Annotated in this window: 51 protein-coding genes (1 of these 51 cut by a window edge); 17 read left to right on the top strand and 34 right to left on the bottom strand. The window is 31.4% G+C overall.

Annotation, left to right across the window (positions count from 1 at the left end; all coding sequences use genetic code 11):
- From CCY99_RS01340 to dnaA, 5 genes are all read right to left on the bottom strand, one after another.
- Positions 1-863: hypothetical protein (locus tag CCY99_RS01340; RefSeq protein WP_146744916.1), on the bottom strand; the 863-nt coding region annotated here is incomplete at its 3' end.
- A 315-nt stretch (positions 864-1,178) separates the two neighbouring features.
- Positions 1,179-1,385: a hypothetical protein gene (locus CCY99_RS01335; RefSeq protein ID WP_112059612.1), complete on the bottom strand. Its 207-nt coding sequence runs from the start codon at positions 1,383-1,385 to the stop codon at positions 1,179-1,181.
- A 90-nt stretch (positions 1,386-1,475) separates the two neighbouring features.
- On the bottom strand, positions 1,476-3,785 hold the full coding sequence (gene gyrB, locus CCY99_RS01330) for a DNA topoisomerase (ATP-hydrolyzing) subunit B (protein WP_112059611.1): 2,310 nt from the start codon (positions 3,783-3,785) through the stop codon (positions 1,476-1,478).
- A 12-nt stretch (positions 3,786-3,797) separates the two neighbouring features.
- Positions 3,798-4,898: a DNA polymerase III subunit beta gene (gene dnaN, locus CCY99_RS01325; protein ID WP_112059610.1), complete on the bottom strand. Its 1,101-nt coding sequence runs from the start codon at positions 4,896-4,898 to the stop codon at positions 3,798-3,800.
- A 171-nt stretch (positions 4,899-5,069) separates the two neighbouring features.
- Positions 5,070-6,389, bottom strand: coding sequence for a chromosomal replication initiator protein DnaA (gene dnaA / locus CCY99_RS01320; RefSeq protein WP_112059609.1), 1,320 nt, complete (start codon positions 6,387-6,389; stop codon positions 5,070-5,072).
- Positions 6,390-6,447: 58 nt separating this feature from the next.
- Here dnaA and ruvC point away from each other — a divergent pair, with 58 nt between their 5' ends.
- Complete coding sequence (ruvC, locus tag CCY99_RS01315; protein ID WP_112059608.1) at positions 6,448-6,927, top strand: crossover junction endodeoxyribonuclease RuvC; 480 nt, start codon at positions 6,448-6,450, stop codon at positions 6,925-6,927.
- Here ruvC and CCY99_RS01310 read toward each other — a convergent pair.
- From CCY99_RS01310 to rsmA, 14 genes are all read right to left on the bottom strand, one after another.
- Positions 6,924-7,394 (bottom strand): methylated-DNA--[protein]-cysteine S-methyltransferase, encoded by a 471-nt coding sequence (locus tag CCY99_RS01310; protein WP_220092220.1) that lies wholly within the window; start codon positions 7,392-7,394, stop codon positions 6,924-6,926. The two genes, ruvC and CCY99_RS01310, sit on opposite strands and share 4 nt — an antisense overlap.
- Complete coding sequence (locus CCY99_RS01305; protein WP_112059607.1) at positions 7,378-10,476, bottom strand: hypothetical protein; 3,099 nt, start codon at positions 10,474-10,476, stop codon at positions 7,378-7,380. The genes CCY99_RS01310 and CCY99_RS01305 overlap by 17 nt, the downstream gene beginning before the upstream one ends.
- A gap of 268 nt (positions 10,477-10,744) precedes the next feature.
- Positions 10,745-12,169, bottom strand: coding sequence for a Do family serine endopeptidase (locus tag CCY99_RS01300; RefSeq protein WP_112059606.1), 1,425 nt, complete (start codon positions 12,167-12,169; stop codon positions 10,745-10,747).
- 106 nt (positions 12,170-12,275) lie between these two features.
- The gene (locus tag CCY99_RS01295) at positions 12,276-12,968 is read right to left on the bottom strand and encodes a YggS family pyridoxal phosphate-dependent enzyme (RefSeq protein WP_112059605.1); all 693 of its coding nucleotides are present in this window, start codon (positions 12,966-12,968) and stop codon (positions 12,276-12,278) included.
- Positions 12,969-12,976: 8 nt separating this feature from the next.
- Entirely contained in the window at positions 12,977-14,044 is a 1,068-nt protein-coding gene (gene rseP, locus CCY99_RS01290) for an RIP metalloprotease RseP (RefSeq protein WP_112059604.1), read from the bottom strand.
- Positions 14,045-14,046: 2 nt separating this feature from the next.
- The gene (gene pgsA / locus CCY99_RS01285; RefSeq protein WP_112059603.1) at positions 14,047-14,595 is read right to left on the bottom strand and encodes a CDP-diacylglycerol--glycerol-3-phosphate 3-phosphatidyltransferase; all 549 of its coding nucleotides are present in this window, start codon (positions 14,593-14,595) and stop codon (positions 14,047-14,049) included.
- A gap of 20 nt (positions 14,596-14,615) precedes the next feature.
- A complete protein-coding gene (locus CCY99_RS01280; protein ID WP_112059602.1) occupies positions 14,616-15,419 on the bottom strand; it encodes an enoyl-ACP reductase in 804 nt (267 codons plus the stop codon).
- Positions 15,416-16,303, bottom strand: coding sequence for a 4-hydroxy-tetrahydrodipicolinate synthase (gene dapA, locus CCY99_RS01275; RefSeq protein WP_112059601.1), 888 nt, complete (start codon positions 16,301-16,303; stop codon positions 15,416-15,418). Before dapA ends, CCY99_RS01280 begins: the two co-directional genes overlap by 4 nt.
- 12 nt (positions 16,304-16,315) lie before the next feature.
- Positions 16,316-17,584, bottom strand: coding sequence for a pitrilysin family protein (locus CCY99_RS01270; RefSeq protein WP_258442908.1), 1,269 nt, complete (start codon positions 17,582-17,584; stop codon positions 16,316-16,318).
- A 49-nt stretch (positions 17,585-17,633) separates the two neighbouring features.
- A complete protein-coding gene (locus CCY99_RS01265; protein WP_112059600.1) occupies positions 17,634-18,689 on the bottom strand; it encodes a quinone-dependent dihydroorotate dehydrogenase in 1,056 nt (351 codons plus the stop codon).
- A gap of 25 nt (positions 18,690-18,714) precedes the next feature.
- Positions 18,715-18,954, bottom strand: coding sequence for a DUF2443 family protein (locus CCY99_RS01260; protein ID WP_112059599.1), 240 nt, complete (start codon positions 18,952-18,954; stop codon positions 18,715-18,717).
- A gap of 4 nt (positions 18,955-18,958) precedes the next feature.
- Entirely contained in the window at positions 18,959-19,921 is a 963-nt protein-coding gene (locus CCY99_RS01255) for a KpsF/GutQ family sugar-phosphate isomerase (protein WP_112059598.1), read from the bottom strand.
- Between the two features lie 2 nt (positions 19,922-19,923).
- The gene (locus tag CCY99_RS01250; RefSeq protein ID WP_112059597.1) at positions 19,924-21,939 is read right to left on the bottom strand and encodes a ribonuclease J; all 2,016 of its coding nucleotides are present in this window, start codon (positions 21,937-21,939) and stop codon (positions 19,924-19,926) included.
- 21 nt (positions 21,940-21,960) lie between these two features.
- Positions 21,961-22,746: a 16S rRNA (adenine(1518)-N(6)/adenine(1519)-N(6))-dimethyltransferase RsmA gene (gene rsmA, locus CCY99_RS01245; protein ID WP_258442936.1), complete on the bottom strand. Its 786-nt coding sequence runs from the start codon at positions 22,744-22,746 to the stop codon at positions 21,961-21,963.
- A gap of 117 nt (positions 22,747-22,863) precedes the next feature.
- Between rsmA and hisF the strand changes: the two genes are divergently transcribed.
- The 10 genes from hisF (at position 22,864) to CCY99_RS01195 (ending at position 31,708) form a co-directional block, all read left to right on the top strand.
- Positions 22,864-23,658: an imidazole glycerol phosphate synthase subunit HisF gene (gene hisF / locus CCY99_RS01240; RefSeq protein ID WP_258442934.1), complete on the top strand. Its 795-nt coding sequence runs from the start codon at positions 22,864-22,866 to the stop codon at positions 23,656-23,658.
- Between the two features lie 2 nt (positions 23,659-23,660).
- Positions 23,661-24,209 carry a purine-nucleoside phosphorylase gene (locus CCY99_RS01235; RefSeq protein WP_112059595.1) on the top strand — a complete coding sequence of 183 codons (549 nt, stop codon included), beginning with the start codon at positions 23,661-23,663 and terminating at the stop codon, positions 24,207-24,209.
- Complete coding sequence (rlmN, locus tag CCY99_RS01230) at positions 24,193-25,278, top strand: 23S rRNA (adenine(2503)-C(2))-methyltransferase RlmN (RefSeq protein WP_112059594.1); 1,086 nt, start codon at positions 24,193-24,195, stop codon at positions 25,276-25,278. Before CCY99_RS01235 ends, rlmN begins: the two co-directional genes overlap by 17 nt.
- A gap of 108 nt (positions 25,279-25,386) precedes the next feature.
- Positions 25,387-26,508: an epoxyqueuosine reductase QueH gene (locus CCY99_RS01225; RefSeq protein ID WP_112059593.1), complete on the top strand. Its 1,122-nt coding sequence runs from the start codon at positions 25,387-25,389 to the stop codon at positions 26,506-26,508.
- A gap of 63 nt (positions 26,509-26,571) precedes the next feature.
- Complete coding sequence (gene fabZ, locus CCY99_RS01220) at positions 26,572-27,024, top strand: 3-hydroxyacyl-ACP dehydratase FabZ (RefSeq protein ID WP_112059592.1); 453 nt, start codon at positions 26,572-26,574, stop codon at positions 27,022-27,024.
- Positions 27,025-27,030: 6 nt separating this feature from the next.
- Complete coding sequence (lpxA, locus tag CCY99_RS01215) at positions 27,031-27,804, top strand: acyl-ACP--UDP-N-acetylglucosamine O-acyltransferase (RefSeq protein ID WP_112059591.1); 774 nt, start codon at positions 27,031-27,033, stop codon at positions 27,802-27,804.
- Positions 27,797-29,074: an ATP-dependent Clp protease ATP-binding subunit ClpX gene (gene clpX / locus CCY99_RS01210; RefSeq protein ID WP_112059590.1), complete on the top strand. Its 1,278-nt coding sequence runs from the start codon at positions 27,797-27,799 to the stop codon at positions 29,072-29,074. The genes lpxA and clpX overlap by 8 nt, the downstream gene beginning before the upstream one ends.
- 32 nt (positions 29,075-29,106) lie before the next feature.
- Complete coding sequence (locus CCY99_RS01205; protein ID WP_112059589.1) at positions 29,107-30,144, top strand: rod shape-determining protein; 1,038 nt, start codon at positions 29,107-29,109, stop codon at positions 30,142-30,144.
- Positions 30,145-30,154: 10 nt separating this feature from the next.
- The gene (gene mreC / locus CCY99_RS01200) at positions 30,155-30,934 is read left to right on the top strand and encodes a rod shape-determining protein MreC (protein WP_112059588.1); all 780 of its coding nucleotides are present in this window, start codon (positions 30,155-30,157) and stop codon (positions 30,932-30,934) included.
- A gap of 126 nt (positions 30,935-31,060) precedes the next feature.
- Positions 31,061-31,708 (top strand): DNA methyltransferase, encoded by a 648-nt coding sequence (locus CCY99_RS01195; RefSeq protein ID WP_112059587.1) that lies wholly within the window; start codon positions 31,061-31,063, stop codon positions 31,706-31,708.
- A 51-nt stretch (positions 31,709-31,759) separates the two neighbouring features.
- Here CCY99_RS01195 and ruvX read toward each other — a convergent pair whose 3' ends face one another.
- From ruvX to ilvC, 8 genes are all read right to left on the bottom strand, one after another.
- The gene (ruvX, locus tag CCY99_RS01190; protein WP_112059586.1) at positions 31,760-32,137 is read right to left on the bottom strand and encodes a Holliday junction resolvase RuvX; all 378 of its coding nucleotides are present in this window, start codon (positions 32,135-32,137) and stop codon (positions 31,760-31,762) included.
- Positions 32,134-32,931, bottom strand: coding sequence for a DNA-processing protein DprA (locus CCY99_RS01185; RefSeq protein ID WP_112059585.1), 798 nt, complete (start codon positions 32,929-32,931; stop codon positions 32,134-32,136). Before CCY99_RS01185 ends, ruvX begins: the two co-directional genes overlap by 4 nt.
- Positions 32,928-35,039 (bottom strand): hypothetical protein, encoded by a 2,112-nt coding sequence (locus tag CCY99_RS01180; protein WP_112059584.1) that lies wholly within the window; start codon positions 35,037-35,039, stop codon positions 32,928-32,930. Before CCY99_RS01180 ends, CCY99_RS01185 begins: the two co-directional genes overlap by 4 nt.
- A complete protein-coding gene (locus CCY99_RS01175) occupies positions 35,036-36,064 on the bottom strand; it encodes a divergent polysaccharide deacetylase family protein (RefSeq protein WP_112059583.1) in 1,029 nt (342 codons plus the stop codon). Before CCY99_RS01175 ends, CCY99_RS01180 begins: the two co-directional genes overlap by 4 nt.
- Positions 36,048-36,287 (bottom strand): cell division topological specificity factor MinE, encoded by a 240-nt coding sequence (minE, locus tag CCY99_RS01170; RefSeq protein WP_112059582.1) that lies wholly within the window; start codon positions 36,285-36,287, stop codon positions 36,048-36,050. Before minE ends, CCY99_RS01175 begins: the two co-directional genes overlap by 17 nt.
- Positions 36,284-37,081 carry a septum site-determining protein MinD gene (gene minD / locus CCY99_RS01165; RefSeq protein WP_112059622.1) on the bottom strand — a complete coding sequence of 266 codons (798 nt, stop codon included), beginning with the start codon at positions 37,079-37,081 and terminating at the stop codon, positions 36,284-36,286. The genes minE and minD overlap by 4 nt, the downstream gene beginning before the upstream one ends.
- A gap of 209 nt (positions 37,082-37,290) precedes the next feature.
- The gene (locus tag CCY99_RS01160; RefSeq protein ID WP_112059581.1) at positions 37,291-37,815 is read right to left on the bottom strand and encodes a prepilin-type N-terminal cleavage/methylation domain-containing protein; all 525 of its coding nucleotides are present in this window, start codon (positions 37,813-37,815) and stop codon (positions 37,291-37,293) included.
- 360 nt (positions 37,816-38,175) lie between these two features.
- Positions 38,176-39,198: a ketol-acid reductoisomerase gene (gene ilvC / locus CCY99_RS01155; RefSeq protein ID WP_112059580.1), complete on the bottom strand. Its 1,023-nt coding sequence runs from the start codon at positions 39,196-39,198 to the stop codon at positions 38,176-38,178.
- Between the two features lie 208 nt (positions 39,199-39,406).
- Between ilvC and CCY99_RS01150 the strand changes: the two genes are divergently transcribed.
- The 6 genes from CCY99_RS01150 (at position 39,407) to alaS (ending at position 48,352) form a co-directional block, all read left to right on the top strand.
- On the top strand, positions 39,407-40,252 hold the full coding sequence (locus CCY99_RS01150) for an HDOD domain-containing protein (protein WP_112059579.1): 846 nt from the start codon (positions 39,407-39,409) through the stop codon (positions 40,250-40,252).
- 2 nt (positions 40,253-40,254) lie between these two features.
- A complete protein-coding gene (locus tag CCY99_RS01145; RefSeq protein ID WP_112059578.1) occupies positions 40,255-42,195 on the top strand; it encodes a ribonuclease R family protein in 1,941 nt (646 codons plus the stop codon).
- 81 nt (positions 42,196-42,276) lie between these two features.
- The gene (locus CCY99_RS09410; protein ID WP_181646785.1) at positions 42,277-42,504 is read left to right on the top strand and encodes a YdcH family protein; all 228 of its coding nucleotides are present in this window, start codon (positions 42,277-42,279) and stop codon (positions 42,502-42,504) included.
- On the top strand, positions 42,505-44,139 hold the full coding sequence (pyrG, locus tag CCY99_RS01140) for a CTP synthase (glutamine hydrolyzing) (RefSeq protein WP_181646784.1): 1,635 nt from the start codon (positions 42,505-42,507) through the stop codon (positions 44,137-44,139).
- Positions 44,126-45,691, top strand: coding sequence for a single-stranded-DNA-specific exonuclease RecJ (gene recJ / locus CCY99_RS01135; RefSeq protein WP_112059577.1), 1,566 nt, complete (start codon positions 44,126-44,128; stop codon positions 45,689-45,691). The genes pyrG and recJ overlap by 14 nt, the downstream gene beginning before the upstream one ends.
- A 90-nt stretch (positions 45,692-45,781) precedes the next feature.
- A complete protein-coding gene (gene alaS / locus CCY99_RS01130; RefSeq protein WP_112059576.1) occupies positions 45,782-48,352 on the top strand; it encodes an alanine--tRNA ligase in 2,571 nt (856 codons plus the stop codon).
- A gap of 247 nt (positions 48,353-48,599) precedes the next feature.
- Here alaS and CCY99_RS01125 read toward each other — a convergent pair whose 3' ends face one another.
- The 7 genes from CCY99_RS01125 to CCY99_RS01095 all read right to left on the bottom strand — a co-directional run.
- Positions 48,600-49,421, bottom strand: a complete 822-nt coding sequence (locus tag CCY99_RS01125; RefSeq protein WP_112059575.1) for a PHP domain-containing protein — start codon at positions 49,419-49,421, stop codon at positions 48,600-48,602.
- A 159-nt stretch (positions 49,422-49,580) separates the two neighbouring features.
- Positions 49,581-50,114, bottom strand: a complete 534-nt coding sequence (locus tag CCY99_RS01120; protein WP_112059574.1) for a phosphoribosyltransferase — start codon at positions 50,112-50,114, stop codon at positions 49,581-49,583.
- On the bottom strand, positions 50,107-51,240 hold the full coding sequence (locus tag CCY99_RS01115; RefSeq protein ID WP_112059573.1) for an AAA family ATPase: 1,134 nt from the start codon (positions 51,238-51,240) through the stop codon (positions 50,107-50,109). The genes CCY99_RS01120 and CCY99_RS01115 overlap by 8 nt, the downstream gene beginning before the upstream one ends.
- Complete coding sequence (locus CCY99_RS01110) at positions 51,237-52,115, bottom strand: radical SAM protein (RefSeq protein ID WP_112059572.1); 879 nt, start codon at positions 52,113-52,115, stop codon at positions 51,237-51,239. Before CCY99_RS01110 ends, CCY99_RS01115 begins: the two co-directional genes overlap by 4 nt.
- Positions 52,109-53,269 (bottom strand): ankyrin repeat domain-containing protein, encoded by a 1,161-nt coding sequence (locus tag CCY99_RS01105; RefSeq protein WP_258442931.1) that lies wholly within the window; start codon positions 53,267-53,269, stop codon positions 52,109-52,111. The genes CCY99_RS01110 and CCY99_RS01105 overlap by 7 nt, the downstream gene beginning before the upstream one ends.
- Before the next feature lie 361 nt (positions 53,270-53,630).
- Positions 53,631-53,798: a DUF2892 domain-containing protein gene (locus CCY99_RS01100; protein WP_112059570.1), complete on the bottom strand. Its 168-nt coding sequence runs from the start codon at positions 53,796-53,798 to the stop codon at positions 53,631-53,633.
- A gap of 126 nt (positions 53,799-53,924) precedes the next feature.
- Positions 53,925-55,035: the 3' portion of an FAD/NAD(P)-binding oxidoreductase gene (locus CCY99_RS01095; RefSeq protein ID WP_112059569.1), read on the bottom strand. 251 nt of this gene lie beyond the right edge of the window; only the last 1,111 of its 1,362 coding nucleotides appear in the window; its start codon lies beyond the right edge, outside the window — the gene reads right to left on this strand; its stop codon occupies positions 53,925-53,927.

The following is a 55,035-nucleotide window of genomic DNA, read 5'->3' as shown; positions in this document are numbered from 1 at the left end:
TATTTATGTGAATCTTGTGTATTTGATAGATTCAAATCAACTATGGAATCTTGTGTATCATTTGTGTTGTTGTAATAGAATCTATCATTTGATTTAAAGGAATCTAGGTCTTTTGATTCTAGATTCTTACCTAAACTTTCTCTTAATTTCGCAATTCTTAAAGATTCTAGATTCTGTAATTTATTAGATTCTATATTTGCAAGATTTCCATTAAATCCCCCAAATCCACTTTTAAATACATTTGCTTTAATATGGGAAGTTAGGATATTTACATTTGATATATTTGACTTTCTTGTGGCATTACCTACGGAATCTGTTGCCTTACTTGATACATTATTCGTGCTTATATTAAAATAATTGCCATTTTTATTTAAATCTAATAGCGAGTTATCCACACCATTAATAACCAAATGTGAGAATAAATCACTTACGGAATCGCCATTTGCGTAAGTCAAATCATACTTTGCTCCTTGACTAGTAAGTATGAGTTTATCTAAGCTATAATCTTTATTTATTTCGAAATTTGTGCCAAGAGAAATAAGAATCTTAGAGCTAGAATCTTTTAGTGTTACATCACTAGAATTGATTATCAAATGTGATAGGTCATTTTCACTCACCCCAGTTGGAAAATTACTACCACTCCAGCCACCAAAGCTAAAGCTATTAAAATCACTAGCAGACTTATCTAAAATCAAATGATAGTTTGTGATATTTATAGGCTTACCTAGTCCCAAATCGTGTATATGGGCGTATAGTTTCCCCAACGCATAATCAACATAAGATAATAATATTTTGCCTTGATTGTTGAGATTATCAATAGAAGCAACACTGCCGTCATCTCCCGGCTGGAATTTTTTAATCACCCCATAATTATTTAGGCTATCTATAGAAGTTTCAAAGAGCCTAAACTCATCAATAGTGCCGTAAATCGTAATGTCCTGGGCGTGGAGCGGAAGCGTGAGTGTCGCAAAAAGTGCGATGAATGATATAGATTTTGTGAAGTTTATGGAGTTATGAAATCTTAAGCTTGATTTAAGAATCTTGCTAGATTCTCTACTCCCCCCCCTATTTGCGATTTAAATATATTTGTAAACATTCTATTCTCCTAAAATTAAAATCCCAAATTGTAACACAAAAATTTAATTTTAGAAAATCCGCTGATTTATAAGTAATATAATTTATTTAAATTTCACAAAGTATTTTTTCTTATCAAAATTTATTTGGTATTTTTCGCCTGTTTTTAGGTCGATTAGGTAGCATTGGTCGATGCCCTCGACTTCTGCTCTATTTGTGGGGATTTGAGAAAGTCGCTTTTCTACATCATCTAGGCTTTTAAGCTCGATTCCAAAGCCAAACATAAATAATTTATATTTATTTTCATTCATAATTTTTCCAAAGATTTTAAAGTTTAGACGGAGATTAAGAATCTAATCTCACGCCCAAAGCAAATATATTTTAAAATCCTTAATCTTGCTTTAAATATCTAAATTTTTCACTTCTTTTGCGTGCTGCTGGATAAATTCGCGTCTTGGCTCGACCTCGCTTCCCATAAATAGCGTTAGGATTCTATCGCTTTCCTCTTCGCTGTCGATTTTAACTTGGAGAAGAGAGCGATTTTCTTTCGTCATCGTGGTTTCCCAGAGCTGATTTGGATTCATCTCACCTAAGCCCTTGTATCGCTGGATTGTAGCACCTTTTTTAGCACTTTCCTCAATCTGTTCTAAAAACTCGATTAAATCCCTATCTTTTAAAAATATCAAATCTCTATCTTTGATTTTATTAAAAATCCGCTTGGCGTCGATAAAATGTGGGTCTTCAAAAATGCTTTTATTTAGATTTAGCTCTTGTAAGCCTGTTTTAGTCTGAACGAAAAGCATAATAGATTCTTCGCCATTTATTTTATTTAAGATATTACAATTAATATCTAGCAAGTAATTTTCCACATTTTCGGCGATTTGTGGGAGTTCTAGGGATTCTAGATTCTCATTTTCAATTAGGAATCTAATAATATTTATCGAAAAATACTGCTTTTCAAGTCGCTTTAAAATGCTTCGATAATTTGAAATATTCTTTAAAATATCGATTAGCTCGTTATTTCCAATGCCATCAAAGCTGAAATTTTCAATGCCATTTTCAATCAAAAATGAACTTAAATGCTTTTCATCTTTGAGATAAACTTCCTTTTTGCCTTTTTTAAATAGATATAGCGGTGGTTGAGCGATATAAATATGTCCGTTATCAATCAATGGCTTAAGATATTTGTAAAAAAATGTCAAAAGTAGCGTTTGGATATGGCTTCCATCGACATCAGCGTCCGTCATCAAAATAATCTTATGGTATCTAAGCTTTTCAATGTCAAATTCCTTATCAATTCCGCAACCAAAGGCAGTTATCATATTTATAATTTCATCGGTTTTTAGAATCTTATTAATATTCGATTTTTCGACATTTAGTATTTTTCCCCGCAAAGGCAAAATGGCTTGATAAGTCCTATCTCGCCCAGTTTTCGCACTACCACCAGCGGAATCTCCCTCAACTAGGAAAATCTCAGATATACTTGGGTCTTTACTCTGGCAATCAGCGAGTTTCCCGGGCAAAGTGCCGAAAGAATTTGTATCCTTTCTAGTTAGCTCTCTAGCTCTTTTTGCGGCTTCTCTGCCTTTTGCAGCAAGCATGACTTTTTGCATTATGATTTTTGCGTCATTTGGGTTTTCTTCAAAGAATTTTGATATTTTCTCATAGGTGATTTTTTGAACGATATTGCGAACAAATGAATTTCCAAGCTTTCCTTTTGTCTGCCCCTCGAATTGTGGCTCCATAACCTTTACAGAAACGATTGCCACGAGTCCTTCTCTAATATCATCGCCTTGCACTTTAGAATCTTTTTCTCTAGGATTCGCATTAGCTTCAATATAATTCATAATCGCTCGGCTAAGCCCCATTCTAAATCCACTTTCATGCGTCCCACCCTCAATCGTGCGGATATTATTTACAAAGCTTAGGAGCTTCTCGCTATAGGTATTATTATAAGCAAGTGCGATATCGACTTCCACCTCGCTATCATTATCGCTAAAGCTTACAATTTGAGAGATAAATTCCTTTTCGTTAATATCTTCGACGAACTTCACCAAACCGCCCTCGAAGTGGTAAGATTCATTAAAATCGCTATTTTCATCGATGAAATTTATCATAATATTTTTATTTAGATATGCCATTTCTTTAAAGCGATTTTTAAGAATCTCAGTGCTAAATGTGGTAACCTCCATAATCTTATCATCTGGTATAAATTCGATTGTAGTGCCGTTTTCTTTAGTTTCGCCGATGATTTCAAGTGGTGTTTGTGGGATTCCCTCTTTGAATTCTTGGCGATAAATATTGCCATTTTTATAAATTGTCATAATAAGCTTTTTACTTAGGGCATTTACCACACTCACGCCCACGCCGTGAAGTCCACCGGAAACTTTATAAGTATCTTTATCAAATTTCCCTCCAGCATGAAGCACAGTTAAAACCACAGTTGCAGCTGGAATCTTTTCTTCCTCATGAATATCTACTGGGATTCCTCGTCCATTATCTTTGACAATAACGCTACCATGTTTGGTTATCGTAATATCGATTTTCGAGCAGAATCCAGCCATTGCCTCATCGATTGAGTTATCGACAACTTCATAAACCATATGATGAAGCCCATTTACATTCGTATCGCCGATATACATTCCCGGGCGAGTGCGGACAGCTTCTAAGCCTTTTAAAACCTTGATATTTTTGGAACTATAATTATTCATTAAAATTGCCTATTATATGAGTGTTGGAATAACTACTAAAATAAAATTATCGCTTTTTAATACACAAGCGGAATTTTTATTTTCATTGATTCCAAATTCAAAATTAATTGTGTCAATATTTTTAATATATTCTAAGATATGTTGAGAGAGAACGCATATTTCTATATTTTCTTCTATTGAATCTATAAAATTTTTATTTAATTCCTTATCAATATCAATTTCTGTAACTGCTTGGGAATCTCCATCGCTAACAGATTCGAATGTTATTTTGTCTTTAGAAAAAATAATTTTTACTTTTTTTGAAATAGAATTTATGATTTTTAATGATTCAATCATTTTTTCTTTGTTTATTTGAATCTTATATTTTAATTGAGAATCTTTTGGAATAACTCTCTCATAATCTAAGAAATTTCCATTTGGGATTCTGGTGAAAAATGTATTTGTTTCATTTTCTATTATTATATTGTTGTCGCTAAAATAGATATTTGCTTTTTCATTGAAGAATTTTTGAATCTCAATTATTGCTTTTCTTGGAAACATAAAAGATATTTTTTCGACAGATGGATTATTAAAGCTTATAACTTCTAATCTTTTTGTATCGGTGGCTACGAAATTAAATTTATATTCTTTAATATCAATTAATGCATTTCTTATTTCCATTTTTGAATTATTTGGTTCGATTACTGGAAAAATCTTTTTTAATGAATTTATAATATTGGCTGAATCTATATTTATTTGGGAATTTTTATAATCTTTTGGAAATTCTGGGAAATTATCTCCTATGAAGCTTTGTAATGTTATTTTTGTTTTTTCTTGTTTTATTTCTAATTTTTCATTATTGTTTGATATGGTTATTTTATCGTCTTTTAGATTTTTTAATATGTTTAAAATATCTTTTCCATTTACTGTTATTTTTTCTTCTTCTTGGATATTTTCATCTTTGATTCTAGTTATTATGCCCATTTCATAATCTGTTGCTTTTAGGATAACTTCATTTTTTTTTGTTTCTATTAATATATGCGAAGTTATTTGGCTTGTGTCTCTTTTTTCTAAAAATGGTTGGAAATTACTTATTATAGATTCTAATAAGCTTTTATTTATTGTTATTTTCATTGTTATTCCTATCTTTGAAAATTTTAATATATAAATATTTTTAGTATTATTAGTATAATTGTGATTTATGTGAAAAAGTCTAATTTTTACTAATATGACTACTTATTTTATATATTTTATATTGTGAAAAAGTTGTATTGTATTTTCACATAAATTCACTTATAAAATTATTTATTTTTTGGAATCTTTTATCTTATTTTCTATTTCCTCGATTTTTATTCTTATTTCATTATTATTTTCTATTTCCTCTTGTATTTTTTTCATTGCTTTACTTATTGAACTATGGTCTTTAAAATCTAGGAAATTTGCTAATTCTGTCATTGAATTTCTAATTAGTGTTCGTCCAAGATAAATTACTATTTTTTTGGCTAATAAAATATCTTTTGTTCTTTTTTTATTTTTTATATCTGCTGTTTTTATATTTAGTGATTTTGCTGTTATATTTATTATTTCTTCGAGATTTATTTTTTCTGTGTTTGTGTTTTTATAACTTTTTATAGAATTTTTTACAAAATCAAGTGTTATTTCTTGATTCATAATGGAAGCATATGAATTTATTGTCATTAATATGCCTTCTATTATTCTTATATTATTATTCACATTTGTTGCGATGTAATTTATTATTTCATCGTCTAATTGGATTAAATCCAATTCACATTTTTTCTTTATAATTGCTATTTTTGTTTCTAATTCTGGAGGTTGTATTTGTGCGGTTACTCCATTCTGGAATCTTGATTTTAATCTCTCTACAATTTCTAAATCTTTAATTTGTTTATCTGAAGTTAAAACAATTTGTTTATTATTTTCTTTTAATTCATTAAAAGTATAAAAAAATTCTTCTTGTGTTCGCGTTTTCCCAACTAAAAATTGAATATCATCGATTAATAAATAATCACAATTTCTATATTTTGCTCTAAATTTATCAAATGTTTTATTTAATTGATGGCTTGTAAAATCATTTAAAAATTCTTCACAAGTAATTAAAATAATATTTTTTTTACCTATATTATAGTTTCCAATAGCATTTAAGAGATGGGTTTTTCCAAGTCCAGTGTCTCCACTAATAAAAAGTGGATTATAAAGTTTTCCTTGATTTTGTGCTACTTTTTCGGATACATTGAATGCGAATTTATTAGATTCTCCTACTACAAATGTTTCAAATGTATAAGAGGGATTTATTATTGATTGTTTTTGATTATTTTGGATAATTTTTATATCGTAATTTGTTTTAGTATTTTTGGTATTTTCATAATTTTTTTGAACATTTATTTTTATTGTGGGTTTTATTTCTGTTTCATTTTCAAATAAAGAGGCTATTTTATTTGTATAATTTCTTTTAATCCAATTTGCAATATAAATATTATCAGTAATTAAAACTTTCACATCAGATTGTGAATTTTTTTCATCGAATCTTAGATTTTTTATATATCGATTATAATCTATTAGCGGAATTTCCTTTTTTAATTCTTTTAGTATAATATCCCAAATCATATAATCTCCAAAATGTGTTATAAATATATAAATGATATTTTATCATAAAGGTAATTTTGTGAATATTTTAGGAATTGACCCGGGAACTAAAAATTGTGGATACGCAATAATAAATGGAGAAAAAAATAAAATTTCTTTACTTGAAGCTGGATTTATCAAGATAAAGGAAAATAAACTTCAATATCAAATAAGTGAATTTAATGAAGGAATAAATTTAGTATTAAAAAATTATAAGATAGATTCTGTGGCGATTGAGGATATTTTTTATGCATATAATCCAAAAACAGTTATTAAACTAGCACAATTTCGAGGAGCGATTAGCTTTAAGATTATTCAGGAATTAGGAAATTTTTATGAATATACACCACTTCAAGTTAAAAAATCAATTACAGGAAATGGAAAAGCAGATAAGACTCAAGTCGCATTTATGGTAAAAAAAATGCTAGGAATAAAAAAAGATATAAAACCACTTGATATAACAGATGCAATGGCGATTGCTATAACTCATTACAATCATATTAAATTAAATATACTTTAATTATTTTCTAATTCTAAAAGTTGTTTTTTTATATTTATTTCTAATGCATATCCGCCTATTGAACCATCATTTTTTATAACCCTATGACAAGGAATAATAATCAAAATTGGATTTTTATTATTTGCATTACCAACGGCTCTATAAGCATTTGGATTATTTATATTTTGAGCTATTTGTTTATAGCTTTTAACTTCTCCAAAGGGAATCTTAATTAATTCATTCCAAACTTTTTTATTAAAATTACTTCCTTGTGGATTTAGTGGCAAATCAAAATTTTTTAGATTTTTATTAAAATAAGATTCTAGTTGGTTTTTTGTTTTATTAGTTATTTCATTTGGATTTATATTAGAATCTAATAAATTTATTTTACTAACTACAAGCAAAGCATTTTTATTAGCTATTATTTCTAATAATCCAATTGGACTTCTATATAAATCCCTAAATATCTCTTTAATCCTCAATGTCAAGTTGAATTTGATTTGGAGATTTTGCTTTAGGTTTTGGGCTTTTTACCTCAGGTTTTTTCGAAACTACTTGTTTTTTCTCTTTAATTTCTACTTTTGGAGGTTCTATAGTTTCTTCCTCTTTTATTTCAGGTTTTATATTTTGCATTATTTGATTGATTTTAATAGAAACATCAAATGAATTTCCTAAATAGATATTTTTAAAATCTTTATTATAATTCAAATATGGAGCGAATCCTGAATATGTTTGGTCGATTGTAACATTATAATTTCCAGCAACATTATTTGTAAAAATTATTTTTTGCATTCCTTCAAATGCTTTATTTGAATTTTGAATATTTAGATTTGTTTTAATAAATTTATCACTTAGATAAAAATCACTAGGATGTTTTGTATTTATATACCAATTTGGGCTATCCATCTCCATATTATTAACTTCTAAGTATTTTGCCAATATATTTGTATCGCAAGTTTCACAATATATTTCATATTTTATTATTACTGCGTTTTCCTCTCCAGAATCATTAATTGTATTATCTACTTGCATTTTTCCTCTTGCAATGATAACGCTTATAGGTTTAGAATCATCTGTTAATCTATCATAAACAATTAAATCATTATAATCATAAAATTTATTACCCGTTTTGTATTTTGCATTAAATGATAAATCAGTTAGTTTTATTTCTTGTGGTTCAACTAAATCATTTTGTTTTATTTTTCTTAAATTATTATATTTATCAGCAACTTTTGTAATCCCAAAATAAACACTTAGATTAGCAGTTTGTTTATCATCAAACTCATCTAAATATATATTAACTTTTGAATTTAATCTATCGCTTACACTTCGTTTGAATTCCACTAACAAATTAGAATCTAAACCAAGTTGTATCGAACCATAATTACAAGATTGATTTATATCTATAATCTCATCTTTATTATTTAATGCATTTAATGTAATATCTAATATTGGGTTAAATTTGAATGTATTTCTATCATCAATCTGCCCATAATATGATATTTTGTAAGGTGAAATAATATCTGTTTTAATCATAAAATTAGCTGGAATAACATTAATATCTTTTGATATATTTGCATTTATACATTTTGGCATATTTGGATTATCATTTGAACAAAAATCAGTATTATTTTCTATATTAAAATTTATATTAAGTTTCCCTTTTGTAATAGTATTTGCAATAAATTCTGCTTTGTTGTCTATCATTTCTCCATTCTCAAAGCTTATTGTCATTGGCTTTTGTATGAAAACTTCTTTATTTGGAGAAGAACACATATTATTTTGTTTAAATTCTAAACTATTAGAATCTGCAATTAAATTTCCATTAAATCCACTATCAATTTCACCCTCAAGATTAAGTGCTTTTGAATTTTCAAATATAATATTTATTACACCTGCTTTTAGTGAGTCAGAATCCTCAAAAATTGGATTTAAAACAAATTTTGCAGGAGTAACATTTATTTTATTTGTTTGTTTTGTTGTATTTGTGCTTTTACAAGTGATTTGTGTTTCATTGCTAGATTGTGGAAATTTTAAATCAATTGTTCCTAATATATTATTGGAATCAAGATTATTTGAAATCTCTAAATTTTCTCCATAATAATCTGTAATATTGCAGATTACATCTAATTTATCATTTGTGAGATTAAGAATATAGATTGAATTTACCTTGCTATTTGATGATAGTTTATTCCAAATTAGTTTATCAAAAGGTAATAATTGATTGGATAAACACTGCAAATCTCCATTGCAAATTTTATTAAAATTATCAAAATTTTCTTTTTCTATAATTAAAAAATCATCATTTATATCGATTTTTGCTACATTAATTTCATCTTGATTTGCAATATTATCTTTATATTCAACAAGAGGTTCATCATCAATAAAACTATCACTTAACTCTTCTTGTGGCTCTTCTATATTTATATCATTACTTTCTTGTTTTTCTTGTGGTGTAGCTTCTGCTATCATTGTAGTATTATATAAATCTATTACTTCTTGACTAAATGCTACTTTATTAGGGATTCCACATTGTCCATCATTTTGGCTAAGAATATTTGCATTTGGAAGCATATCATTCAAATTGGCTTGAGAACCATCTTGTAAATAGATTTTTCCACTCTCAATAAAAACACCATAACTAGGTATAATATCTAATTTTGCAGTAGCGATTTTATAATCTTTATTTTGTATATCAATATCATTATAAGCAAGGATTCCATCAAAGCATTTACCTTCTTTTACTTCACATATAGAATTTTCATCATTTGGGGAATCTTTAGAATCATTTTTAACACTATATAATCTTTTTAAAATATATTGATTATTGCTCAAATCAAGTGGATTCACCTCAGGACCACATACTACATTGCCATTATATGGATTTATTGCTTCGCCATCTTGTGATAAGGAAAAAATATTATCCACATTGATAATTGTTTCCATATTTCCGCGTTTATCTTGCTCTGTTTCATTGATTGTGTTTATAAAATCTTCTTCATAAATGCCACCGAAGAATGTATTTAATGTTATTGTTGAGTTTTCACCATCAGGCATAATAATGCCCTCAGCACCTAGTTTTGCCCCTCGTTGTAAGATTATATTACTTTTACCATTTGTTCCTTCTACTATCTCTATAATTAAATTTTTTGGTTGTTGGGTATTTATCCTAATTCCACTATCTAATACAAAATCCCCAGCCACACGCAATAAAATATTGTCATTTTTGAGCTCTATATTTTTATTTGTAGTTAATTTATAATTTATATCATTATTAGAATCTATCGTATTTTCAAAAATAACACCTTCTGTTAAAAATCCTTTATTGTTTTCAACCATAGAACAATTTATAACATCGTATTCTTCATCATATATTTGGATTTTGCCATCGTAAATACAAGCCCCATATTCTAAGGACACATTGTCATTTTCATCTATAAATTTATGTAATAAAATTGGAGGATTATTAATATCGAGTTCGCAGTCTTTTTGCTTGCTATTACTAAAATCGCAGCTATCTGCAAACACAAAAAGTGTAAAAAAACATAATGATAAAATTATTCGTAACATTGCAATCCCTTAAATTCATATCTAAAACTATGGATTCTACCTAAAGTTGTATTGAAATAGTTTAAAAATTGTTAAGTTAATATCGCACTTTCTTGCATTTAAGTTAAAAATTTTAACATTTATTTAAGTATTTTTGGATTTATTACATTAAATATCTATATTTTTCCGTGAAATAGCTATTTATAGATAATTTTCAAATATGATGCTAAATTATATAAATCTTATATTTAGAAAGTTAGAATCTAACTCTCTAAATATTTGGATTTTATTAATCTAAAACTAAGGTTTTTGCACCTGTTTGTTGATAAACTAAGATTCTCTTTGGCTTATTTTTATATTTTGTCATTGCTGTATTAAAATCTTTTATATTATTTATTACTACATCTTCAATTTGAGAAATTATATCACCTTTCTCGAATCCTACATTATCAGCCTTACTATTTTCTTCTACGCTACTTACAATAACACCATTTAGATTATTTGGTAATCTATACATTTGTCTAGTTTGGTTTGTGATATTTTCTACACTTAAACCATAATTTGAATTTTTTGCACTACCATTATTTTGCTTTGTTTGGGTTTGTGCTATTGTATCACTTTCTGATTTACCTAATTTTACTTTAGTTGTATATTCTTTTTTATTTCTCATATATGTTATGTTGATTATTTCGTTTGGACTAAATGAACCTATTGTATTTTTTAATTCTGATGCACTTGATATAGGTTTATTATTTATTGCAACAATCAAATCCCATACTTTTAAACCAGCTTTTGCTGCTGCTCCATCTTTATCTACATTTACTAAAACAGCACCATTTTTTCCATTATATAGATTTGATAAATTTTCTGTTACATCTTGAATCCCAACACCTAAATAACCTCGCTCAATAGTTCCTTTTTCAATTAATGTTGTTGTGATTTTTTTTACCATATCAGAAGGGATTGCGAATCCAATGCCGTGATTTCCACCTGTTCGTGATAATATCGCAGTATTTATCCCAATCAAAGCCCCGCGACTATCCACTAGAGCACCTCCAGAATTACCCGGATTTATTGAAGCATCTGTTTGGATAAAATTTTCATAATCATTAATCCCCATTTCGGTTTTATTTAATGCTGATATTATCCCCATAGTAACGCTCTCACCTACTCCAAATGGATTCCCTATGGCAAATACAATATCACCTACCATTAAGTCATTACTATCTCCTAATTTTGCATAAGGTAAATTATTTTGATTGATTTTGATTACAGCTAAATCACTTCTTGGGTCTTTTCCTATTAGTTTTGCTTCATATTCTTTTTTTGAATTATTTGGCAGTGAAACTAGAATCTTATCTGCATCTTCTATTACATGGTTATTTGTTACGATATATCCGTCTTTTGATACGATTACACCACTTCCAAGTGAACGCTCGATTCTATCTTGTGGCATATTATTATATAAATCCCCGAAAAACTGCCTAAATATTGGGTCATTAAACATTGGGTGATTTGCTATGTTATTTGATACTTTTTTCTGTGTAGAAATATTTACTACGCTTTTTTTTACTTCGCTAATTGCACTATTATAAGATTGTATAGAATTTTGTGAAATACCTACATCATTTCTTTTTGATATAGAAGGCATTTCATCAAAAGTAAATCCACTTAAAAATAAAAATGGAATAACTAAAATATATAAACACTTCATTGTTTTATTTTCCTTATTGATAATTTTTGTTAATTATATATTAATTATGTAAATTATTAGCATTAAATTTATATATAAAATCTTAACAAAAGCATATTTTAAATAGCTATTTAAAGATTCTAGAGCCTATACGAAGCATATTTGCACCATTTGCAATTGCGATTTTATAATCATCACTCATTCCACAAGATAATATTTTAGCACCTATTGGAGTAAGTTTGTCAAAAATATCTTTTGTTTTTTTAAAGCAGGATTCTATGATTTTTTTATCATCTGTATTTGTAGCAATTGTCATTATCCCTTGCAAATTTATATTTGGAGCAATTTCTAATATTTCTTTATATGAATCTATAGCAGAATCCAAGCTAAAACCGCTTTTTGTTAGTTCATTTGAGCTATTAACTTGAAGCAAACAATTAAGCTTTGTATTGTTTTGTTCTAATTTTGATTGAATACTCTTAGCAAGCTTTATAGAATCTAGAGATTGAAGCATAGTCGGTTTTAATGATATAAGTTGATTTATTTTATTTTCTTGTAAAGTGCCTATCATATGCCATTGTATAGGTAGATTATCTAAAGATTGGGCTTTTAGCTTTAAATCTTGAACTTTATTTTCTCCAAATGTTCTTTGTCCTGCATTATAGAGTGCTACAATATCATATAAACTAACATATTTTGAAACTGCTACTAGTTGTATTATTTGATGTGAAGAATATTTTAGTCTTTCTTCTTCGATATTTTCAATTAGGATTCTTAGATTTTCTTTTAATTGCACTTCTCTTTTTGTTTTATCTATCATTACTTTTCCTATTTTAAAGGTATATTTGTGGCTATTCTCGATATATCATTGTATAAACCTAATATCATTAACGCAAATAATAGAATCCACCCAAATATAGTAAGTCTATATATAGTTGTTTCGCTTAAAGGTTTTTTTGAAATCCACTCATAGGCTGTGAAAACTATATGTCCCCCATCTAAAGCAGGTATTGGAAATAGATTTAGGATTCCAAGATTTATTGATATTAAAGCACTAAGTCCTAATAATGCAATAATCCCAGCTTCTTGTGCTTGAGAAATTATCTGCACTATTGCAATTGGTCCGCCAAGCTGACTTGTAGGCAGAATCCCCGTTATTAATTTTTGGATTCCAAGTAATATTAATTTTCCTGCGAATAAAGTCTCATTAAATGCAAATGGAATTATTTCACTTAGTGTGTAATTAACTTTTCCAACCTCGCCTTTTGCCTTAATGCCAATAAAGCCTTGCTTTATATCTTCTCCAAAAATATTCTTAGAATCTTGAATCTTTGGTGTTAATGTTGTTTGGTATAATTGCCCATTTCTTTGATATTCTATATTTATCGAGGTATTTTTTTTGCTAATGTAATCACTCATATCACGCCAAGTTTTGATATTTTTATCATCAATTTTAACTATCTTATCATTAGCAATTAATCCTGCATTTTGTGCAGGAGAATCTTTTACCACATCACCAATAATAGGAAGAAGGCTATTTATCCCAGATATTCCAATGATAATATATAGTAAAAATGCTAGAAGTATATTTGCTCCACTTCCGGCAAATAATATACAAATTCGTTTCCAAGGAGCTTTTGTGTTATAACTATCATCATCACTATTTATTTCATTTGGATTTAAGTCATCTTGACCTTTCATTTTCACATATCCGCCAAGAGGAATGGCAGAAATTGCGTATTGTGTCCCTTTATATGTTTTTGTCCATATTTTCTTACCAAAACCAATGCTAAAAACCTCAACTTTTACACCAAAAAGTCTAGCTACTAGAAAATGTCCACTTTCATGGAAAAATATCAAAAAAGATAAAACTAAGATTGAAACAATTAACCACATAATCACTTACTTTTATAATATTGTTTTGTATAGTCATAACCCGAATATATCGTTATTATCGTAGCACACCATAATAAAAATGTTCCTCCGGGAAATAAATCTGCTAGTAGAAAAGCGATTGCTGTAATTTGGAATCCTGTTTTATATTTTCCAAGATTGCTTGCAGCTATATTTCTACCATCACCTGCGGCAATTACACGAAGTCCTGTTATAAAAAACTCTCTACTTAATATTAGAAAAACTGCCCAAGGACTCGCCCTATCAAGCAATAAAAGACCTATAAATGCTCCTAATATTAGCATTTTATCGGCTAATGGGTCGAAAACTTCTCCAAATTTACTTTTTACATTATATATTCTTGCAATATATCCATCAAAAAAATCTGTCCAACTTGCAATGCCAAATATCAAACAAGCTGAATAATTTATCCAAGAATAATCAACCCAACTTGGAAATATATTAGTTCCATATATGATTATTATAAGCATTAGTATTGTAAGCACTATCCTAATTATAGTTAGGATATTTGGTAGATTTTTTGAGAAAGACATATTTTCCTGCTATAAGTCAATTATCTAAATGTTGTGCCACCATCAATTACTATAGTTTGCCCTGTAAGCCACGAACTTTGCGTATTATCGCATAAGAAAAATGCTGCTCCGGCTAAATCATCTGGTGTTCCCATTCTATTTAATGGGGATTCTTCTTCGACTGTTGCTTTTACAACCTCATAATCTGGGAAAGCCTTTAGAGCATCTGTATCGATTGGTCCGCCACTCACGGCATTTACTCTTATTCCAAATTCGCCTAATTCTTGTGCTGCATATTTTACGATTGTTTCCACAGCATTTTTCGAGCTTCCGTGTCCGGCATAATTTGGCATATATACAAGATTCCCCGTTGAGCTTAGGGTTACTATTGAGCCACCGCCTACTTCTTTCATTCTTTTTGTAGCCTCTTGTGAGCCAACAACAAATGCTAAAACAGTTGCTGTATAAATATTATTTAATCCTTTGGGTTTTAATCTCATAAATGGAGCAAAACCACCTGCTACACTTTTACCATAAATTATTGCATTTGAGATAAAAAAATCAACACGATTAAAGTCATCATCAATTTGTTTAAATAATTCTATATATTGCTCTGGTTCAAGCACATTCAGCGGATATGCCTTTGCTTTTATATTATATTTAGATTCTACATCATTAATTATATTTTTTGCTTCCTCTTCATTTTTATTATATGTAAAGGCGACATTCACACCATTTTGGGCAAATTTATAAAGTATTGCCTTGCCAATTCCTCTTGTTGCACCACTTATTACTAAGGTTTTCCCTCTCATATACTCTGCAGTTTCTCTTAAGCGTGAATTCATTTTTTTACCTCATATTTTTCTAAAGTTTTTTCTAACAATTTAATATTTTTTGTATCCATTTTACTTAGAGGAAGTCTAAACTCTAAGGTTTCAATTAATCCATAAATCCACATTGCTGTTTTGATTGGAATTGGATTTGTTTCACAAAATAGCACTTTGTTTATTTCAAATAGTTCTGCATTTTCCTTTAAACTATTTTGATAATCCCCATTATTGGCATATTTTACTAAATTTACTATTTTATCTGGTAAAAGATTTCCAGTAACTGACACAACACCACAACCACCACTTGCTAAAATAGGGTGATTTATAGCATCTTCACCGCTTAATATTTTAAAATTTGGCATTCTAGCGTTTATTTCAACTATTCTTTCGATATTTCCTGCAGCCTCCTTTATCGCATATATATTTCTATTTGCTTTATTTAATCGCTCTATGGTGGAAATATCTATGCTTACTCCCGTTCGTCCCGGGATATTGTATAGCATAATGGGAATCTCAATGGCATTTGCAATTGCTAAAAAATGCTGATATAAGCCCTCTTGTGTTGGTTTATTATAATATGGAGATACGCAAAGAATGGCGTCCGCTCCAGCTTTTTGTGCAAATTTTGCTAAATCTATCGCCTCTTTTGTGGAATTACTCCCTGCACCTGCTAAAACCTTAATTCCTGTATTTTTACATACATTAATCGTGGTTTCTATGCATTCCATATGTTCTTTATGGCTTAAAGTGGCAGATTCTCCTGTAGTTCCCATAGTAAGACAGGCATCCATTCCATATTTAATTTGTCGTTTTATCGTATTTTCATAGCTGACAAAATCTACCTTATTATTTTTAAATGGTGTAATAAGAGCACTCATAGCACCGATAATTTCTTTCATTTAAAATCCTAATTATTTTCTTAAAAAAATAGTGCTTGAAGATTCGCTTTTAAAATATTTATTTGCGACTTCTATAATATCATTTATAGTTAGTTTATCAAAATTATCCTCATAATTTAATAGAGGTTCAATATTTCCTCTTGCAAAATAGCTACCATAAAGTGAAGTAACTTGCGATGAATTTTGCAATCCAAAGATAAAACTAGCTTTAACATTTATTTTTGCTTTATCTAAATCTTTGTTATTAATCTTCCCATTTTTAATATTTTCTATTTGTTTTAAAATAGAAGATTCTATTTGTTCGGCTTTTATATCTTTATTTCCAACCGCCATAAATAAAAATAAACCCTCATCTTTTAAGTCCATATTATAGGCATAAACACTTTGAGCGAGTTTTTCTTTATTTACAATATTTTCAACCAATATAGAGCTTTTTCCGCCACTTAAAATATAGCTTAGAATTGATAATGCAATTTGGTCTTTATGCTCAAAGTTTGGAATCTTATAAGCTAGGGCATATAGCTCTACTTCTTGGTTTTCTTTTTTTATTTCTATGAATCTTCTATCTTGCTGTTTTGGCTCTATTGTATGTATTTTTGGAATCTTAGAAGTATTTTTGATGTGATTAAAATGTTTTTTAACCGCATTGAAAACAATCTTAGATTCAATATCTCCAGCCACTACGATTATTGCATTTTGAGGTTGATAATAGGTTTTATAAAAATCTTTTATATCATCAATTTTCCACGATTTTATATCATCCATAAAGCCAATTGGTGTCCAATGATAGGAATGATAAATATAAGCGGTATTGAAAAGCCTAAAATATAAATATCCCATTGGGGAATTATCTGTTCGCCAAAGTCGTTCTTCCATAACTACTGCTCGTTCAGTTTGAAATTCACTATCTTTTAGCGATAGATTAGTCATCATTTCGGCGAATAATTCTAGGGATTTATCTAAATTAGTTTTATTTGATTTTATAAAATATCGTGTATAATCAAATCCTGTAGAAGCATTTGTATTGCCACCAAATTGTTTTACTATATTATCAAACTCGCCACTTTTTAGATTCTTTGTGCTTTTGAAATTCATATGTTCTAGCATATGAGCGATTCCACTTTTCCCAAGCACCTCATTTCTACTTCCAACCTTGTAGAAAATATTTATATCAACTACATTACTATTATTTTTCATAGGGATTACAACGACTTTTAAGCCATTTTTCAAATCCATCTCATCATATTTATACAAAGCACTGCTAAAGGCATAACTACTCATTAAAATTACTCCAAAAATTATAAATCTAATATTTTTTATCATCTTATTCCTAATATAAACTTTTTCCAATGGCTTCACTTATATTTTTGAATCCATCTTCATTTAATCTTTCTAAAATCGTTTTATTTATTTCTTGGACAATTCCCGGACCTTCAAAAATCATTCCTGTATAAATTTGAACTAAAGATGCACCTAATTTTATCCGTTCATAGGCTTCATCTCCATCATCAATTCCACCTATTGAGATTAATATCGTTTTTTCAAATAGATTCTCACTTAGTATTTGAAAAATTTCTCTAGAACGATTTTTTAATGCCAATCCACTTATACCGCCTTTATCTTTTGGATTCTTAAGTAATGAATAATCTATAGTTGTGTTTGTTGCAATTATCCCATTTGCACCATTATCAACCGCACATTCACAAACTCTTAGCATATAATCTATATCCATATCAGGAGAGATTTTTAGAAAAATTGGCTTTTTAGTTTGTTTTCTTAGTTCTGTAAGTAAGGTTTTAACAAACTCTTCATTTTGTAAGTCGCGTAGATTTGGTGTATTTGGTGAAGATAAATTTAGTGCGAAATAATCGCTAGATTCTTTAAATTGTGAAACTAGTTTTTTATAATCAAAAATAACTTTTTCTTGCTCTGTTATTTTATTTTTTCCTATATTTACTCCAATGGGTATAACAAATGGATAAATTCTTTGTATTCTTTGGAAAATTTTTTTAGCTCCATCATTATTAAATCCCATATAATTTTGGATACTTTTTTCTTCTACAAATCTAAAGATTCTAGGTTTTGGATTCCCCTCTTGTGGTTTTGGGGTAACTGTGCCAATTTCTATAAATCCAAATCCAAATGCACTTAAAGCTTTTGTCATTGTTGCATTTTTATCAAATCCTGCACCAAGCCCAACAGGATTGTAAAAATTAAGCCCACAAATATTTTGTTTTAATTTATCATCAATAATGCAAAATTTTTTTGCTAGATATTCTAAAACCATAGGTGTAACTTGAGTCATAATAAGAAGCTTTTCTGTTATTGAGTGTATATTTTCAGGGTCAAATTTGAATAGATATGGTCTTATTTCTTGATACATCATTAAACCTTTTTAAATTTTCATTATATTACCAAATTAAAAATTCTTTTTTGACCTTATTTAGCTCATCAATTTTTAATTTTAATTTATCTATTTCATTATCTATTTGCTCTATCATCCACATTTTTATATGCGGTGGATAGTCTATGCTACATCGTTTAATCATAATATAATCTATTAATGTTATCTTGTGGATATTTAATAGAATCTTGATTTCTTGCTCTATATCCTCTATATCTCTTAAAATAGAATCTATTTTATCAAACATTTGTTCACTTTATCCCTGCTTCTATTAGTTTGTGCATATGTATTACACCTTTTATATTCTTATCTTTATCAGTTATTATAAGTAATTGAATCTTAGAATCTTCAATTAAATGTAAAATATCATAAGCTAAAGTATTTTCATCATCACAAATTTTTGGATTTAATGTAGCATAATCTATCGCCATATTATCCAAACTAAAATCATCTCTCATCATTGCTCGTCTTAAATCGCCATCGCTTAGGATTCCAATAAGTTTGTTATTTTCTGCTATTAAAACACTTCCTAATTTTCCATTTGTCATTTTGATTATGGCATCTTTTAGGCAAATATCTTTAGAAATGATTGGTAGATTATCTTTTTGCATTAAATCTTTAATTTTTATAAATAATCGCTTCCCAAGGCTTCCACCGGGGTGAAACCTAGCAAAATTATGCTCTTTAAAATCTCTAATTCGCATTAGACAAACAGCTAGGGCATCTCCTAGAGCAAGTGTTAAGGTTGTAGATGAGGTTGGAGCGACATTTAGCGGACAAGCTTCTTTTGTGATACTAATATCCAAAAAATAATCCCCCATTTTTGAGATGGTGCTATTTTTATTTTTCGTCATTGTAATTATTTTTTTGGATATTTTTTGTAAATGTGGCATTATATTAATAATCTCATCACTTTCGCCACTATAGCTTATAATTAGCACAATATCATCTCTACAAATAGCCCCTAAATCTCCGTGCATAGCTTCTGTGGGATGCACAAAAAAGCTAGGTGTTCCCGTGCTAGATAATGTTGCAGAGATTTTTGCTCCAATTAACCCACTCTTGCCAACACCCATTACCACCAATCTACCATTTGAATGGTAGATTTCATTGATAATATTATCCAGCATAGTTTTATCTATATTTTTAGAAGCTCTTAGTAGCTCATTCGCTTCTATTTCTAATACATAAGATGCTATTTCTTTAAAATTCATTTTTATCCTAAGAAATATATATTTAACACTATTGTAGGATATTTTTTAAACTTTTTAAATGCTATTTTTCTTAAATGGGATTTTAGATTCCCTTCTAGATTCTTGCTTAAAGATTCTACTTTTGCGGTGCTTACATATAATTTTATTGCATCGTCTAATTCTTTTACAAACATTCTTTCTTCTTTATCTCCAAGTAATCCAAATGTTTGGATTCTAGGATTTTCTACAATCTTATTATTTTTTATTTGCATTGCAATTATTATTATTCCATCTTCAGCAAGTTTTTGTCTATCCAAAACAGTTAGATTGTCAATAATTTTCCCTAGTTGATTATCAACAAATAATTTTCCATTTTTTACACTTCGTATTTTTTTAACATAATTTGGACAAACTTCAATTTGGTCGCCATCTTCCATCAATAAAATATTTTTTTCTAAAATACCACATTTAATGGCTGTTTCTCTGTGCTTGGCTAGGTGATTAAACTCTCCGTGTATTGGCAGAAAGAATTTTGGTTTTATTAATCTTAGCATTAATTTTTGCTCTTCTTGAGCGGCGTGTCCGCTTACATGTATTTCACTAAAATCTTGATATGCGACTTTTGCGCCAGATTTCATTAGGAAGTTTATAACTTTTGAAACACTATTTTCATTTCCCGGAATTGGTTTTGCCGAGATTATTATAGTGTCTGTTGGTTTAATCTTAATATGTCTATGTTCATCTGTAGCCATTCTATATAATGCACTCATTGGTTCGCCTTGTGCTCCAGTTGTTACTATTAATATTTCACTATCACTATATTTTTCTACTTCGTGAGCATCTATAAAAGCATTTTGTGGAATATTTATATATCCTAATTGCCTTGCGATTTCAAGGTTTTTTTCCATTGAGCGACCAATTACGCAGATTTTTCTATTGAATTTTATTCCATAACTTATTGCTTGATAAACCCTATGGATATTGGAACTAAATGTGCTCATTATTATTCTATCTTGGGTATTTTTAAATATATTTTCAAATGCTGGACCTACACTAGATTCGCTTGGAGTGTATCCCTGACGATGTGAATTTGTAGAATCGCTTAGCATTAGCATTACGCCATGTTCTCCATAATATGCAAGTCTATGAATATCTGTTGGAAAATTATCTACTGGTGTATGGTCTATTTTAAAATCACCCGTATGTAGGATTACCCCCGCAGTAGTTTTAATCGCTAATGCACTTGCATCGATTACTGAGTGGGTTATGTGAATCCATTCTACTTCAAAATCTCCTATTTTGATAGGTTTTCTTTTTTCAACAATCCTAAAAAATGAGCGAAATTTTTTCAAGCCATATTCATCAAATTTATTTCCAATCATTCCTAGTGGAAGTGGAGTTCCATATATTGGGAATTGCAATTGTTTAAATAAATGCGGAACAGCTCCTATGTGGTCTTCGTGTGCGTGCGTTATAATCAATCCTACGATTTTATCCTTTATTGCGTGCAAATAGCTAAAATCAGGGACTAAAATATCAACTCCGTGCATCTCTGCTTCTGGAAAGCTCATTCCCGCATCAACAATAATAGCAGAATCCTGACTTTCAATTACAGTTATATTTCCGCCGATTTCACCAAGTCCGCCAAGTGGAGTAATGCGAATCTTTGCTCTTGTGTTTAGGTCTAATTTATAATGTGGATTCAATGTGTTTTTGTAGCTTTTATTGTTTAATTCAACAATCTTTTTAAGGTCTTTATGAAGTCCTAGATTTGATTTTTCATTTAAACCCTCTTGTATATTGCTAACCCCATCTTGTTTTTGATTATTAGAATTATTGTAAGAATTAAATCTTTTTTCTGTGGAATCTTTCTTATAATCCCTATTGTAGTTTTTATTTTCCTTATTTGATTTGTCTCTTTGCTCTTTTGGTTTCCATTTCCTGAATACCTTTTTTTCAGAAGGTTGATTATTTTGTATTTTATTATCTTTATTGCCCTCAGGTATTTGATTGTTGGTATTTTCATTATTATTTTCCATATAATTCCCTTAAAAATTAAATTATTTTTGATATAAATTTTCAAAAATTTGGTGATATTGAATCGTAGTTATTTGATGAGCTCTAGCATTATTTTGTATATTTAGCTTTTTAAATATTAAATCTAGATTTTTTATATGTGAAAGATTTTTTATAAGCTTTTTTCTTGGATATGAAAATGCCTCTTTTACCATAGTTTCAAAACCATCTTTGATTTCATTATCATTTTTTTTTATACTAAATATAGCAGATTCTACTTTTGGGATAGGTTTAAATGCATTCGGCGGAACTATCGCAATTAATGTTGTTTTTTGACTAACACTTTGTGTTAAAACGCTAATAGCACAAAAATCATTATTTTGGGCATCCGCACAAAATTTATAAGCAACTTCTTTTTGTGTCATTACTATCATTCCTTTGCACATTTTGTCTTTTAGTGCATTTAATACGATTCTAGTGGCTATATAATATGGCAAGTTTGACACCAAAATATAAGGTTTATTATGCAACCAACCATTTTTATTAAATTCTATCGACAAAACATCTTTATTGTATAATTTAAACTTATCTGTAGAGAATCTATTAGTTAAATATTTACACAATCGCCTATCAATTTCATAAGCAACTAAACTAAAACAATCTAATATCTTTACGCTTAAATCACCCAAGCCGGGTCCAATCTCAATAATATCTAAGGAAATATTTTCACTCTTATATTCCTCTAGCATATTGGACATAGATTCGATGATTTTGTTTAAATAAAGTTCATCTTTTAGAAAATTTTGCCCAAACTTTTTATTTGCTTTTATTTTAGAACTTCTCCCCTTATAGATTGCTATAAGATTTTAAAAAGGCATAATTTACTATTCTATCTTTTTTTTGATAAAATATCAAGTATCTTTAAAGTTAAAGGTCTAAGGGTGAATATTGAGATAAATAGTTTTCAAGAAAAACAATCAAATGATAATCTAGCTTTTAGAATCATTCCTTGTCTTGATATAAAAAGTGGCAAAGTTGTAAAAGGGGTAAATTTTCTTGATTTAAAAGATGTGGGGAATCCTGTAGAAATAGCAAGTAGATACAATAACCAAATGGCAGATGAAATTGTATTTTTAGATATTACAGCGACAAATGAGGATAGAAATATATTAATCGATGTGGTTAAAGCTGTAGCAAAAGAAATCTTTATACCATTTACGGTTGGTGGCGGGATAAAAAGCCTTGAAGATATGTATAAACTTTTAGATTCTGGTTGCGATAAAATAAGCTTAAACTCTTCGGCAATTAATAATCCAAGTTTGATTGAAGAGGGTGCAAAGCGGTTTGGCTCTCAATGTATTGTGGTTGCTATTGATGTAAAAAGAAATAATAATTTTAAATGGAATGTTTTTATAAATGGTGGTAGGATTGATACAAATATAGATTATTTTACTTGGGTTAAGAAAGTAGAATCTCTTGGAGCAGGGGAAATATTACTAACAAGTATGGATAGCGATGGAACGAAAAATGGATATGATTTGGATATTATACAATGGACATCATCAAATATTAAGATTCCGCTCATTGCAAGTGGAGGAGCTGGAACTATGGAGCATATAAAAGATGCATATTTTTCCGGTGCAAATGCTGCTCTAGCTGCAAGTATTTTCCACTATAAGGAAATAGAGATTCCAGTATTAAAACAATATTTAAAAGATAATAATATTCCAATTAGGATTTAACAATGTTTATTTGTGCAAGTGGAGAAAAATTTAGTTTTGCTAAAGAAATAGGAGTAGGGCTTGTTGATAGTGCGATGATATTAAGCTCTATTATCCTAAAAGATTCTCCAAAGGAATTGATTTTTGTTGGAAGTGTGGGAAGCTATGATAAAGAGATTAATATATTTGATATTTTTGTTAGTTCTACTGCTATGCAAATAGAATCTTCTTTTATAATGCATAATTCCTATACACCTATTTTTAATAAAATAGAAAATGTTTCACATGAAACGCAAAACCTAGAAAATAAAATTATCGTAAATAGTAGCAATTACATAACCACAGATGAAAATATCTCAAAGCATATGCTTAATGCTGGAATCTTGCTCGAAAATATGGAGTTTTTTAGTATTTTAAGGGTGGCGCAATATTTTGAGATTCCAGCATTTGGAATTTTTTGTGTTACGAATTATTGCGATTTAGAAGCACATAAAAGTTTTTTAAAAAATCATAAATCTGCTAAAGATTATTTGGAATCTTACACAAGAGAGAATTATGGAAAATATTTTTAATTATAATCTTGATGAATTAAAGTCAGTTTTAACTCCATCATTTAGGGCAAAACAGGTTTGGAGATGGCTTTATATTAACTATGAAGATGATTTTAATATGATGATAAATATTCCAAAAGAAATGCGAAATAAACTACACAATCAATTTAGCGCTAAAAACCTAGAAATAAATAATATACAAACTAGTATCGATGGCACAAAAAAATATCTTTTTTCTACTAAGGATAATTATACATTTGAATCCGTATTTTTAAAAATGCGCGATAAGGAATTTGATGAAAATGACAATATTAAAAGTCGAGAGAAATATACAATTTGTGTTTCATCACAAATTGGTTGTAAAATCGGCTGTAAATTTTGTCGCACGGGAGAAAGTGGATTTACTAGAAATCTAACTGTAGGCGAGATTGTAGAGCAGGTTATTGCAATCAAAAAAGAGAATAAAATATTGCCAGAAAAATGTGTAAATATCGTTTATATGGGAATGGGTGAGCCATTAGATAATTTTGATAATCTAATCAAAGCAATAAAGATTATTTCCCATATTGATGGCTTGTCTATTTCTACACGAAGACAAACTATCTCAACAAGTGGAATATCACCAATGATTGATGCTTTAGGAAGTCTTAATTTAGGGGTGCAACTCGCTATTTCCCTACACGCAGTAAATGATGAAACTAGAAATAAACTAATGCCGATAAATAAAGTTTATAATATAGAAAGTATAATGGAAAGTGTGAGAAAATTTCCAATTGATATGAGAAAAAGAGTTATGTTTGAATATCTTATGATTAAAGATATAAATGATAGTATAAAAAATGCTAAGGATTTATTACGATTGCTTAATGGAATAAAAGCAAAAGTAAATATTATACTTTTTAATCCTTATAGTGGGAGCAAATTTCAGCGACCAGATATAGAACAAGCCAAAAGATTCGCAGATTTTCTATGCAAAAAAGGTCTTTTATGCACGATTCGAGAATCTAGAGGAAGTGATATAGACGCAGCTTGTGGGCAGTTGAAATATGTTGATAGCAAAAATAAAAATGTTTCACATGAAACAAAATAAGAGATAGATAATGTTGCTTGATTTTTTATTGATGATTTTCCTAGCAATTGTTTTTATTATTGGAATAATTGGTTTTTTATTATATGCAAATAAAAAATAGGAATTTCTATGCTCGTTCATATATGTTGTTCTGTTGATAGCCATTATTTCTTGCAAGAGCTTAAAAAAATCTATCCTAATGAGAAGTTTATAGCGTTTTTTTATAATCCAAATATTCACCCAGAGGAAGAGTATGAATTACGACTTTTTGATGTCAAAAGAAGTTGTAAGATTCTAGATATTGATTTGATTGTTGGTGATTATGATTTTATATCTTGGTTTGACAAAATCAAAGGATTAGAATACAAAGAAGAAAAAGGCGAAAGATGCTCTTTATGCTTTGATGAGAGATTATTTAAGAGTGCAGTTTTGGCATCACAATTAGATGAAAAATCACTAACGACAACATTATTAGCAAGTCCTATGAAAAGGCAAAACGAGCTATTTTTGCTAGGTGATAATATAGCAAAACAATTTGGACTTGAGTTTGTAAAGATTGATGTTAGGAGCGATGGAGGCACACAAAGGCAAAGCAAATTAGCCAAAGATTCTAATCTTTATAGACAAAATTATTGTGGCTGTTTTTTTGCTTTAGAAAAGCAACGAAATCGTGCAAATAAACTAGCATTTGAATTATTCAATGATATAGGAGGGCAGATTCTAAAAGGTAGCATAAAGTGGAATCTAGATATTTTTATTAAATTAAATAAATTTGAAAGAGATAAAACTCCCCACATTCTACAAAAAAATACAATTAATGCTTATAGACTCTTAAGCGGTTCTGTTGTCAAAATCAACCCAATAAATCAAGATTCTACTAAAAAATCTATGGTTTTGCCATCTTATATTTTTACACATTCTAAATCTGTTAAGAATCTAAAAAGTGGGAAAATATTTTGGAAAAAGATAAGTTTTAATAATGCTTCTATTATGCTTGGATTCTGTGATAATGCCCTATTTATCGATATTAATAGTATTAATTTAATTTTTAAGAAAGATTATAAAAATGTTTATGATATGATTTATAATCCACCGCTTTATGATGATGAATTAGAATTTAGGATAAAAATTCTAGGAGCAGATAGCATAAAACCTTTTATTGTTTTAGATTCTATGATTGATGATAATGTAAAAATCAATATAGATAGTGTATTTCAAAATATGGATATTTTTGAACTTATTAAGCTTTAATTATTAGATAATATAGTAAAATTAAAGATTCTTATAAAATTTCAACCTTTAGGACATTAATTAATGATAGAAATAGATAGAATTTTAAAAATTTTGCCACATAAATATCCCATATTACTTGTGGATAAGGTTACTTCGATGGTAGAGTTTAAAAGCATTGAGGCTTATAAAAATATAACGATTAATGAGCCGATTTTCTTGGGGCATTTTCCTAAGCGACCACTTTATCCTGGGGTTTTTATCATCGAGGGAATGGCACAGGCTGGTGGGATTCTGGCATTTTGTAGCGGATATGGCGACAAAGTAGAGGAGATTGATAATAAAAGTGTATATTTTATGACTATCGATAAGGCGAAATTCCGCTCTATGGTTATTCCCGGCGATAAACTTGTATATAAACTTGAAGTGATAAAAATTAAAGGCAAAATTTGGGTGCTTGATGCAAAGGCATTTGTAGATGATAAATTAGTAGCAGAAGCAGAATTAAAAGCTATGCTAGGTGATGAAGAAAGTTAAGAATAAATGAATACATCGATAATTAAAACAAAACATATTGGTGAGGGCACAACGATAGGGGAATTTTGCGTTATCGGGGAAAATGTAAAGATTGGCAAAAACTGCAAGATTTATAATAATGTAAGCTTAAGCGGACACACTACAATTGGTGATGGAACTAGTATTTTCCCATATGCTGCTCTTGGGAATCCTCCGCAAGATTTGAAATACAAGGGTGAGAAAACAGAGCTAATCATTGGTAAAAATAATATGATTAGAGAATTTACGATGTTCTCTCCCGGCACAGGCGAAGGTGGAAAAACGCTAATCGGGGACAATAATCTTTTTATGGCATATGTGCATATTGCTCATGATTGTGTTATTGGGAATGATTGTGTTTTTGCGAATTGTGCAACTTTAGGCGGACATATCCATATTGGAAATCAAGTAAATATCGGCGGATTAAGTGCTATCCATCAATTTGTAAATATCGGTGATGGATGTATGTTAGCTGGGGCATCTGCAGTATCTCAAGATATTCCTCCATATTGCTTAGCAGAGGGGAATCGAGCCACAATTAGAGGTTTAAATAAATATAAAATGAGAAGAGTATTTTCATATGAAGAGATAGATGAGATAAGCCATATCTATAAGATTCTACTATCTGGAGATAAACCTATTAAAGAATTGGCAGCAGAGTTTTTAGAGACAACTACAAGAGATAGTATAAGATATATTTGTAAGTTTATTATAGATTCAAAGCGTGGTATTCCATATAAACGAGGTATTATTAATGAGTAAAAAAAGATGTAGCTTATGTCATTCTTTTGAGAGCGATGAGAATCCTATTTATTTTCAAAAGGATTTTTATATATGTAATAATTGTTGTCAAAGGAATGATATAGAAAGTATTATGGCAATGGTTAGGGTAAATGATAGGATTGACAATATAGAATATAATGAGGAGGATATTGTAGATTTTAGCAATATATCTCCAAAGATTTTAAAATCCGCATTAGATGACTATGTAATAGGTCAAGATGAGGCTAAAAAGCTTTTATCTGTGGCAGTTTATAACCATTATAAAAGAATCTCGCAAAAAAATATGATTTGTGATGATGATGTTGAGATTACGAAATCAAATATTTTATTATTAGGACCAACGGGAAGTGGCAAAACACTAATGGCACAAACATTCGCAAAATTTCTAGATGTTCCTATTGCAATATCTGATGCCACTAGTCTAACACAAGCTGGATATGTTGGTGAAGATGTGGAAAATATTTTAACAAGACTTTATCAAGCGGCTGATTGCGATATAGAGAGAACGCAAATGGGTATAGTTTTTATTGATGAAATAGATAAAATTGCAAGAGTTTCCGAAAATCGTTCAATAACTAGAGATGTTTCTGGCGAAGGTGTGCAACAAGCATTATTAAAGATTATTGAAGGAAGCATAGTAAATATTTCTCCACAAGGTGGCAGGAAACATCCACATCAAGAATTTATCCAGATTGATACAACAAATATTTTATTTATTTGCGGTGGTGCATTTGATGGTTTAAATGATATTATTAAACAACGATTGGGTGGAAATATGCTAGGTTTTAATAGCGATAAAAAAGCCATAAATAACGATGAAAATTATTTTCATTTGGTAGATTCTGGTGATTTGATGAATTATGGAATGATTCCAGAGCTAATCGGTCGTCTTCATATAATCGCCACACTTAATGAGATAAATCAAGATGCGATGCTAAATATATTATTAAAACCAAAAAATTCTTTAATTAAACAATATCAAAAAATGTTTTCTCTCGATAATGTAGAATTAGAATTCGAGGAAAAAGCCTTAAGATTAATAGCACAAAAAGCGATTGATAGAAAAACCGGAGCTAGAGCACTTAGAGCTGTTATGGAAGGTTTGATGGTTGATTTAATGTTTGATATTAAAGAATATGTCGGTTGTAAATTAATAATAACAAGCGATTTTGTATCTGGCAATAAGCCCCCAATGTTGATAAAGAAAAGTGTTAAAAATAATGGGAAAACTAAAAAGAAAATAGTTTGATTTAAGAGAAAATTGTAAGGAAAGGTTTAATAATGATTTTAGATAGTATTATAGGTATGTTTTCGCAAGATATTGCAATAGACCTAGGAACAGCAAATACGGTTGTTTTAGTAAAAGGACAGGGTATTGTTATAAATGAGCCAAGTATTGTGGCTGTTCAATGTAATAAATATAGTAGAAATAAAATCCTTGCTGTTGGCAAAGAAGCTAAGGAAATGATGGGTAAAACGCCAGATGGCATAGAAGCTATAAGACCTATGAGGAATGGCGTTATAGCAAATTTTGATATGTCCGAAAAGATGATTAGACATTTTATAGAAAAAACACATAATAGAAAAAAACTTATTCGCCCAAGAATTATAGTTTGTGTGCCTTATGGATTAACTGGAGTTGAGCGAAAAGCAGTTAAGGAATCCGCCACAAGTGCAGGTGCTAGAGAAGTTTATTTGATAGAAGAGCCAATGGCAGCAGCTATTGGTGCGGGACTTCCCGTAAAAGACCCGCAAGGAAGTCTTGTTATTGATATTGGTGGTGGAACTACAGAGATTGGCGTGGTTTCATTAGGTGGGCTTGTGATAAGTAAATCTATTCGTGTAGCAGGTGATAAAATGGACGAATCCATTGTGGATTATGTGAGAAAAAAATATAATCTCTTGATTGGTGAGCGAACAGGCGAAGAGATTAAAATCAAGATAGGTTGCGCTTCTCCACTAGAGGAATTATTATCAATGCAAGTTAAGGGTAGAGACCAAGTTAGCGGACTTTTAAATACTATCGAGCTTACAAGTGAAGACATTCGAGAGGCGATGAAAGAGCCACTTCGCGATGTTGCAGATGCATTAAAAAGTGTTTTAGAGGTTATGCCTCCTGATTTATCGGGTGATATTGTTGAAAATGGTATTGTTTTAACTGGTGGAGGGGCATTAATAAGAGGGATTGATAAATATTTAGCAGATATTGTTAGGCTTCCTGTTTATGTTGCTGATGAGCCATTACTCTCAGTTGCAAAAGGAACAGGAAAAGTCCTTGATGAAGATGGAATCTTAGAGCAATTAATGTATGAAGAATAATATTTCATAAATGAAGAAACAAAATAAATTCCTTTGGTTATGTATTGTATTTGTATGTTTTTTATTCGTTTTAGAGATAAATAAAGGGATTTTTGTTTATATAACATCATTTAGTAATTTTATGAAAGAAAATATTTTTTCATTAAAGGATTCTATTAGTGTTTCGATTGATAAATATTTTAGTCAAGCTAAGGAAATTGAGCGATTAAGAAATGTAGATATTATAAACGAGCATAATGAAATAATTATTTTAGCCTTAGAAGAGAATATACAAAAGCTTTCAACATTACTTGAAATAAACAAAAAACCATCTCTCCCAAATGTATTTTTAGTCGAAGCTTATTCATATGTAAATATGGGAAAATATTCTAAGGTTTGGTTAAAAGGAGATAATTTTAAAAATCCTGATACTGATAAGGTTTTTGGTCTTATTAGGAATGGATTTGCTGCAGGCATAGCTATAAATAAAGATAATGGTTTAGTTGGAATCTTAAATGGGGATTCTAAGGCAAGTTATGGTGTATATATTGGAGAATCGAAATCTATCGGGATTCTAAAGAATAATGCTAGTGGTAATGTTGTCATTGAGTATATTAATGCTTGGAGCGAGATTAAAGAGGGTGATGAGGTCGTTACTAATGGATTAGATGATATATTTTTTGAAGGCATAAAGGTAGGAAAAATCAAAAAAGTATCACAGGAATATGGATATATAGTAGCAGAAATTGATTTATATAATAAAAATGATGATATAGGTTATTTTTGGTTAGTAGATATTAATGATGATTAAAAATAATATATTTAAGTTGTATTATACAAATAAGCTAACTCTTTTTAAACCTTGAATCCAAATAAATAAAAGTAAGATTTTGTGGAGATGTTGCTACAAAGACAATCTATCCTAAAAAGGCATTAAGTGAAACATTTAATTAATAAAAAACTAAAAATAGATGGATTAGATTTGCTTAAACAAATACAAGATAATTCTATCGATTTAGCATTTTTTGACCCACAATATCGCGGTGTTTTAGATAAGATGAAATATGGAAATGAAGGAGAAAGGCAAAAAGGTAGATTTAGATTAATCCAGATGGAAGAATCTAAGATAAAAGCATTTATTTTAGAGATTGATAGGGTTTTAAAAAATAGCCATTATCTAATGCTTTGGATTGATAAATTTCATTTATGCGAGGGAATTTATCCTTGGCTTTTAGATACAAAATTGCAAATTGTAGATTTAATTATTTGGGATAAGGGCAAAATGGGAATGGGCTATCGCACAAGAAAGCAAAGCGAATATCTTTTAATCTTGCAAAAAAAGCCACTTCGGGCAAAAGGCACTTGGAAGATTCGCAATATCCGTGATATTTGGAGTGAAAAAATATCCCCACAAGAGCTAAAGCTCCACCCTCATAGCAAACCAAAGGGCTTGCAAAAAGCACTCATTGAATCTTGCACAGATATTAATGACATTGTTCTTGACCCTGCTGCTGGAAGTTTTAGTGTGTTTGATTGCGTTAAGGAAAAAAATCGTATTTTTATCGGTAGTGATAAAAGATATTAATAAATCTTAGAATCTTAAAAATATTAATAAAATTCGCAGCTATAGCACTTATTACTTGGATTTATCTAAATATCTTTGCATTATTATCATCGCAGATAAGCTATCTATTACACCATTTTTTCTTAGAGTGTGGCTATTATCTCGATTATTTATAAGATTCTCGGCTTCTTGTGAAGTGAGATTCTCATCTACAAAAACTATTTCACCTTTAAATTTAAGCAAAGTAGTAAAATGCTTTATTCGGCTTTGCATCTCATCATTTGCTACGCCTATTACTAGAATCTTGGTATTTTTTTCATATAGAATCTTGTCTAAATCGTTCGCAGCTTGGTTTCTATTTTTTCGTATTATCGGTTTAAGTGGGATTATTACGCCATTGCAATTTTGTGCAATCCCTATACGCTTTAATCCAAAATCAATAGCAATCATTTTATTGTTATAATATTTCCTTTACGCTCTAAAAGTCCTAAAAATTCATACTCTAAAATCTTATTTCCAAATTTACTAAAAGCCATTTCAAAACTTGGTGCATTTTTGCAAAAATCTAGAATCTCATCGTTTGTTGTGGATTCCACTTGGGATTCTACTTGAGATTCTATAAAAGGTATATTTTCTTTTATAAAATTATCAATATCATAAATCGCCTTTGCCTTGCCTTGCTCTATTAGATGATTTGTAAGCTGACTTTCTTTATATCTATGGGGTAGTGTGAAAATTAGTTTATTTAATATTTCTGCAATCCTAGCACTCGAGCTTGTCCCGCTATTTATATCGCCTTGCGGTAAAATAACTATATCACTTAGTGCAATTACGATTCTATTTCGTTCTAAAAAGCTGTATTTTTGTGGCATATAGTTTTTTTCATATTCGCTTAATATTAAAGCATCTTTTGCGATATTTTTGATTAATCGCATATTTTCTTTTGGGTAGATTATCTCCAAGCTTGATGGGGAAATCATAATTGTATTAGGAAATGAATTTGTATGTGCGATACAATCTACGCCGATAGCTCCGCCACTTACAATAGTTGCATATTTGCTAATTTTTTGAGCTAGTAAAGCAGTTATATTTTTTGTATATTGATTTGGTTTTCTTGTGCCTACAATGGCTACTTTAAAGTTATCAAGTAATTTAGTATCGCCAATAAAATATAGCTTTTTGGGCGGTGATTTTAGCTTTAATAGAGATTCTGGAATCTTTTCTAGTGTATTTATTTGTGTCATTGGATTAATGTTTTTTGGAATCTAAAAGGCTCTCTAAAATCATTTTCATCATTTTCGCCCTCGAGTAATTTTTTAAAGTTATTTTGAACGCAGAATCCCACTATATCATCATCTTTTCCAAAAATATTAATATAATGTTTTATACTTAGCTCCCAATTTACCTTATCTTGGCTTTTTATTTTATTATTAAATTCTTCTAAATAAGCTATCTTAAAAGTATGCTCTATTTTATCAAACCAATAATTTATTTGAATATAATCTTTAAATATGCCCTCTAATGCTTCTGGCATTCCCTTAAAAGCCATTTCTCTTGCTTGTTGATATATTTCATTGAATTCCTCACAATACGCCTTAAATTCATCTAAATATTGTAATTCTTCAAATTCCATGGCAAGTTTATAAACATCATATTTTTTATTCTGTTTTATGAGATTTAATATCTCTATTTTTTTTGCAACTGCGACCATACAAGTTGTTATACTTTCTTTGTATTGTGGGAAAGATTGTAGAAATTTTGCTATTTTGTGAAATTCGTCATATTCATTTTTATTTTCATAAAACATTGCTTTTTCAAAAAGATTCTCCCCCAATAGCAATACTTTTTTATACAACTCAGTATCTTTTAGGTATCCAAAATTAGAAGTTAAAGCAAAATATTCTTTAAATTTCTGTTCTTTTACGAAATTTTCAGCATCTCTAAATATATGTAGATTATTTAAAAGTTGCATAATCGCCTCTTTTTTAGGCGTTTTTAGAAATAATTCCAAGTGTTTTTTGGCAATATCCACATTCGCAGAATCTTCTTCTAATAGTTTTTTTGCGGTATTAAACGATTTATACCAAATATTTTCTAGTATCTCAAAATGCGATGTTTTTGTTAGAAATTTAGTTTGTAAAGTCATATTATAGGCTTCTTCGTAGAATCTATTATCAATTAGCTCTCGAAATTTTTTCAACACATCTTTTTTGTTTAGATAAAAATTAAATGCTTCTTTTTTAGAAATATCTTTTGTGAATGGCTCTACAATCTCCAATGCTTCATCTATTTTATTTTGTCCTAAAAGTTCTATGGCATCTTTTAAGATTTTATCCCAATCCTCATCGAATATTTTTGAACAAGGCAGAAGTGATAAAAATATATTTTTATCAAGCAAATTAGCGGCTGTTTTGTAGTCTTTATTCTCACAAGCTGTTTTGAATTCATCATCTTTATCGTTATAGCTTATAATAGCTAATTCACCATTTGTATAGCCTATAAATATATACCCTAAATGCAGACATAATGCACTTATTCCAGTGGAATTTTCAAGCTTTAGGCTAAAGATTTTTATATTTTTTTCTATGTTTATTATATAAATAGTGGAATCTCTTGAGCCAACAATAGCTGTATTTTCCTCATCATTTATGCAAAATATCGATGGCCAAGATGTAAAAGGGCTTGAAATATTTAAAACTTGATTTGCTCTAGTGTCATATATTATTGCATTTAGATTCCGCAAAATGACAAATAATTTAGAGTTATTATCAAAAAAATCTCCCCATTCTACAACCTCATTTGTATTAAATATCCCAATAGTTTTTGCCCTTTGCGTATCAAAAATAATATTTGATTTATTGAAGCAAGATGCGAATAAAAACCTAGAATCCTTTGAAAAATTTAATGATGAGATATAATCTGGGCGATAAGGGAGTGATAATATTTTTCTAAAATTATTTGTTTCATACAAATGCACACGACCATCTTCACCACCACTTGCGAGATAGTTTCCATCTTTTGAAAAACAAGAAGCACTAATATCACTTTTATGGCTTTTTAGCTTAAGGAATAGATTTATAGATTCTGTGATTTTTGCAATTGAGATAATTTTTGAGTTGACTTCTGCTAAACATACGAATTTATCACTCGCACTTGAATTTTTTGCATATTTATGTGGCAGATATTTTGAATTAATAAGAGTTGTTAGATTTTTTATTTGGATATTTTTTATATCAATCCTAAATGCTTGATAATTTTGTGTTACGACTACTATGGAATCATTTGTTTTATTGATACTTAATATACTTCCTTTTAGATTAAATTTATTTAGTATATTTATGTTTTTATTCATTTATGGATTCTTTGTGCATATTGCGTAACTTTTGCATCTTGTAATATATTATTTAATTCATCAATATAAATAATATCAACATCTTTTAATATACTATCTTTTGCTTGTTTCAAAGCCCTTAAAGTTTCTTTATGAGGGTGTGCTATGAGTATGGCATAACCTCGTTGTTTAGCAAGATTTACACCTTCTTGTAATTGATTATTTAGCGAATGAGAATCTAGATTATTATCTATAAAAATATCTCTATATAATATAAGTCTATTTTGCTCTTTTGCGATTTCATTAAGTTTAGAATCTGGTGTTGTTCGGCTATCAATAAATATAATATTATGACTATCTAAAATATTTAAAAGCCTTTCCATTTCATCTTTATTGGCAGTAAATTTACTTCCTGTGTGATTATTGATATATTTTATTGTTGGTGTTGTTTTCTTAATATTTTCAATCTTTGTTTGTATTTTTATATCAGGGTCATTTACTTTTATTGTGTCTAATTCATCAGTATATTTTTTTGCTTCTAATGGCAAATGTATCATAAAAAAATCTAATTCATTTACCATTTTTAGCATATCTTTATCATTTTTTGATATTGGAAAAATGGAAGGAGTTAGCTTTAGGTCTATTTTTTTTATTTCTTCTAATTGTTTTTTATTTGCAATATCATCAATGATAATTACAATTTTTGGCTTAGAATCCTTAAGAATCTTATTGTATTTAGGCTTTTTTTCTGTAACCACTTCCTCAATTATATTATCTTTATAGTCTTGTATTTCCGATGAGGTTGGATTTTTATCGTAATCAACTCGCTTTTTATATTGCTTAGTATAGGTGCTTACTTTGTCATTTTGCTCTTCTAAATATTCTATTTCTCTATCAATTTCTTTGATTTTATTTGTATTATTTGAGAGATGAAGTATATTATCAGCTTTTGGAGTAGGAACATCTCTAGTGGTGCCTAAATCAACTAAAATTGAAAAAATGGCTAATATTAAAGAGAGAATCATAAAGTTATGTAACTTTTTCATTTAATGTGATTTCTATTTCTAGCATATTTATGTCTTGATTGCCGTCGGTTTTGAAATTAATTTTATCGCTTTTTGTGTATTTTCTAATCACTGCAATAATCTCATTTTTCATCTCATCGATATACGGGATATTGGCACTTCGCTCGTGTGCGAGGACTAAAGTCAGCCTATCTTTGGCACTTTTAGCGGAATTTTTCGGTTTAAAATAATCTAAGAAACTCATTTAAACAACCTTTTTAGATTTTCTAGGAATCCATCGCTTTCAATCTCAAATGCCACTTCTTTCCCCAAGATTCTATCACTTATCCGCTCGTAAGCTTTGGCACTTTTTGTGGATTTGTTATAAATGACTGGTTCGCCACTATTTGTGGCGGTGATGATTTTCTCATCTTCTGGGATTAGCCCAAGTAGCGGAATCCCAAGAATGCTAAGCACATCATCGCTACTCATCATCTCGCCTTTTTTAACCAAATCTGGCTTAATGCGATTGATGATTAATGCCTTTTGGACTTCCTTGCCCTCTTTTGCCTTATCGCTTTTTGCATCGATTATGCCAATCACTCTATCGGCGTCCCGCACACTACTAACCTCAGGCGTAACGACTATAAACGCCCTATCTGCCCAAAAAATAGCATGTTCAAATCCGCTCTCAATCCCAGCTGGGGAATCTATAATAATAAAATCAAAAATCTTTTTTAGCTCCTCGATTAAAACCTTGACTTTGTCCTTATCCAAGATATTTTTATCTTTATTTTGCGAGGCTGGGAGGAAGTAGAGATTCTTACTTCGCTTGTCGTTTATTAGGGCTTGATTTAGATTGCATTTGCCCTCCATCACATCGACTACATCATAAACTATGCGATTTTCAAGCCCCAAAATCATATCAAGATTCCGCAGACCTATATCAAAGTCGATTGCCACGACTTTTTTACCACGATTTGCAAGTCCTACAGAGAGATTCCCCGTTGCAGTTGATTTGCCTACGCCACCTTTGCCGGAAGTTATCGTTATTACCATTCCCACTTAAATCACCTTAAATTTAGCTTTTAATTTTTTGCGTAATATAGCAAATTTCGGCAAATAAATAAAGAATCTTAAATTTTTAAATGAAGCTATTCTATAAGAAATATTGTGGATTTTTAGGATTTTGGGGATAGAGCTTAAAGGTGGACTTGTAAAAGGGGATTGATTAAGCCCTAAAAATAAGCTTTAAAATTAAGTGATGCTTAAAACCGCACGGATTTTGTGCTAACCAGCGGAATCGTCCTATTTGAGCCACTAGGATAAGAATTCATTAATGTTTGACAGAGTAGCTCCGCACCATTGCCTTTTTTAAGATTATCAGGATTAAAAATCAAATCACCATTGAGATGTATCGCTAGAACTGAAGAATGTGCTTGATGAGCTCCGCAATATCCATAAGTGTGGTCGTTTATGCGAATCATAGGCATAATCCCTCTTGCATCGCTTGAGTGTGCTTCCGCCCATCTGCCTCTATCAAGTCCAGCAGTATCGATTATCCATTCATTCCATGAGCTAAATCCTTGAGGTGCAGATTGTGTAGCATCAATATTTTCAGCGACTATTCTAGCAGGGACAGATTTTAACACTGTGGCAATGTCGCTTTTATATTTCGCCACTCTTGAATCTGTCCTTGTAGCGACGAATCTAGGCACAGCCACCGCCGCTACAACCGCTAAAATAACAATAACAAAAACTAATTCCATCATAGAGAAAGCATTTCTTTCCATACCTTATCCCCTTTTATTAACATAAACACATATTATTAAATATTAAATAATATAATTAATGGATTATAAACAATGTTTTTTTAATAATTGTTTAAAGGTAGGGGTAAATTTATGCATTAAATAATATAAGATTTGAGAGTAATCTTTCTAGAATCTTAAATAATTTTAAAATCTATAGGCACATAAAAGATTAATATTTTGGATTTTTAACTAATAGCAACGATGGAATCTCAATGATTAAATTAAAAAAGTGATAAAGATTTAATTTAAAATTTATATTTTAGGCTCAAATGCATTTATCCCCTTGTTGTAAAATAAGTCAAAATAAACCTTACATCAAAGGGGATAATAAATCCAAGCTTAATTCTTATCTTTATCTATTAGTTTGCCCTCTTTTATCCAAGGCATCATATTTCGTAGTCGCTCTCCTGTTTTTTCAATCAAGCTATTTTTGAGATTCCCCCGTTCGGCGTTCATTCTAGCGTAGTTCGCCTTTCGCTCCAAGATGAAATCTTTTGCAAATCGCCCACCTTGAATGTCGCTTAAAATCTCTCTCATCGCCTTCTTAGATTCCGCGTTTATTACTCTTGGACCACTTACCATATCGCCGTATTCTGCGGTGTTTGAGATGGAGTATCGCATATCGGCAATCCCCCCTTGGTAAATCAAATCAACAATTAATTTTAGCTCGTGCAAACACTCAAAATACGCCATTTCCTCCGGATATCCAGCCTCGACTAATGTCTCAAATCCAGCTTGGATTAGGCTGGTTAGCCCACCACATAAAACAGCTTGTTCGCCGAATAAATCTGTCTCGGTTTCATCTTTAAATGTCGTTTCAATTATGCCTGTTTTCCCGCCACCTATGGCACATGCGTAGCTTAGAGCAAGCTGCTTTGAGTTCCCATCGAAGTCATTTTCCACCGCGATTAAATCTGGGATTCCCCCGCCTCTAACAAACTCGCTTCTAACTGTATGCCCCGGCGCCTTTGGGGCAATCATAATGACATTCACATCTTTTGGGAAATTAATCTGCTTGAAGTGGATATTAAATCCATGCCCAAATGCAATCGTTTTGCTAGGAGCAAGATTCGGCAGAATTTCGCTTTCAAACACATCTGCTTGGAGTTCATCAGGGATTAAAATCATAACTACATCGCTCTCCCTTGTAGCCTCCGCCACGCTTAGCACTCTAAAATTTTTCGCCTCTGCTTTTGGCTTGGAGCGGGAGTTTTGATGAAGCCCAATAACCACACTCACACCAGAATCCCGCAGATTCTCCGCGTGTGCGTGTCCTTGCGACCCAAAGCCGATAATCGCCACTTTTTTACTCTTAATTAATCCTAGTTCGCAATCCTTGTCATAATAGACCATTAAAGCCATTTTTTATCCTTTTTATAAAATTAAGTTTGTGGATTATAATTTATTTTACTTAAATAAGACTATAAATATAAAGCTATATATTGATTACATTGGCGTTTAAGTGTGGATTGTTCTAGCAACAAAGATAATTAAATCTAATTTGGCTACAATTATGCCATTATAAAATGTTATAGAAGTAAATTAGGGCTAAAATTTATAGGTGGATATTATGAAAGATATTTATAATCAAACAATAAAGAGTATTTCGTCTTTTCCAGCATTATCAAATGTTGTTAGTGAAGTTTGCAAAACCTGCCAAGACCCAAATTCAAGTATTGCTGATTTAGTCAAAATCATAGAAAAAGACCAAGGTGCAACTATTGATATTTTAAGAACTGCAAATTCGCCAATTTATGGATTCACAAGGGAGATTGTAAGTGTTAAACAAGCCGTTTCTTTATTTGGAATGGGGACAATAAAAGGTTTTGTTATTTCTTTGATGTTTAGAAATAGTTTGAAATTTGACTTAAGCCCGTATAATATAAATATAAATCAATATTTAGATACTTGTAGAGAGCATAATAAATTTGTAATGGAAATCTTTAAAAACGAGGAAAATAGCGTAAAAGAGATAATTTTCCCCGCATCATTTTTGATGAATGCTGGAAGTTTGATTCTCTCAAATGAGATTAATAAAGCCTTAAATCAAAATGAAATGATTGAATTTATGAATGAGATACAAAATTGCTATGAATTAATGACTATAGAAAAAGAATTTATGGGAATTAGTGCGGTAGAAGTAACGGCTATGCTTTTTGAGCATTGGAATTTTGAAGTTGATTTGATTAATGCTATTAAAAATATTGCAATATCAGGTAATAATATTAAAAAGCGGAATCTTACAAATCCACTTAAAGCTGCTTTAAAATGTATAAATTTCTATCATAAATACACACCACAACAGATTGATAATACAAAGAAATTTATGAAAAATAATTTAATGAATGTAGATTTTGATTATTTTGATAAATTTGTAGAAAATCGTATAGAAGTTTATAGTGAAGTGCGAATCTAGGTTTGGAAAAATTTTTATTAAGTTTAATTTATGGCGTAAAAGAGATTCCAAAAAATAAAAGCGATATTTACAATAAGCTTAAATCACTAAATGCACTAGATTATATAAAAGATTCCACTAAAAATATTATTAAGCTAAAGAGTGGATTTTTTATAGGATATGTTGATATAGTAGAAAATAATAAAGGTAAGGTATATTTCCTAAAAACACTAAATCCACTTCCAAAAGACCCTAAAGTAATAATAAATAGCAGAATCTTACATAATGACTTAATTATCGCTAAAGCAGATTCTAGAGTGGATTCTAAAGCAAGAAGATTAAGAGTAAAGCTAGTAGAAATCCTACAAAGAGAAGTATTAAAAGCAATTGGCATTCTAAAACTACACAAAAATGCATATAAGATTTTTAATCTAAAAACAAATAAACAAATAGATATTAAGGTTTCACAAAAATCATTAAAATCCCTACCGCCAAATTGTCTTTTTGAGATTGATTTAACCAATAAGATGATTTTAAATGTTATAGGAACTATGAATGAAGCCAAATATGACTTGCAAATCGCACTTAAATCCTATAATAAAAATAATGAATTTAATAATGAAATCCTAGATTTTTGTAATAGTTTTGATGGTGTAATTGAGCCAAAATATTATCCAAAAAGAGTGGATTTGACGCATTTGCCTTTTGTAACTATCGACCCAAATGATGCGAAAGATTTTGATGATGCAATATATTTTGATAAGCATTATATATATGTGGCAATCGCCGATGTGAGCTACTATGTTTCTACTAATTCTATCATTGATAAAGAAGCTTTTAATCGCGGATTTAGTATGTATTTCCCAAATATTGTAGTCCCAATGCTTCCGCCAATCTTAAGTCAAAATCTATGTTCGCTGAGAGAAAAAGAGTGTCGCTTAGCTTTTATTTGGAAACTAAAAATTAATAAAAAAACCTTTCAAATTACACAAAGTGAACTTTTTGAAGGCATTATAAAGGTTGCCAAGAATCTTACATATGATGAAGTAGAATATATATTAGATGAAAATAATAGCAATAATATGCTCGTTTCACTTTTTAGCATAACTTCAAAAATTAGAAATCATCGACTTAAAAATGGATTTGATTTTATAAATGAAGAGATAAAGTTGGATTTAGATGATGATTTTGAGATTTGTAATATCTCTCAAAAAACAGAGCTAAAATCTCACAAAATGGTTGAAGAATGTATGCTTTTAGCAAATAAACAGAGTGCGAAAATGATGCTAGATTCTACAAATGTGGGAATCTTTCGCACACATAAACAAATAAGCGATGAGAATCTAAATAGTCTTTTTAGTGATTTATATTTTCTAAATGCAAAGAAAGCAAAAACACCACATAAAAGCATTCTAAATCTACAAAAAAATGTTAGCAATAGTGGAGAATCTATCGCAAATCTAGCACAATTTGTTGATAAAGCTATTATTTCATATATGCCTAAAGCGACATATTCGCCCTTAAATCTAGGACATTTTGCACTTGGATTTGATTATTATACGCATTTCACTTCGCCAATTAGGCGATATAGCGATTTATTTACACATAGAATCCTAAAGGAAATAATTAATCAAAATAGTAAAAAACTTGCTTTTTTATTAACCCATTTGGAAGCAGTTTGTGCAAGAATGAATGTCTTAGAAAAGGAAATCTCAAAAATCGAATATGAATTTAATGATAGAAAATTTGCAAGATATTTTGCTAAGAGAATCGGCTTGGTATTGAAATGTGTTGTTATGGATTGTGATTCTAAATATGAATGTAAAGCAAAGATTCTAGGCACAAATGCAAGAATCTTTTTGGATAAAAGCTATAAAAAGTTTAGTATTCTTAATGTAAAAATAATATCAAGCAATATTGAAAATCTAAGGATAGAGGGCAAAGTTGTTGCAAGATTATTTTAGATAATATTTTGATTTAGATTTTAAATATTTCATAAAAATTTTAAAGTATAATTATAAAAATTTTACTTAGGAGGTCTTACAATGCTACACGAATACAGAGAAGAAATAACGGCTTTAAAAACAAGTGATGCCCATTTTGCAAAGATATTTGAAAAACATAATGAATTAGACGAGAAAATAATGGAAGCAGAATCAGGTAGAAATTATATCGATGAATTTGAGCTTGATAGAATGAAAAAAGAGAAATTAAGATTAAAAGATGAGGCTTATGCAATCGTTCTAGAGTATAGGAAATCAAAAAAACAATAAATGCAGACAAAATATATTTTTGTAACCGGGGGAGTGCTAAGCTCCCTTGGCAAGGGAATTTCATCTTCTTCAATAGCCACTTTAATCAAACACGCAAATCACAAGGTTTCAATCCTTAAAATCGACCCCTATATAAATGTAGACCCCGGGACGATGAGTCCATTAGAGCACGGCGAGGTTTTTGTAACATATGATGGTGCAGAAACCGACCTAGATTTGGGGCATTATGAGCGATTTTTAGATATGAATCTATCTTCTAAGCATAATTTCACAACGGGACAGATTTATCTCTCCGTCATTGAAAAAGAGCGGAGTGGATTTTATCTTGGGAAAACCATACAGATTGTCCCACACATTGTAGATGAGATAAAAGAGCGAATCAAAGAGGCTGGGAAAAATAGCGATTTTCTAATCGTGGAGCTTGGCGGAACCGTGGGCGACATCGAGGGAATGCCCTATTTAGAGGCGATGCGACAGCTAAAGCACGAGCTAGGGAGTGGAATGGTGATTAGCATTCATGTTACGCTAATCCCGCTTATAAAAGCCGCAGGAGAGCTAAAGACAAAGCCCACTCAGCACTCTGTTCAAGAGCTTAGGCGAATTGGGATAAATCCGCAGATTATCCTAGCTAGGTGCGAAAAGCCACTATCAAAAGAATTAAAGCAGAAATTATCCTTAAGCTGTGATGTTGATGATGATTGCGTGATTGTTGTAGAAGATGAGGTGAGTATCTATAAAGTGCCGATAAACTTGCTTAGGGAGGATATTTTAACCCCGATTGCGAGATATTTTAACCTTGAAAAACCAATAATTCCAAAAATGGCGGAGTGGGATTTGCTAGTTAAGCGGATAATCTCCCCAAATGATAGCGTGAAAATCGCCTTTGTAGGAAAATATTTGGATTTAAAAGAATCTTATAAATCGCTAATTGAGGCACTTACACACGCTGGAGCACACACAGATACGCGAATTGATATTAAGTGGATTGATAGCTCGAACTTGGATTCTAGCAATATTGATAGTGAGTTAAGCGATGTAGATTCTATCCTTATTCCCGGGGGCTTCGGTGAACGGGGGATTAGTGGCAAGATTCTAGCGATAAAATACGCTAGAGTGCATAATATCCCATTCCTTGGAATCTGCCTTGGAATGCAGCTTGCCATAATTGAATTCTGCCGAAATGTCCTAAATATGGAGGCGGCAAATAGCATAGAGTTCGATAAAAATACGCCAACGCCAGTGATTTATCTAATAGAGGATTTCATCGACCAACAGGGCAAAAAGCAGTTTAGGACGCATAATTCCCCGATGGGTGGCACTATGCGACTAGGCGAATACCCTTGCAATCTTAAAAGTAATACAAAGATATTTAAAGCTTATAATAAATCCACGATAAAAGAGCGACATCGCCACAGATATGAGGCAAACATCGCATATAGGGAGATTCTAGAGCAAAATGGAATGATAATTAGCGGGGAATCTAATGGACTAATTGAAACCATCGAGCTAGAAAATCACACTTGGTTTGTGGGCGTTCAATTCCACCCGGAATTTACCTCTAAGCTGCAAAATCCAAATCCAATTATTTTGGAGTTCATCAAGCAAACAAAAATTACTAAAAATGCAAGAGATTAATATTTTTGAAATAATCTTTAATATATTTAAAGAAAGGAATCTTGACACTATTAATCTCTCAAATATCCCGCAACCTGAAACATTATTTGGACTAAAAGAAGCAAGCAAGATTATAAAAGATGGCATTGTCGATAATAAAAAAATCGCAGTTGTGGGCGATTACGATGTCGATGGAATCTCAGCTTCGTGTATAATGGAATATTTTTTTAAAGAGATTGGTTTTGATAATTTCACTATTAAGATTCCAAATCGTTTTAATGACGGCTACGGGATAAATACAAATATCATAAAAGAGATTGATGCGGATATTTTCATAACTGTTGATAATGGAATTAGTGCGTTTGAAGTCGCAAATCTTTGTAAAGAAATGGATAAGATTCTCATTATCACAGACCACCATAAGCCACTTATTGTCGATAATGATGAGGTGTTGCCCAATGCCCTTATAATCAATCCAAATCAAAAAGCTTGTAATTTTTTACAAAAAGAGATTTGCGGGGCATTAATCGCTTGGTATCTTTGTGCTGGAATCAAAAAAGAGCTAAATGCAAATGTGAATCTATCAAAATTAAGTTGTTTTCTAGCATTAGCAATAATCGCTGATATGATGCCCTTAGTTTCGATAAATCGAGCCATCTTTAAACTAGGATTAAAAGAAATAAAGCATTCTAATATAGCAGCATTTAAGGTTATTAGAAATCGTTACAATATAAATTCGCAAAATATTGGTTTTGTTATCGCCCCTATTTTAAATAGTGTAGGGCGATTAAGAGATGCTAATCTTGCATTGGATTTTTTTAGACAAAAAGATGAAAATAAAGCTAATGAGATATTTGAGAATCTAATAAATATCAATAATGAGAGAAAAAATATACAAAATGATATTTTCCTAAAAGCAAAAAATAATATCAAAAAAGGTGAAAACATCTTAATTGCATTTGGGAAAGATTGGCATGAAGGTGTGCTAGGAATCGTAGCTTCAAGATTAGCCGATGAATTCAATATTAGCTCATTTTGTCTTAGTCTACAAAATGGGATTTTAAAAGGTTCTGGACGCTCGAGAAATGGAGTAAATCTAATCGCGTCAGTGCAATTTTGCAAAGATTATTTATTATGCTTTGGAGGACATAGCGGTGCTGTGGGATTAAGCCTAGAATCTAAAAATCTTGAATTATTTATGCAAAAATTAGACAAAAACTGCATAATAGATTCTACTATAGAGGACAATACAAGCATAGAAATAGATTTAGGTAGTATAGATTTAGATTTACTCCAGCTTTTGGAATCTTATGAGCCATACGGAATGGCTAATGAACAAATAGAATTTTGTAGCTCTAATCTAAAAGTGGAATCTGTGCAAAAAATCGGCAAAAATAAAGAACATCAAATATTAAGATTCTCCCAAAATGGGGATTCTATTAGCGGAATCTTATTTAATAATACAAATGATTTTTTAGATAAATTAGTGGATATTACCTTTTTTATCCAACGCGATAGAATGACTTCCAATGCACAATTATTGATAAATAATCTAAATATAGTAAATAATTAGGATTTATCAACTATCAAATATTAATTATTTTAATCACTTTTTGTGTAGAATCCGCTTTTAAATCCACAAAGAGGCGAAAAGAGATTTCAAATGCAAAAAGTAGATATACGAGATAAATTCCTAAGATTCTTCGAAAACAAGGGGCATATAATCTATGAGAGTATGCCGCTTGTCCCAAATGACGCTTCACTGCTTTTCACAAACGCTGGAATGGTGCAGTTTAAGGATATTTTCACGGGCAAGATTCCAACCCCAAGTGAAAAGCGAGCCACCAGCTCCCAGCTATGTATCCGTGCAGGAGGCAAGCATAATGACTTGGAAAATGTCGGCTACACCGCCCGCCACCATACGCTTTTTGAGATGTTGGGGAACTTTTCATTTGGCGATTATTTCAAGGAAGATGCCATTAGCTTTGCGTGGGAGTTCATCACAAAAGAGCTTAATTTTGATGTGGATAAAATCTACGCAAGTGTGCATATCAGCGATGATGAGGCGTATAAAATCTGGCAAAAATATCTCCCAGAATCCCATATTAAAAAATTCGGCGACAAGGATAATTTCTGGCAAATGGGCGATGTGGGACCTTGCGGACCTTGCAGTGAGATTTACATCGACCAAGGAGCGGAGCATTTTAGCTCTAGCGAGGATTATTTCGGGGGCGATGGGGATAGATTCCTAGAGATTTGGAATCTAGTTTTTATGCAGTATGAGCGGGACAAAGAGGGCAATCTAAATCCGCTCCCAAAGCCAAGTATCGATACTGGAATGGGACTGGAGCGTGTAACTGCGTTGCTCGAGGGGAAAATCAATAATTTTGATACGAGCCTTTTTATGCCAATTATAAATGAGTGCGTGAAAATTAGCGAGAAGCCCTATAGTGGCGAGTTTGTGGCGTCTCATAGAGTTATTGCCGACCACGCTAGAAGCATTGCGTTTCTACTCGCTCAAGGCGTGAATTTCGACAAAGAGGGGCGAGGCTATGTATTGCGGAGAATCTTGCGTAGAGCCGTGCGGCACGGGTATTTGCTAGGCTTAAGGGAAGCTTTTCTCTACAAGCTAGTTGGCGTTGTGTGCGAGAATCTAGCGTATCACTATAAATATTTAGGCGAGAAAAAGGACTATATCCAAACCCAGTGCAAGGCGGAGGAGGAGCGATTCTTCCTAACTATTGAATCTGGAATGGATATGTTTAAAAAAGAGTTAAATGCCACAAAGGGCGTATTTAGCGGTGAAGTGGCATTCAAGCTTTATGATACATATGGATTCCCACTTGATTTGACCCAAGATATGCTTAGAGCGGAGAATATTCCAATTGATTTGGAGGGCTTTGAGATATGTATGAAAGCACAAAAAGCAAGGGCAAAAAGTGCGTGGAAAGGCAGTGGAGATGAGGCGTTGGAGGGGGATTTCGCTGGGATTTTAGAGGAGTTTGGGGAAAATAAATTTATCGGCTATGAAAATTCCACTTCAAAAAGCAAGATTCTAGCCTTGCTAGACATTCATTATAAGCGAGTTGAACGGCTTGATGGCGATGGATATATTTTCTTGGATTCTACGCCACTCTACCCTGAGGGAGGCGGTCCAATTGGCGATAGTGGCGAGGTTTTCATCGATGATAAAAAAATGGCAGATATAATCTACACCAAAAAATATTTTGGGCTAAATATCAGCGAGGTTAGCACGAAAAATCCCCTAAAAGTCGGCGATGTCGTAGATATAGTCGTGGATAAAAAACGCTTTGAGATTGCCAAGCATCATAGTGCAACGCACCTACTACACGCTAGTTTGCGAAAGATTCTAGGCACTCATATCACTCAAGCTGGAAGCTTGGTGGAATCTAATCGCCTAAGGTTTGACATCACTCACCCAAAGGCGATTACCAAAGATGAGTTGGAGAAAATCGAGCTTGATATTAATCGCGTAATTAGCTCTGCAATCCCAGCTACAATCGAGTTTGTCCCGCTAGATGAGGCACTTTCTCGTGGGGCGATGGCACTTTTTGGCGAGAAATATGGGAAAGTCGTTAGAATGATTAGCTTTGGAGGCGTGAGCGTGGAGCTATGTGGCGGAATCCATGTCGAAAACACCGCCCATATTGGGAACTTTTACATCACAAAAGAATCTGGAATCTCAAGCGGCGTAAGGAGAATCGAAGCCGTGTGCGGAATGGCTGGATACGCCTACACAAAAGATAATCTAAACTTAGTCCAAACCGCCTTGCAGAGCCTAAAAACCAATAATTTACTAAGTGGAATCCAAAAGCTAAAAGACAATCTCGCCAAGCTAAAAGAGCTAAAAAACCGAACCGACGAGGGTAGGGGTGTAAAAAGCCTAAGTTTTGAGATGATAAATGGGGTCAGGCTAATCGTGGCTATGGTAGATTCGAGCATTAATATCAAATCTGCCATCGATGAGATGAAGAAAGAGAACGAAAAAATCGCAGTGCTACTAGTTAAAAATAGCGAGGGGAAAATCAGCATTTCTTGCGGCGTGCAAGGAATTCCAGCCCTTAAGGCAAATGAGTGGATAAAAGAAGTTTGTAAAATCGTAGGCGGAGGCGGAGGCGGGAGAGATGACTTCGCCACGGCTGGAGGGAAATTCGCAGATAAAATCGATGAGGGCTTAAAAATAGCAAGGGAATTTGCACTATCAAAATTTTAGGGCGGATTTAGGGCGGATTCTCCCATTAAATATGGGGCGGAATCTCGCTAATCTAGCGTGGAATCTAGCGGAATCTATTTAATCTGGCGAATTTATGGCAGAATCTCTACTGCAAGATTCCCCTAAAAGAATGTTATTTTAGGCGTAACGCTAAAATAAAAAGCAAGAATCTTTATAGGGCGATTTTGAAATCGATTTTCAAAATTCCTCTTTGCTTGGGTTGAGCCTAATTTTATTTTAGTTTAAGCTAAGAATCTTGTTTTTGACAAACGCCCAAAAATCTATTTGGTTTTACATTTGGTCCGTGAAAATCGCTACCGGGGGTTTTGATTAAATTAAATTTATCTGCGATTTTTGAGAATTCGGCAATATCTTTTTTTGTGTGTTTACTATATTCAACCTCCAAACCTTTAAGACCATAACCATGTAAATGTTCTACAATTTTTTCAATATCAGCATAAGAAAAATTGTAGTCTTTCATTATCTTTATTGGGTGAGCAAGGGTGATGTAACCTTGATGTCCTTTAAAATTTTCAAGTAGCCAAGCAGCGTCAATTTTAAGATGTTCTGTTTTTAAATTTTTTATAGTCTTATCATAAAAGTAAGTTTCATCAATATTTTTAATTTCACATAGCAATTTATAAACATGTGGCTCACCTATTGAATTTGTTTCTTTTAAAACTTCTTCAATTCTTTGCTTGGGAATTTCAACATTATAATCTTTCTTAACACCTTCCAGCATTAAATCAAGGTTTTTTAATCGGTTGCGTTTCATAATAGAGATGGCATCTAATATAACTTTATCGTCAAATTGAAAATCTCTAACCAGCAAATGAACGCTAATTCCATCAAAAATATCATTGATTCTGCTTGTAATTTCAATACCCGAATGAAAAATAATGTCAAGATTAAGTTGTTTGATTTTTTCACAAACTTTCATTGAGCCCTCAATCGTATCATGGTCGCAAATTGCAAATTCTGTAATCCCTGCACTTATGATTTTTTCAAGAATCTCATTTTCGTCAAACTCGCCGTCGGAATATTTTGTGTGTATATGTAAATCTTTCATAATCTCTCCTTAAATGATTTTTAAATTTTTGGACTTAAAAGCAAATATTTAATTAGGCTTCAACCCAAGCAAAAAGGATTTTTTCTAATCAATTTCAATAAAATTTGATATGGAATTTTGGCAAATCTCAAATCTAAAACCATCAAAACTCCGCATATCTTAAAATTCATTAAATAATCTCATTGTGGTATCTGGTCCAATGTCGCCATTTTGTTTAGTGATATTGCTGCCTACAAAAGAGTTATTTGATACTCGAATGGTGTATAGATTCTCCTTAAATGTGATATTTTCTAGGGCTTTTTTATTTACCACGCAACTTGCCACATAGATATTTTTTTGCCTATTTTCCATATGTATTTTTTGATAAATCCTTTCTATCGTTTTCCCAGTGTTAATCACAGAATCTACTAAAATTATATTTTTTGTCGCTGGGATAATCAAATCATCGCTTTTAGGGTCGCAAATCTCAAATCTGCAATTTAGCTTAAAATAAATCCCCTCAGCGAAAAATATCCCACCTCGCAATATCGCAATTATAGTGGTTTCACTCGGCTTAAATCCGCTCATTTGCCTCCCAAGCAAATAGCCTAATTGCATATGTGCTAGGGCTAGTTTTGCTCCCACGACCATTGAATCAGATTTTGTGATGTCAATCAAGCGATTTATTCTTTTTGTTTTTTTAATCTCAAACAAAATGTAGCCCCTCTAAATCTATATTTTTAAGCGAACGGCTCATATTTCCACTTTTTCGCAAGACAATATGCCCCCTATTAGATTCTTTTAGCATAAAATAATCATTCGCTCCATCGCCGTAAGCTATGACATTTTTGCCATTTTCTCTAAGTATTTTGGCGATAAAAAATTTTGTGTCCGCACACATTTGCATTCCGCCAAAAAATGGCATATTGATTTGTTTAGATATTTGCTCCCAAATCTCGCAAACTCCGGAGGTCAATATAAAAGAATCCTTGCTAATGCCATCTAAAACCTTGCGATTAAATGATAGATTCTTAGAGATTAATTCTCCAAGATTCCGTCTATTAAGATTTTTTATAAATTTTGTCAACTCGCAGTGATGTCTCCACGATTGAAATCCGCTATAAAAATCACCATTAAAAACTTGCGTTTTACAGCCTAGAATCTCATTTGAATCTTCAAGTATCAAAGTTTTATCGCCATCAAATAAAGAGATTGTATCACTTGTGGATTTTTGTAAAATAATATCCGCACATTTTTTGGCAAACTTGTAGCAACTAAATCCGTTTAGAATCTTATTTATAAATTCTAGCACCACGCTAATATCACTAAAATAGCCTTGTGCTGGATTATCTAGCACATAAAAATCTTTATTGTTTTTGTGACAATATGTCCGCAATCCCTCAATCTCCATATCTTGCCACGATTTAATGTCGTATTTTAAATATCGCTGATTTTTACTTGACTGCCCTATTCGCTCTTTTAGAATCTCTGGGGAAATATATAAATACAAAAATACATCATACAAAGCACCATCTGCTTTTGTAAAAACGACTTGCTCTCCAAAGGCATAATGCCCATCGATTATAAAATCATCTTTTTTAGTAAGATTTTGGGCTAGTTTTATTCGTATTTGATTGCGTTCTTGTTCGCTTAGGGATTCAAAATTTGGAGCTAGTTGCTTTAATAAATAGCTTCCTTGCAAAACCTCTAAATGTGGAATCTCTTGTGAAATCTTGCCTTGATTTTGCAGATTCTCTAAAATCTGCAAAGCCCCTCGCCTAATCTCATCTAAAATAAAAGTTTTCCCAGCGGTGGGAAGTCCATATAGTGCAATTCTCATAGGATTCCTACCTTTTGATAATTTTTACAAATGCTTTGATTTTCTAAAATTTCTTTGTAGCATTTGCTTCTGTTAAATTTTAAAGCAATTTTTTCTAGTTCAAAAAAGCCAGTGTCGCTGTTTTTGATATGTGGCAAATCTATACAATTCCCACATAAATACACCTTGCCATTGCTGAAAAAATAATTATTCACTCCTACTCCACATAAGCCACCATACATCGTGCAGTCAAATCCGCCATTCCTTACGCTTAGTCGCTTTTGTGCGAACTCCATAAATTCCCTATATTGTTCTAGGGAGATTCCATATTTGCCAATCATTCGCGAGAATGTGATTTTAGTATCAAAATGAGCGAAAAAGCTTATAATTTTTTCTTTATTCTCTAAGGATTCTGCCCCTATGGTGGCATTTAGCGTGGGGTATCGCCTAGTTAGATTCTTATATTTTTGGATATTTTTCATCACTCTATCAAATGAGCCACATCGATATAGATTGTGTAATTCCTTATAGCCATCAAGCGAAAAGCCGACATTCATATTGTGGTTTTCTAAAAAAGCCCAATCGCTATCTTTTAAGTCAATCGTCCCATTTGTAATAGTATAAGTGCGGATATTTTCATAATCCTTAATATAAAGCAAGTATTTTTTTATATCATTGATATTTAATAATGGCTCACCATTACCGATAAATCCAATCTTAAAAATGTGTTTATAATGCCCTACATATTGCTTTACATTATCTAAAATCTTAAAAATATCCATCGGCTTATAGCCCAGTTTTTTTGTATTTTCCACTGAGTTCTTTTCTAGGAAATGGCAATAGCGACATTTGAGATTGCAGATATTATTAATTGATATACATATTCGCTCTACCATTTTTCATTTTCCTTATAGCTTTTCCCTTGCTTTAAGAAATCACCTCTTTTTATCCAATCTTGTGCTGTGTGGTTATTCCTGTCTCTAATAGATATATCTACTTTAGGCTGGGCGCGTATATATTCGTATAGCTCGTCATTTAGCTCGTGGGGCTTATTTTGCTTTATTGTCTCGTATCTTTTGAGAGCACATTTTATTAAAGCGGTAAAGCCATTATTATCTTGCTGATTTATAGAAATCTCATCTCGCTCACAAAGCATATGAATAAATTTCTTTTTAGAGTGGAAACAAGCTATCATAAGTGGCGTATTTCCCTCGTTTAAGCCTCCTATTTTCTTTGGATTGCTATCGTCCCTTGAAGCCTTATTTATATCGCAATCCCGCTCTATTAGCAATTTAAAAATATCAAAGCCATAGGATTCTCTTAATTGTATGCTATGTGATAATGGTGGTAAGCAATGGTATCCATTGTCGTTTTTGTTTAAATCTGCCCCATTGTCTAAGAGAAATTTTATTTTCTCTATCACTTTTCTATCTGGTATTCTAACTCCGCCTCTAGCTTTGATTTGTTCGGGCATATTGCACTTTATGGTATTTATTAATAGCGTCGCTCCATTTTCTAAATACGCATTTATATCTACTCGCTTGATTATTTCTCTAAGACTTTCTAAATTATTAAATTCCTTATCTAGCTTATCTATATCTGTGTAATCTGCTATTTTATTTCGCTTTGCAAAATACTCCGCAATTGTTATAGCCACTCCACTATACACGGCAAAATCCACATCATTATGCACGATATGAACTTTACCAAGATTTTTCCGTGAAATATCATCCGCTAATGCCATAAGCTTATGGTCGTTTTTTATATTATTTGCCCCTTTTTGTGTGCTATCTGGAATCTTGTATTTTTCATTATCAATTTTATAAACTTTTGTAGAATATGTGAGTATGCAATCATTTAAAGTAACTAGAACTTCCCATGCCATTTTTGCATTTTGTCTATCGGCGGAAGTGGAATTATGAGATTTTTTCCTATCTTTTATGTGTGTCAATTCCCTCATTACCGTTGTTGGGATTAGCACAAAATCATAATCCTCTAATAAGCTATATAAGAGTCGTATATTTTTAAGTAGTGCGGAAGTATCAGGTATTGCTATTAAAGTAGGAGATTTCTTGTCTTTTTTTGCGTAATTATTTAAGGCTCTAAAAAATCCCCCCCCCGTTTATTGCTTCATTGAATTCCATATTTTTTACCCTTTGTGTTTTTTTGTAAATAGTTTAATATTGAAAGTTAAATTATAATTTTTTTGATATATTTTTACAATAAAACCCAAGATAGATTTATGAAAATAAATAAAGTGGCATTAGACTGAAATTAAGTGGAATCTTTAAAAATAAATTTTTACGATATTGCGGAGAATCTTGCGGATTCCCACTAGATTCCACATAGATTCTAGCGTGGGATTCTAACTTTAGGATTCTATGGCAGATTCCAGCTTAGATTCTCATAAATTACTTTTTTCTTATAAATCCATATATTTTATACATCGGGCAGCCATAAATTGCCGTGAGTAGCGGGACTAAGCCTATTAGCCACCACCAGCTTTGGCAGATAAATCCGCATATAAAAAAGATAATTCCCGCCACCAATAAACGAATCGTTTTATCCAAAATACTCATTTTTGCTCCTTTAAATTAGATTGTTTTGTTGCACTTGTGGCAAATCCGTCGGCAAATTCTGTGGCAAATCCGCCGGTAAAATAGCCGGTAAAATCCGCCGACACAAAATCACCAAGTGCAAAAGCCCTACACCAGCCCTTTTAGCATTCCATTCATCACCATAGGCTTAAAGCCATAAAGCTTGATTAACCAGCTAAGATAGCTCTCTCGCACCTCCCCAAAGCACGGCAGAGAGCTAGCTGTCCCCTCCCAGTTAAACTCGACCATTATCGCCTTGCCGTATTTGGTTACAAACGGACACGCCGTATAGCCATCAAAGCCCTTGAGTAGCTCCTCGCCACGGATTGAGCGGATAATATTTTGGCTTAAAAGCGGATACATTTTCCTTATACTTGCCCCAGTTTTCCCAGCTGGGAAGTCGCAAATATCGCCTATGCCAAATATATTTTTAAACTTTATGCTTACCAATCTCTCTTTTTCCACCGCCAAAAAGCCCTGCTCCCCGCTACTTAGCCCGGCTTCTTTTATGATTTTACTCCCAATTTGTTTTGGCGACAGGTGCAAAAAGTCGAACTTCACCTCGATAAAATCCTCAATTTTATGAGTTTCGCCATTCTTTTTATAGGGCGTCCAGTGCTTGAAAATAGCGGTATTGCCATCGATTTTTATTAGCTCGTGCCGTAAGTTAAATGCTATGTCTCGCTTGGTAAAAATCGCTCCCATACTTGCTGCATACACTGGATTGCCAAAGAGCTTCCCACCTCCGCAGTATAGGGCAACCTCGCCTTTTTGCCTATTCCCAGCCCTCCTTAATCTATCCTCGGTCATTGAGAGCATTTTTTTATTCGCACCACTGCATTTCATCGCCGTTTTTTGGTCGTAAAATATCGCTTTACCGCCGTTTTTAGCAAAATCACTCATTAGCTCATTCGTTTTAAGCGCCCCTTTTAGCGTGTAAATCGAGCTGATATTTGAGCTGGAATCTTCTACCATACTCGCACTTAGCCCCTCAATAGAGCCAAACTCATACTCCACGCCGGAGGCGATTACAAGATAGTCATATGCGACTTTTTCGCCATTTTCTATCACTAGGGCATTTTCCTCTGGCAGGATTTTTGCCACATTGGAGTGCACCCATTTTACGCCCTCCGGGATATATTTCGCCTTCTCAAAAATTACATCGTTTTTATCATAGATTCCAATGCCAATTAGCGTAAATCCCGGCTGATAGTAGAAT

The sequence above is a fragment of the Helicobacter sp. 16-1353 genome, assembly GCF_003288815.1.
In the GTDB taxonomy this organism is placed as follows: Bacteria; Campylobacterota; Campylobacteria; order Campylobacterales; family Helicobacteraceae; genus NHYM01.
This window is presented reverse-complemented; position numbering and strand designations above follow the sequence as displayed.

Coding starts and splice junctions, on each gene's coding strand:
- CCY99_RS01335 (WP_112059612.1), bottom strand. CDS start 1,385: ATGAATGAAAATAAATATAAATTATTTATGTTTGGCTTTGGAATCGAG.
- gyrB (WP_112059611.1), bottom strand. CDS start 3,785: ATGAATAATTATAGTTCCAAAAATATCAAGGTTTTAAAAGGCTTAGAA.
- dnaN (WP_112059610.1), bottom strand. CDS start 4,898: ATGAAAATAACAATAAATAAAAGCTTATTAGAATCTATAATAAGTAAT.
- dnaA (WP_112059609.1), bottom strand. CDS start 6,389: ATGATTTGGGATATTATACTAAAAGAATTAAAAAAGGAAATTCCGCTA.
- CCY99_RS01305 (WP_112059607.1), bottom strand. CDS start 10,476: ATGTTACGAATAATTTTATCATTATGTTTTTTTACACTTTTTGTGTTT.
- CCY99_RS01300 (WP_112059606.1), bottom strand. CDS start 12,169: ATGAAGTGTTTATATATTTTAGTTATTCCATTTTTATTTTTAAGTGGA.
- CCY99_RS01295 (WP_112059605.1), bottom strand. CDS start 12,968: ATGATAGATAAAACAAAAAGAGAAGTGCAATTAAAAGAAAATCTAAGA.
- rseP (WP_112059604.1), bottom strand. CDS start 14,044: ATGTGGTTAATTGTTTCAATCTTAGTTTTATCTTTTTTGATATTTTTC.
- pgsA (WP_112059603.1), bottom strand. CDS start 14,595: ATGTCTTTCTCAAAAAATCTACCAAATATCCTAACTATAATTAGGATA.
- CCY99_RS01280 (WP_112059602.1), bottom strand. CDS start 15,419: ATGAATTCACGCTTAAGAGAAACTGCAGAGTATATGAGAGGGAAAACC.
- dapA (WP_112059601.1), bottom strand. CDS start 16,303: ATGAAAGAAATTATCGGTGCTATGAGTGCTCTTATTACACCATTTAAA.
- CCY99_RS01270 (WP_258442908.1), bottom strand. CDS start 17,584: ATGAGTAGTTATGCCTTTAGCAGTGCTTTGTATAAATATGATGAGATG.
- CCY99_RS01265 (WP_112059600.1), bottom strand. CDS start 18,689: ATGATGTATCAAGAAATAAGACCATATCTATTCAAATTTGACCCTGAA.
- CCY99_RS01260 (WP_112059599.1), bottom strand. CDS start 18,954: ATGTTTGATAAAATAGATTCTATTTTAAGAGATATAGAGGATATAGAG.
- CCY99_RS01255 (WP_112059598.1), bottom strand. CDS start 19,921: ATGAATTTTAAAGAAATAGCATCTTATGTATTAGAAATAGAAGCGAAT.
- CCY99_RS01250 (WP_112059597.1), bottom strand. CDS start 21,939: ATGGAAAATAATAATGAAAATACCAACAATCAAATACCTGAGGGCAAT.
- CCY99_RS01235 (WP_112059595.1), top strand. CDS start 23,661: ATGTTTATTTGTGCAAGTGGAGAAAAATTTAGTTTTGCTAAAGAAATA.
- rlmN (WP_112059594.1), top strand. CDS start 24,193: ATGGAAAATATTTTTAATTATAATCTTGATGAATTAAAGTCAGTTTTA.
- CCY99_RS01225 (WP_112059593.1), top strand. CDS start 25,387: ATGCTCGTTCATATATGTTGTTCTGTTGATAGCCATTATTTCTTGCAA.
- fabZ (WP_112059592.1), top strand. CDS start 26,572: ATGATAGAAATAGATAGAATTTTAAAAATTTTGCCACATAAATATCCC.
- lpxA (WP_112059591.1), top strand. CDS start 27,031: ATGAATACATCGATAATTAAAACAAAACATATTGGTGAGGGCACAACG.
- clpX (WP_112059590.1), top strand. CDS start 27,797: ATGAGTAAAAAAAGATGTAGCTTATGTCATTCTTTTGAGAGCGATGAG.
- CCY99_RS01205 (WP_112059589.1), top strand. CDS start 29,107: ATGATTTTAGATAGTATTATAGGTATGTTTTCGCAAGATATTGCAATA.
- mreC (WP_112059588.1), top strand. CDS start 30,155: ATGAAGAAACAAAATAAATTCCTTTGGTTATGTATTGTATTTGTATGT.
- ruvX (WP_112059586.1), bottom strand. CDS start 32,137: ATGATTGCTATTGATTTTGGATTAAAGCGTATAGGGATTGCACAAAAT.
- CCY99_RS01185 (WP_112059585.1), bottom strand. CDS start 32,931: ATGACACAAATAAATACACTAGAAAAGATTCCAGAATCTCTATTAAAG.
- CCY99_RS01180 (WP_112059584.1), bottom strand. CDS start 35,039: ATGAATAAAAACATAAATATACTAAATAAATTTAATCTAAAAGGAAGT.
- CCY99_RS01175 (WP_112059583.1), bottom strand. CDS start 36,064: ATGAAAAAGTTACATAACTTTATGATTCTCTCTTTAATATTAGCCATT.
- minE (WP_112059582.1), bottom strand. CDS start 36,287: ATGAGTTTCTTAGATTATTTTAAACCGAAAAATTCCGCTAAAAGTGCC.
- minD (WP_112059622.1), bottom strand. CDS start 37,081: ATGGTAATAACGATAACTTCCGGCAAAGGTGGCGTAGGCAAATCAACT.
- CCY99_RS01160 (WP_112059581.1), bottom strand. CDS start 37,815: ATGGAAAGAAATGCTTTCTCTATGATGGAATTAGTTTTTGTTATTGTT.
- ilvC (WP_112059580.1), bottom strand. CDS start 39,198: ATGGCTTTAATGGTCTATTATGACAAGGATTGCGAACTAGGATTAATT.
- CCY99_RS01150 (WP_112059579.1), top strand. CDS start 39,407: ATGAAAGATATTTATAATCAAACAATAAAGAGTATTTCGTCTTTTCCA.
- CCY99_RS09410 (WP_181646785.1), top strand. CDS start 42,277: ATGCTACACGAATACAGAGAAGAAATAACGGCTTTAAAAACAAGTGAT.
- pyrG (WP_181646784.1), top strand. CDS start 42,505: ATGCAGACAAAATATATTTTTGTAACCGGGGGAGTGCTAAGCTCCCTT.
- recJ (WP_112059577.1), top strand. CDS start 44,126: ATGCAAGAGATTAATATTTTTGAAATAATCTTTAATATATTTAAAGAA.
- alaS (WP_112059576.1), top strand. CDS start 45,782: ATGCAAAAAGTAGATATACGAGATAAATTCCTAAGATTCTTCGAAAAC.
- CCY99_RS01125 (WP_112059575.1), bottom strand. CDS start 49,421: ATGAAAGATTTACATATACACACAAAATATTCCGACGGCGAGTTTGAC.
- CCY99_RS01115 (WP_112059573.1), bottom strand. CDS start 51,240: ATGAGAATTGCACTATATGGACTTCCCACCGCTGGGAAAACTTTTATT.
- CCY99_RS01110 (WP_112059572.1), bottom strand. CDS start 52,115: ATGGTAGAGCGAATATGTATATCAATTAATAATATCTGCAATCTCAAA.
- CCY99_RS01100 (WP_112059570.1), bottom strand. CDS start 53,798: ATGAGTATTTTGGATAAAACGATTCGTTTATTGGTGGCGGGAATTATC.